Source organism: Rhodopirellula sp. UBA1907, from assembly GCF_002337565.1.
Lineage (GTDB): Bacteria > Planctomycetota > Planctomycetia > Pirellulales > Pirellulaceae > Rhodopirellula > Rhodopirellula europaea.
In genome coordinates, this window is record NZ_DDGH01000031.1 from 26,245 (window position 1) to 67,317 (window position 41,073).

The 41,073-nt window shown below is 56.8% G+C and carries 35 protein-coding genes; 14 read left to right on the forward strand and 21 right to left on the reverse strand.

Annotation, left to right across the window (positions count from 1 at the left end):
* The 7 genes from B2R17_RS06670 to hpf form a co-directional block, all read right to left on the reverse strand.
* On the reverse strand, positions 1–692 hold a 692-nt coding region (locus B2R17_RS06670; RefSeq protein WP_286763359.1), incomplete at its 3' end, for a sulfatase-like hydrolase/transferase.
* A gap of 5 nt (positions 693–697) precedes the next feature.
* The gene (locus B2R17_RS06675; protein ID WP_007328924.1) at positions 698–2,302 is read right to left on the reverse strand and encodes an Rne/Rng family ribonuclease; all 1,605 of its coding nucleotides are present in this window, start codon (positions 2,300–2,302) and stop codon (positions 698–700) included.
* 111 nt (positions 2,303–2,413) lie between these two features.
* Complete coding sequence (locus tag B2R17_RS06680; RefSeq protein ID WP_286763360.1) at positions 2,414–3,115, reverse strand: TIGR03936 family radical SAM-associated protein; 702 nt, start codon at positions 3,113–3,115, stop codon at positions 2,414–2,416.
* Positions 3,112–4,932, reverse strand: coding sequence for a phosphoenolpyruvate--protein phosphotransferase (ptsP, locus tag B2R17_RS06685; protein WP_008671752.1), 1,821 nt, complete (start codon positions 4,930–4,932; stop codon positions 3,112–3,114). The genes B2R17_RS06680 and ptsP overlap by 4 nt, the downstream gene beginning before the upstream one ends.
* 360 nt (positions 4,933–5,292) lie before the next feature.
* Positions 5,293–5,640 carry an HPr family phosphocarrier protein gene (locus B2R17_RS06690; protein WP_007332233.1) on the reverse strand — a complete coding sequence of 116 codons (348 nt, stop codon included), beginning with the start codon at positions 5,638–5,640 and terminating at the stop codon, positions 5,293–5,295.
* A gap of 139 nt (positions 5,641–5,779) precedes the next feature.
* Entirely contained in the window at positions 5,780–6,259 is a 480-nt protein-coding gene (locus B2R17_RS06695) for a PTS sugar transporter subunit IIA (RefSeq protein ID WP_007328918.1), read from the reverse strand.
* Between the two features lie 84 nt (positions 6,260–6,343).
* Positions 6,344–6,685, reverse strand: coding sequence for a ribosome hibernation-promoting factor, HPF/YfiA family (gene hpf / locus B2R17_RS06700; RefSeq protein WP_007328917.1), 342 nt, complete (start codon positions 6,683–6,685; stop codon positions 6,344–6,346).
* Positions 6,686–6,945: 260 nt separating this feature from the next.
* Here hpf and B2R17_RS06705 point away from each other — a divergent pair, with 260 nt between their 5' ends.
* The 8 genes from B2R17_RS06705 to B2R17_RS06740 all read left to right on the forward strand — a co-directional run bounded on the left by B2R17_RS06705 (position 6,946) and on the right by B2R17_RS06740 (position 15,806).
* Positions 6,946–7,236 carry a hypothetical protein gene (locus tag B2R17_RS06705; RefSeq protein WP_007328915.1) on the forward strand — a complete coding sequence of 97 codons (291 nt, stop codon included), beginning with the start codon at positions 6,946–6,948 and terminating at the stop codon, positions 7,234–7,236.
* A 104-nt stretch (positions 7,237–7,340) separates the two neighbouring features.
* Positions 7,341–8,351: an agmatine deiminase family protein gene (locus tag B2R17_RS06710; protein ID WP_286763397.1), complete on the forward strand. Its 1,011-nt coding sequence runs from the start codon at positions 7,341–7,343 to the stop codon at positions 8,349–8,351.
* Between the two features lie 539 nt (positions 8,352–8,890).
* Positions 8,891–10,657: a hypothetical protein gene (locus B2R17_RS06715; protein ID WP_286763361.1), complete on the forward strand. Its 1,767-nt coding sequence runs from the start codon at positions 8,891–8,893 to the stop codon at positions 10,655–10,657.
* A gap of 87 nt (positions 10,658–10,744) precedes the next feature.
* Positions 10,745–11,662, forward strand: a complete 918-nt coding sequence (locus B2R17_RS06720; RefSeq protein WP_008671771.1) for a sugar phosphate isomerase/epimerase family protein — start codon at positions 10,745–10,747, stop codon at positions 11,660–11,662.
* Between the two features lie 21 nt (positions 11,663–11,683).
* Complete coding sequence (locus B2R17_RS06725; protein WP_008671772.1) at positions 11,684–12,067, forward strand: group I truncated hemoglobin; 384 nt, start codon at positions 11,684–11,686, stop codon at positions 12,065–12,067.
* A 132-nt stretch (positions 12,068–12,199) separates the two neighbouring features.
* Positions 12,200–13,831, forward strand: coding sequence for a 2,3-bisphosphoglycerate-independent phosphoglycerate mutase (gene gpmI / locus B2R17_RS06730; RefSeq protein ID WP_339887424.1), 1,632 nt, complete (start codon positions 12,200–12,202; stop codon positions 13,829–13,831).
* Complete coding sequence (locus B2R17_RS06735; RefSeq protein WP_286763363.1) at positions 13,831–15,150, forward strand: glycosyltransferase family 87 protein; 1,320 nt, start codon at positions 13,831–13,833, stop codon at positions 15,148–15,150. Before gpmI ends, B2R17_RS06735 begins: the two co-directional genes overlap by 1 nt.
* Positions 15,151–15,233: 83 nt before the next feature.
* A complete protein-coding gene (locus tag B2R17_RS06740) occupies positions 15,234–15,806 on the forward strand; it encodes a hypothetical protein (RefSeq protein ID WP_286763364.1) in 573 nt (190 codons plus the stop codon).
* Between the two features lie 153 nt (positions 15,807–15,959).
* Here B2R17_RS06740 and B2R17_RS06745 read toward each other — a convergent pair whose 3' ends face one another.
* The 4 genes from B2R17_RS06745 to B2R17_RS06760 all read right to left on the reverse strand — a co-directional run bounded on the left by B2R17_RS06745 (position 15,960) and on the right by B2R17_RS06760 (position 20,128).
* A complete protein-coding gene (locus B2R17_RS06745) occupies positions 15,960–16,961 on the reverse strand; it encodes an NAD-dependent epimerase/dehydratase family protein (protein WP_286763365.1) in 1,002 nt (333 codons plus the stop codon).
* A gap of 109 nt (positions 16,962–17,070) precedes the next feature.
* Entirely contained in the window at positions 17,071–18,423 is a 1,353-nt protein-coding gene (gene accC, locus B2R17_RS06750) for an acetyl-CoA carboxylase biotin carboxylase subunit (RefSeq protein WP_008671787.1), read from the reverse strand.
* A gap of 3 nt (positions 18,424–18,426) precedes the next feature.
* A complete protein-coding gene (accB, locus tag B2R17_RS06755) occupies positions 18,427–18,930 on the reverse strand; it encodes an acetyl-CoA carboxylase biotin carboxyl carrier protein (RefSeq protein ID WP_008661645.1) in 504 nt (167 codons plus the stop codon).
* Positions 18,931–19,021: 91 nt separating this feature from the next.
* The gene (locus B2R17_RS06760) at positions 19,022–20,128 is read right to left on the reverse strand and encodes a M24 family metallopeptidase (RefSeq protein ID WP_286763366.1); all 1,107 of its coding nucleotides are present in this window, start codon (positions 20,126–20,128) and stop codon (positions 19,022–19,024) included.
* Positions 20,129–20,349: 221 nt separating this feature from the next.
* Between B2R17_RS06760 and alaS the strand changes: the two genes are divergently transcribed.
* Together alaS and B2R17_RS06770 are read left to right on the forward strand one after the other, a co-directional pair.
* Positions 20,350–23,187, forward strand: a complete 2,838-nt coding sequence (gene alaS, locus B2R17_RS06765; RefSeq protein ID WP_286763367.1) for an alanine--tRNA ligase — start codon at positions 20,350–20,352, stop codon at positions 23,185–23,187.
* Positions 23,188–23,253: 66 nt separating this feature from the next.
* Complete coding sequence (locus tag B2R17_RS06770; RefSeq protein ID WP_286763368.1) at positions 23,254–24,291, forward strand: nucleoside monophosphate kinase; 1,038 nt, start codon at positions 23,254–23,256, stop codon at positions 24,289–24,291.
* Positions 24,292–24,395: 104 nt separating this feature from the next.
* Here B2R17_RS06770 and B2R17_RS06775 read toward each other — a convergent pair whose 3' ends face one another.
* The 4 genes from B2R17_RS06775 to B2R17_RS06790 form a co-directional block, all read right to left on the reverse strand.
* Positions 24,396–25,457 carry a M42 family metallopeptidase gene (locus B2R17_RS06775; RefSeq protein ID WP_008661655.1) on the reverse strand — a complete coding sequence of 354 codons (1,062 nt, stop codon included), beginning with the start codon at positions 25,455–25,457 and terminating at the stop codon, positions 24,396–24,398.
* Between the two features lies 1 nt (position 25,458).
* Positions 25,459–25,887 (reverse strand): GNAT family N-acetyltransferase, encoded by a 429-nt coding sequence (locus B2R17_RS06780; protein WP_008671794.1) that lies wholly within the window; start codon positions 25,885–25,887, stop codon positions 25,459–25,461.
* Positions 25,888–26,160: 273 nt separating this feature from the next.
* Complete coding sequence (locus B2R17_RS06785; protein ID WP_339887451.1) at positions 26,161–27,129, reverse strand: hypothetical protein; 969 nt, start codon at positions 27,127–27,129, stop codon at positions 26,161–26,163.
* Between the two features lie 172 nt (positions 27,130–27,301).
* Entirely contained in the window at positions 27,302–27,883 is a 582-nt protein-coding gene (locus B2R17_RS06790; RefSeq protein ID WP_039963537.1) for a type 1 glutamine amidotransferase domain-containing protein, read from the reverse strand.
* A gap of 112 nt (positions 27,884–27,995) precedes the next feature.
* Between B2R17_RS06790 and tatC the strand changes: the two genes are divergently transcribed.
* Complete coding sequence (gene tatC / locus B2R17_RS06795) at positions 27,996–29,141, forward strand: twin-arginine translocase subunit TatC (protein WP_286763370.1); 1,146 nt, start codon at positions 27,996–27,998, stop codon at positions 29,139–29,141.
* A 191-nt stretch (positions 29,142–29,332) separates the two neighbouring features.
* Here the strand turns inward: tatC and B2R17_RS06800 are convergent, their stop codons facing one another.
* The 4 genes from B2R17_RS06800 to B2R17_RS06815 all read right to left on the reverse strand — a co-directional run bounded on the left by B2R17_RS06800 (position 29,333) and on the right by B2R17_RS06815 (position 33,737).
* Entirely contained in the window at positions 29,333–29,650 is a 318-nt protein-coding gene (locus tag B2R17_RS06800; protein WP_286763371.1) for a hypothetical protein, read from the reverse strand.
* A gap of 309 nt (positions 29,651–29,959) precedes the next feature.
* Positions 29,960–30,952, reverse strand: a complete 993-nt coding sequence (locus B2R17_RS06805; RefSeq protein ID WP_007338728.1) for a DUF1559 domain-containing protein — start codon at positions 30,950–30,952, stop codon at positions 29,960–29,962.
* Positions 30,953–31,453: 501 nt separating this feature from the next.
* On the reverse strand, positions 31,454–32,941 hold the full coding sequence (locus B2R17_RS06810) for a class I adenylate-forming enzyme family protein (RefSeq protein WP_286763372.1): 1,488 nt from the start codon (positions 32,939–32,941) through the stop codon (positions 31,454–31,456).
* On the reverse strand, positions 32,928–33,737 hold the full coding sequence (locus B2R17_RS06815; RefSeq protein WP_286763373.1) for a TrmH family RNA methyltransferase: 810 nt from the start codon (positions 33,735–33,737) through the stop codon (positions 32,928–32,930). Before B2R17_RS06815 ends, B2R17_RS06810 begins: the two co-directional genes overlap by 14 nt.
* Positions 33,738–34,083: 346 nt before the next feature.
* Here B2R17_RS06815 and B2R17_RS06820 point away from each other — a divergent pair, with 346 nt between their 5' ends.
* Both B2R17_RS06820 and B2R17_RS06825 read left to right on the forward strand, forming a co-directional pair.
* The gene (locus tag B2R17_RS06820) at positions 34,084–34,929 is read left to right on the forward strand and encodes a hypothetical protein (RefSeq protein WP_286763374.1); all 846 of its coding nucleotides are present in this window, start codon (positions 34,084–34,086) and stop codon (positions 34,927–34,929) included.
* A 104-nt stretch (positions 34,930–35,033) separates the two neighbouring features.
* Positions 35,034–37,109: a TolC family protein gene (locus B2R17_RS06825; protein WP_286763375.1), complete on the forward strand. Its 2,076-nt coding sequence runs from the start codon at positions 35,034–35,036 to the stop codon at positions 37,107–37,109.
* A 22-nt stretch (positions 37,110–37,131) separates the two neighbouring features.
* Here the strand turns inward: B2R17_RS06825 and B2R17_RS06830 are convergent, their stop codons facing one another.
* Positions 37,132–38,739: a DUF4332 domain-containing protein gene (locus B2R17_RS06830; protein ID WP_286763376.1), complete on the reverse strand. Its 1,608-nt coding sequence runs from the start codon at positions 38,737–38,739 to the stop codon at positions 37,132–37,134.
* The gene (locus tag B2R17_RS06835; RefSeq protein ID WP_008661670.1) at positions 38,739–39,044 is read right to left on the reverse strand and encodes a hypothetical protein; all 306 of its coding nucleotides are present in this window, start codon (positions 39,042–39,044) and stop codon (positions 38,739–38,741) included. Before B2R17_RS06835 ends, B2R17_RS06830 begins: the two co-directional genes overlap by 1 nt.
* Before the next feature lie 567 nt (positions 39,045–39,611).
* On the opposite strand from B2R17_RS06835, the gene B2R17_RS06840 reads away from it, so the two are divergent.
* Entirely contained in the window at positions 39,612–40,958 is a 1,347-nt protein-coding gene (locus tag B2R17_RS06840; RefSeq protein ID WP_286763377.1) for a homoserine dehydrogenase, read from the forward strand.
* Positions 40,959–41,073 lie beyond the last annotated feature (115 nt).

Below are 41,073 nucleotides of genomic sequence, written 5' to 3' on the forward strand. Positions count from 1 at the left end.
TCGGCGGGGACGAAATCCGCATGCACCGCTTTGTGGCTGACATACAAAAAGAACGGTTTGTCAGCATCACGACTCTTCAACCAATCGAGCGAATATTCGGTCAATTCATCCGTGATGTAGCCGCGTTGTGGAACGCGTTTTCCATTGACGTTGAAACCATCGTATGTGGTTTGTGGGACTTCGCGAGTCGTCCCGTGACCATCGGGCCAATACGTTCCTTGTCCACGGAACGAGACCCAGTGGTCAAAGCCACGTTGTGGGTCGTCGATGTCGCCACCCATGTGCCATTTGCCGATGAACGCGGTTTGGTAACCGGCGTCTTGCAATGACTCGGGGAAGAAAACCAAGTTTGGGTCCACGGCATGATAGTTGTCGACCACGCGATGATTGTGGGCATACTGCCCGGTCAAAATTGATGCGCGACTGGGGGAACACAGCGACGTCGTCACATAGGCTCGGCGGAGCATTGCGCCGTCGCGAGCCATCGTGTCGAGATGAGGCGTTTCCAAAAACGGATGCCCCGCGACGCCAAGACAATCAAATCGATGGTCATCACAAAGGATGAACAGGATGTTGGGCGGAGAATCGTTCGCCGTTGTGTGGGTTGGGACGACCCAGGCGGCGACCAGTAGCGAAAAGAGCCCAACCACGAAACGGATTCGCGATTGGGCTTCGTTGACATCAATTTGCATTGGGTTCAGGAGTCGATTTCGACGCGTTCACCGTGTTCATCACGGCAATCCACTTCCAGGTGTTCCGGGAACAATCCTTCGCTGCCGAGAATTTGAACGGTCATGTTACCGCATTCTTCCATCTCGCTGACTGTTCGGCGTTTCTTGTTGTTCAAGAATGCAGAAACCTCATCGTTGACGCGGACGGTGACTCGAACGATGTGTTTGTTCTTCACCGCCAACGCCAGCATGCGGACGACTTCGATCGACATGCTTTCGGGCGTCTTGACCAGTCCCCGGCCTTCGCAGCATGGGCAGTCCTTGTAGATGCTGCGTTTCAGGCTGGGGCGAATCCGCTGGCGAGTCATTTCGATCAAGCCAAACGGGCTGGTTCGAAGGATCTTTGTGCGGGCACGGTCGTTTGCCATCGCGTCGCGAAGAACGCGTTCGACTTTGCGACGATAGCTTTCTTTTCGCATGTCGATGAAGTCATTGACGATCACGCCGCCCAAGTCACGCAAGCGAAGCTGACGTGCGATTTCCTTGGCCGCAGCAATGTTCAGACGGAACGCGTTTTCTTCCGCCGATGCGTTGCCGCGGAAGTTGCCGCTGTTGACGTCGATGGCCACCAAGGCTTCCGTCGGGTCGATCACGATGGATCCGCCGTCGGGCAACGCAACTTGGCGTTGGTTGATCTTCACGATCTCCTCTTCCAAATTGTATTTGTGGAATAGAGGTCCGGGCCCGTCGTAGTATTTCAAACGATCGACGACGCGAGGCATGACCATCTTCAAGAAGTCACGAGCCTTTTCGTAGGACTCTTTCTGGTCGATCAAAATGTGATCGATGTCATCGCTGTAGATATCGCGAATGGTGCGAATGATCAGGTCGCTTTCTTCGTAGATCTCGCCAGGTTCAGTCGTGTTTTCGACGCGGCGAACAATCGCTTTCCACAATCGCAACAAGTAGTCCATGTCGCGTTGCAGTTCGTCTTCGCTGCGGCCGGCACCGGCGGTGCGGACGATGAAGCCGAGACCCTTGGGTGGGCTGAGCGACAGCAAGCACTTTTTCAGACGCTTGCGATCGTCTTCGTCTTCGATCTTGCGGCTGACGCCAACGCGTGACAGCGCGGGCATGAGAACGAGGTAACGACCGGGGATCGAGATGTAGGTGCTTAGCGTGGGGCCTTTGTTGCCAATGCCTTCCTTGATGACCTGCACCAAGACTTCGTCACCGCGTTTGAAGATCTCTTGGATCGGTGGTTTGTTGCGAGGGCGTCCGCCTTTGAACACACGCGTGCTGCCGCGACCTGATTCGCGATTTCGTTGAGCAGCCGCTTCGGCCATCTCGTCCGATTCCCGCATGATTTCTTCGGGATCGTAACCGCCTTGGCGGAAGTATTGCGGCTCGATGTCGCTGATGTGCAAGAAGCCGTTGCGGCCCACGCCAAAGTCGACAAACGCCGCTTGGATGCTGGGTTCGAGATTGACAATCTTGCCGCGATAAATGTTGCCGGAGTAATTCTCAACGCTCTTCCGTTCGACGTATAGCTCTTCGAGTCGATTGTTCTCGACCACAGCGATACGGCTTTCTTCGGGCTGAAGCACGTTGATCAGCATTTCACGTTTCATCTAAGTCACCTTTTCTTCGGTGTGAAATCGGCTTGATGTGATTGCCAACAAGGACATTCAAATGGACGCCGACGTTACGAAAGTATATGGGTGCTCCTGAATCAGGAGCGTTTAATTCGGGTTCGGCCCTTTGAGTTCAACGCCGGTGCGAACAATCGTCGCGCCGCGTTCGGGCCAGTCGCTCAGGTCCAATAGATCGAGCAAGTCCTGTATCTTCAGGGACGCTCCATCGGCTAAGACCATGCGGGCGAAAAGTTGGTTGTCTTGCAGTTCAATCGTGGGCAAATGTTCTTTCACGATTGCGGTGACCGTCTTGCCTTTGCGTTCGACGGAGACCGATTCTTTTTGTTTCAGAGCTTCGATGTTTTGATTGACTTGTTCGCGTTTGGATTCGTCCCAGTCATCAGGGAACGACACGGTGTATTCGGTTGCCTTGATGCGAGCTTTCTTCACGCCTTCCGGGATCTTTTCGACCGAATGAATCGTGAGGCCGGGTTGCTCGTCGCCTCTTAGACGCTGCAGCAATTCGTCGGCTTCGAGGTCTTCGCACAAATCGATCTCGGCCACTTCGTCGAGGCTTTCAATCCCAAGTGGCAACGCCGAGGGGAATGCGATTCGAGGCGTCGGGTGAAAGCCTTCGGTCATCGACAAGGGCAGGGCGACTCGGCGTGCAACACGTTCGAACAACAGGGCCAAGTCGCGGTGGCTGATCCAACGGAGCAAACCGGTCTTCGCGAAACGAACGCGATAGCGAACCCGCAGTTGATCGGCGGGGTGCAGATTGGGTGATTGCCGAGAAGGCCGCGTTCTCATTGCATCACCAATTCAGGAGCCAAGTCGGACAGGCGATCCAGCAAATACAGGTCGACGTCGCGAGCGGCTTCTAGTTTCATCACGCGTTCGGCGATCGCTTTGCATTGATCGATTGAAACGTTGCGGATGACTTTTTTCACTCGAGGCAGCGCCGACGGCGGCACGCTGAGATTGCGAACGCCCATGCCGAGCAATAACAGAGCACGACCGGGGTTACTGCTCATCTCACCGCAGACACTCACGGGCGTTTGGCTCTTTGCCGCCACATCGATGCTGTGCTGAATCAGTCGCAGCACCGCGGGGTCGCTCGATTGGTAGAGGTCCGCCACGTATTCGTTACTTCGGTCGACAGCCAATGTGTATTGGGCCAAATCGTTGGTGCCGATGCTGAAGAAATCGACTTCGCTGGCGAAGTGTTCCAGCATCATCACCGCGGCGGGAACTTCGACCATCATTCCAACGGGCAGATCGCTGCGATACGGCAGGCCAGATTCCTGCAGGTCCTCAGCGACAACATTCAGCAGCATGCGTGCCTGTCGAAGTTCGTTGATGGTTGTGATCAACGGGAACATCACGCGAACGTCACCGTGCACGGCAGCTCGTAGAACAGCACGAAGCTGTGGCCGGAACACGTCGAGGTTGCGAAGGGACAAGCGGATGCTTCGCAGTCCCAAGAACGGATTGTTTTCGCGATGAGCCATGTTGCCACGGCCCATTTTGTCCGCACCCAGGTCGAGCGTCCGGATGACGACCGGGCGACCGTCCATCTTTTGAACGACTTCGGAGTATGCCTGGTAATGGTCTTCCTCCGACGGTTCGTCATCGGAAGACAAGTACAAGAATTCAGTTCGATAAAGACCGATCCCATCCGCACCGCGATCGAGGCAGGCCGCGGTCTCGTGGGGGAATTCGATATTCGCGTTGAGTTGAATGCGAACGCCGTCCGTCGTTTCCGCCGGAAGTTGACTGAGTTCCGCGAGCCGCACGGCCAGAGAACGTCGATACTCCGCTCTTTCACGGTAGTTTTCCAGGACGTCGTCGTCTGGATCGACAATCAACTTGCCGCGGTCACCGTCGACGATCACGCAGTTGGAGCCGGCGATCTGATGCAGGAAATCACCAATGCCGACCACGGCTGGGATTTCGAGGCCTTTTGCCACGATCGCGGTGTGGCCACCGGGTCCGCCAGTTTCGGTGCAGAAGCCTTTGACAAATCGCCGGTCGAGATTGGCTGTTTCGCTGGGCGTCAGCATGTGCGAAAGCACGATGACTGGTTCGCTGAGGTCCGACAGGGGTTGGCGAGTGACAGCGCCGAGTTGCATCAGCAATTGTCGCTCGATGTCCAGCACGTCTTGAGCTCGATCGGCCAGCAACGGGTTGTCGAGTCGTCGAAGAGCCGAGGCGTAATTGTGGAGCACTCCGCTAACCGCGAACGCGGCTGATTGGCGATCTTCACCGATCCGGCGCTGCAATTCCGAGTGCAGCCGCGGGTCGTGCAGCATCTGCAATTGGGCCGCGAAGATGTCACCGGTGGAACGACCAGCGGTGGCGGTGGTCTCCAGCCGGCTGTGTTCCAAGTGGGCGCTGACCAAGTCGACCGCAGTATGCAGACGCGCGAACTCATCCTCGACGTCAGACGCCGGGACGATGCAACGCGGGATGCGGTATCCGTCAGCGTCCAGCACGAGAGCTGGGCCGATGGCGACACCCGGTGACACGGGAATGCCTTGCAATTCAAGCATCATGCTTCGATGCCGAATGACTCGATCCGATTGGTTTCTTCTTGTGCGTTCAGCGGTCAGGAATGTGCCAGGCACAAACCAAGTTTTCCAACCAACTGATCTTCGCTCGCCGTGTGGCGGTTTCTTTGCCACCCACATGAAATGTCAGATCGTATGAATGGTCAGGCCGTGTGAATTCCGGGCAGTGGACATCGCTGGGTAGCGATCGATTCCGCAACGCCAAATTCATGCAGCCCGCCGTTTCAAAACGATTGGGATGTGGCGACACCGAAAGCGATCAACGAAGTCGCCGGGTTCGGGCGAGTGGTGAGCGTTTTCGGTTTGTGGCTTCGTGACGAAGCTTCGGTGTTGGTTGTTTGAAAGGCTGTCTAAACGCGAACCGGCACCACCGGGCAATGGGAAACAAGGATCGGGAAAAACGACATTTGGATCTCTCTACGAGGGTGATTGGTCGGGAGAATCGCTGGTGCCGCCGGCCGAACAGGCAGGCGAACCAGAGTTCTCGTCAAGTTCGTGAAAACCGAGGTCAAACAAACGACCGACGGCTTCGAGGGCTTGTTCGGCGTCTTGTCCTTGAGCGGAAACCGTCAAGTCGGTTCCTTCGGTCGCACCGAGTGTCAACAGAGACAGGATGCTACGGCAGTCCACCTTTTCAGATCCCTTTTGCAGGAAGATCTGGCATTGGAATTCCGACGCACATCGAACCAGCAAATCGGCTGGCCGGGCGTGCAAACCTTGGCGATTGACGACACGAACAGAACGCTCGTGTATTGGGGCACTCATGCGATCACCGCGGTGCGGGTGACAGTGGAATCAACATTGCAAACGGCAGTTGGAAGCGCAGGACCGATGAAAAACGGTGTGGGCTCGGTACTGCCTGATTGTTTGTTCATGTTGAAGGATTGTTTCAGCAGGAAAGCGTTCAACCGGCGGCAAATTGGTTGTCGTCGGCTTCTTGCAGCAGTTGTTGGATGTCGTCGGCAGTCTTGCTCTGTTTGAGGAAGCGGCAGAACGATTCGTCACGCAGTTGGCGAGAAATGTTCTCGAGAGCACGCAGGTGATCGCCGGGGCGTTCGGGCGGGCTGATCAAGAGGAAGAAAAGTTGAACACGTTCACCGTCGAGCGAGTCGAAATCGACTCCTTGCTCGCTGACACCCACGGTGCCAACCAGTTGCTGAACGCTGGGGTGTTTGGTGTGAGGGACGGCGACGCCACGGCCGATGCCGGTGCTGCCGAGTTCTTCCCGCTTCATGATCGCAGCGACGATATCGTCACGCTGGTCAGCGGAAATTTCGCCAGCATCAAGAAGCGACTGGACCAGTTCGTCGATCACCGCTTCTTTGGTTGTGGCGGTCAATTCGGCGCGGATTGCGCCGGTTTTTACAAAGTCGGAGAACTTCATGGAACAAATTGTCTGAAATGCGAATGAATGGAAGCGTTTAGTTGAAATGCCGGCACGGATTCGCAACGAGGACGGGCCGAGGGCTCATTCGTCGTTGGTGTCGACGCTTTCGATGTGTTTGTGGGCGGTGGCGCGATGTTCTGTCTTTTTCTCTTTCAGCTTCCGCAACTGTTGTTCAGCTTTGGGGATGGCGGAGTCCAAAGCAGCGATGACCGTGGTCGCTTCGGCGTGCGCGATCAAATCATCAGAATGCTCGACGGAAATGCGAAATTCGACGTGAGGTTTGTCGAGATTTTCGAGGTCGATTGTGACGTCGATCGCATTCACTCGATCATAAAGACGTCGCAGTTTGAGGGCCTTTTCTTCGACCAATGCTTGGTCGCCGGGTTGCAATGCCCCGTGACGGGCGGAAACGTTCACCTGCATGCTCAACCTCTTGCTGTTTACTATTTGAGATTCGTGCGACCGAACCGGAAGGCCAATGTTAGCCGTGTCGGGCCCGTCGTCCACAAATCCAAGCGTAGCCGACTTTGTCGTACGCGAACAGCGATCCTTTTGGGCAATTTTTCACATTGCTTGCCGCTTTAGACGCTAGCCCCGTGACAAAACGCTGGTGAATGGATACGCTTCGCAGTTCGTCCATTGGTTTTTGATTGTCCACCCTCCAACCCCCACAGCTCTGATTTATGGCTCGAAAGGTCATCAGCCGTCAGGAAAAAGCTGCCGAAGCAGAAGCCGCTGAAAAGTTGGCCGCTGAGGCCAAGCGAAAAAAAGCGTCCAGCCGGAAAACCAAGAAGGCGGCCGCCGATGTTCGCTTGCGTCTTTATTGGGGTGTCTTTAGTCAAAACTTGAAACGGGTCGCCGTTTTCGAGTTTGACCAGAAAGACGAGGCGCTCAAGCGTTCGGAAGAACTGAGCAAGGGAGGCAAGGCGCCTCACTTCGTTCAGAAGGTCAAAGAAGAGATCAAGGTCGAGTAAGGCAGTGGCGTTTGAACGTGCCCGATTCTTTATCTGCAGCTGGCGCGTCACCTCTTCGTAGCTACCGCTTTCCCGCCGAATGGGAGCCTTGCGAAGCTGTTTGGCTGGCTTGGCCGCACAACCGAGAGACCTGGCCGGGCCATTTTGAGCCTGTGCCGGCCGCTTTTGCTCGGTTTGTCCGTGCGATCCACGCGTCCACTCCCGTGCGAATTCTGGCGACCGGTTTGGTCGCAGAGGATTGTCGCAGGCATCTGCAGGAAGTTGGCTTGGTTGAGAGCGGTTCACTGCGAATCGTTGATATCCCGACCAATGACTGTTGGATTCGCGACTACGGTCCGACGTTCGTTTTCGGCCCTGATTGTGAGAAAATTGCCGTCGATTGGCGTTTCAACGCTTGGGGTGGAAAGTACGAGCCCTTTGATTCGGATGCGGCCGCAGGTGCGGAAATCGCGAAAATCGCTGGTTTAAAGCGTTTGGACGGCGGTTTGACCATGGAAGGCGGGGCGTTGGAGACCGACGGGGCAGGGCGGCTACTCGTGAATCCGGGGTGTCTGCTCGATCCGGCTCGCAATCCTGGCGTTTCGAAAGAGCAGGTTTCGCAGCGACTGAATCAATGTCTCGGCGTGGAAGAAATTGTGTGGATCGACGGCGGTGCTCCCGCGGGTGATGACACCGACGGCCACATCGATCAAATCGCACGGTTTTTGGATCTCGAAAACGTTGTTTGTGCGGTTGCCAGTTCCGAAGACGACGAGAACTACCCGGGTTTAGAGGCGAATTACCGGAAGTTGCGTCTGTGGTCGCGGCAAACGGATCCGGTGGTGACGATTCATCGTTTGCCGACTCCGCCACCCAGGAAAGTGGATGGCGCCGCGGTGCCGCAGAGCTACTGCAATTTCTTGCGGTTGGGAATGGATCGGATGTTGGTGCCAACGTTTCGATCGCCGGATAGCGATCAGCACGCTTTGGCGTTGCTTCGCGAATTGTGCCCCGGCGTTGAGGTTGTCGGGGTGGATTGCTTCGACATCGCTTGGGGGCTGGGTGCGTTGCACTGTGCCAGTTGCCACGAGCCGGCTGTCGTGAGGTCGTCCGCGGCCGAGGGATCTGACGGCTGAGTTGGTGCAGTTCTCTGTTCGCCCGGTTCATTGAGCGAGAAAGCTGGGGGGCGAGAAATTGGTTGAGCGATCCGCAGGATGGACGGGTTGGCGATCGATGACGCTGCGGATGGCGGTTTTCAGTTCGCCGGGGCTGTGAATTCGGTTCGAAACCTTCGAAATCGGGCTGGGGACGTTGATTCACCCTTGGGCGAAAATCGTCCGAACGTTATACCTAGCGGCTTGACAATCCGACGGATCGTCCATTGATGCCGCGCACGCCGCGATGCCTCGCCGCCCCATTGCAAAATTGCTCGAGAAAATTCGGGTACCACAGGGACACTCTTGTAGAGAAAAGGGTGTCAGAGATGGGGAGCGGAGCCCGATCAATCGATGTCGGTCGGCCCACGAACCGGTTTCCTGCACGCAGGCAGAGTCCACGCCGCGATTGAAGCCAGTTCAGATCATTGCACACTTTTTGTCGACGCCTAGCTAACGCATCCCGAGCCATTTTTGATCGGCTCCATCGATTCGCTGGTTGGCGTCGCATTGGAAACCACATGCCAGACAATTGGAATATCCTCGCGAGTTTGTTGGGGACACCCAAGCCGCCGGATCGCCCCGCCGCCAAAGTCGAACCTGAAAAACCTGCTGCTGAACCTGAGCCCGTCGCGGAATCCTGCGAATCGAAAGACAAGGAATCTGACGCAGCGCCAGAGCAAAAAGAAACTTCGGAAACCGCACCCAAGAAAGCCTCTGCTTTCTCGAGCGACGACGAAGGCGCCGATGACGTGCTGCAGGCACTCGCCGCCGTCAAGCCACCGCCGAAGTTGCCAGGTTTTGGCGTTGCCGATGAGGACGACGACGCAGACGAAGCCCCATCCGGATTTGGTGTGGCCGAAAACAAAATTTCCAAGCGAGAATCGCAGCTGAAAACGGGTGGAGACGAATCTCCCGCTTCCAAACGCGATCGCAAGCACCGTGGCAGCCCTGATCTGGGCGAGCCTCCACGCAAGAAAAGTGGCGGTGGCGGGTTCGCTAGCGGTTTGCTCGGTAGCGACGACTCAGATGACGAAGACACTTCTGATGTAGAAGCCTTCGATGATGAGTCCGATCTGATCGCATCCGATACCGTTGAAATCGCCGGTTGGGATGCAGATTCGGTCGACGAAACTGATTCGGTTGGCGAAGACGACCAAGCTCCCGCCGCAAAGTCCGGTCGAGATCGGAACGCGGGCGGCCGAGGACGTGGCGGACGCGGGCGACGAGGTCGTGACGCCGATGATTCACAGGACGACTCCGGTGAATCGAAGCCTTCGGAAACATCGTCGTCTCGCGGAGGTCGTGGTGGCCGGCGCGGTCAACGACAGAAAATGTCCGAATCGGACGTCGTGGTGGAAGCTCGTTCAGAATCGCCACGCGGTGACCGCGAAGAATCTGATTCCGATTCGTCTGAAACTCGCGGGCGTCGTCGACGTCGAGGTGGACGACGTGGTGAACGATCGGATTCCGATCGCGGTGCAGAAGATCGCCCGAAAGCAGATCGAACCGATTCGGATCGGTCCGGTTCGGAACGGCCAAAGTCCAAACGTGGTGAGCGAAGTCGTTCCGGTGGGCGTGAAGAGATTCGCGCCAAAGCTTGGGACGATTCCGATCTGGAATCCAACGACGATTCCTTCGCGGCCGACTTGTTCGTCGATGATGGCTCGGTTGATGAGCCCGTTGCGGACCGAGACTCCAAGCGATCGCAAGAAGATTCAGATGATGGCGAACCCCGAGCGGGCCGTCGACGTTCGCGTCGCGGTGGTCGTCGACGCGGCGGACGCGGACGCGAAGAGCGTGATTCTTCCGAAGTGAAGGCTCGCAGTGGTCGCGGTTCGGAATCCGACAAAGATGACGACTCGTTTGATGACGAGTTGCCACGATTCGCATTTGCCGATGATGACGATTCGGTCGATACCGAACCCGAAGAAGCGTCCAGCGAAAAAGAGCCTCGATCTCGAGGTCGTTCGCGATCTCGCGGTGGCCGTAATCGTGATCGGGACAATGACCGGGAACGCTCGGGCGGTTCTTCGCGAGATGGCGGTTCAGATCGTTCGAGTGGTTCAGAGCGTTCCGGCGGCTCAGCCCGCGATGGCGAGCGATCTTCGTCACGTGGACGTCGCGGCGAACGCAAGGATTCTCGCAAGAAAGATCCAGATGTTCCGACTTGGGACGAAATCGTCAATCAGATTGTCGACAGCAATTTGAAGGGCCGTAAGACTCAGCCTCCACGCGGAGGTCGCGGTCAATCAGGCGGCGGAAATTCTCGCGGCCGTCGTCGTTGATGCTGATTGCGGCGTTGGTCGCCGCATTCATTGTCCCAACCGTAAAACCATCCAAAACAAACCAAGCAAATCAATCAAGGAATCACCATGTTTAAAAACTTCTGTCCTTCCGCGCTCGGCATCAACGGTCGTCAAAGTGAGTTGATCGAACTGGCCCTGACCTACGCCTTCCGTGGCATGGACGTCGACATGCACGACATGCTTCGTCGTTCGCAACGGACTTCGTTTGACGACGCCTCGAAGTATCTGAAGGCGTCGGAAATCAAGATCGGCTCGTTCCAATTGGCAATCGATCTGGACTCGGACGATGACACTTTCACCGCAGCCGTTGCTCAACTGCACCCGCTCGGCGAAATCGCTCAGCAATTGGGTGCCGAGCGTGCGTTGATTCGCGTTCCCGCGGCAACGAATCGTTTGCCGTTCAATGAGTTTTTCGACGTCCAACGCAACCGTTTGGGACAAATCGCTGACGTCTTGGGACAACGCGAAATCAAGCTCGGAATTGGCTTCCGTGCCGGTGCTGAGTTGTTGGAAGGCAAAGAGTTCACCTTCGTCAACAACGTCGAAACTTTCCGTGCGTTGGTCGACGCCGTGCCAAACGAAAACGTTGGCTATGTCATCGATACCTGGGATTGGGTTGTCGGCGACGGTGCGATGGATCAGCTCAGCGAAATTTCGGGCGAAAAGATCGTTGCTCTGCGTCTCGGTTCCGTTCCTGAAGAAGCTGACTTGGCAACTGTTAAGTCGACCGATCGTTTGCTTCCTGAACTGAATGGCATGACCTTGGATCACGTGAAGGTCGTCAGCCACCTGAACGAGACCAACTTCAGCGGCCCGATGAGCCCCACGGCTTCGACGTCACAGTACAAAGGGCAGACTCGCGAATTCTTGGTGCAGAAGTCCCAAGAAGCCATCGATGGAATCTGCAAGGAAGCCGGCATGACCGTGGCTCCATTGCCCATGGATTTGATCGAAGACATTCCTTACGAACCGACCCCTATGTAATCTGACTGGAGATTTTCCATCATGAGTCAATCCGAACCCGACTTACTGGGCCAGCTCGGAGGAATGGATGGCGTCCGTCGTGTTGTCGACGAGATGTACGTTCGGGTTCTGGCGGATCCAGAGTTGACTCACTTCTTTGATGGAGTGCCGATCGAAAAGCTGGCGCGGATGCAAACCGAGTTCATCGCTTCGATCACTTCCGGAGACATTCAGTACACCGGCGCGGACCTGACCAAGGTTCATGCCGGCCGTGGAATCACCGGAGTCCATTTCTCCAAATTCTGTGGCCACTTGACCGATGCGTTGGAAGCTAACAACGTGTCGTCACATGCCATCGATCAAGTGCTCGGCAAATTGGCGATGTACAGTGACAAAATCACTGGTTCGTCAAACGTCGACGGCTAATTTGTCGTCGCCAAGCTTGATGCATTCATCGTTTGCGATTGGTTGATCCTGGCCCGTGTTGGTTCCTGCCGCACGGGGCTCCGATCCTTGGCGTGAACATTCGACTGGGATCGTTCCTGTTACGCACATTCTTTGGTTTTGACTTTCATGACTGCCACCCGTCGTCGTCCCGTTGTTTTGATCGTTCGTGATGGTTGGGGCCAAAATCCTGATCCAAAATGGAACGAGTCCAATGCCGTTCATTTGGCCAGCACGCCAGTGGATGACAAGCTGACTCAAGAGTATCCCAGTGTGCTGATTCATACGTCTGGTGAAGACGTTGGATTGCCCGCCGGTGTGATGGGGAACAGCGAAGTTGGTCACCAAAACATTGGTGCCGGACGGATCGTTGACCAAGAGGTCATGCGAATCACTCGAGCGATTCGGGACGAGTCGTTCTTCAGTAACCCGGTCGTCACCGGTGCGATCGAGCACGTCAAGAAAAATGGCGGGCGGCTGCATTTGTTGGGACTGATGTCCGATGGCCGAGTGCACAGCGATTTGCAGCACGGGATCGCCGTGATTGATCTGGCGAAACGGAACGGTTTGACGGGCGACCAATTGGCGATTCACGCAATCACTGATGGCCGTGACACATCGCCTCGTGGCGGATTGAAGTTTGTTTCGCAATTGACGGGCCACTGCGAAGCTTCTGGTGTCGGCGTCGTTGCTTCCGTGATCGGGCGTTTTTACGCCATGGACCGTGACCTTCGTTGGGAACGAGTCGAGGCAGCGTACAAGTTGATGACTCAGGGCACGGGGCAAACCTTCCCGAGTGCCAGTGCCGCAATTGAAAGCTATTACACGAATCCAACGGAAAGCAGCCGTGATGGCGACGAGTTCATCACCGCTTCGTCCATCGTCGCAGAAGGCGGATCGCCCATCACGGTTCTGCCTGGCGATGCTGTGTTGTTCATGAACTACCGTGGCGACCGTACACGCGAAATCACCAAGGCATTCACGTTCGACGATGCGGCATGGAAGGACATCCCCGGCGGCGGATTCGATCGTGGTGAGAAGATTGACAATTTGTATTTCGCGACGATGACGGGATACGAAACCGGGTTGCCAGTCGAAGTGATCTTCGAGAAGCCAGCCAAGATGCCGAACATCCTTGGCGAGTACGTTGCTTCCAAGGGACTGCACCAATTCCGTTGTGCGGAAACCGAGAAGTACCCGCACGTGACGTTCTTCTTCAACGACTATCGCGACAATCCTTTTGATGAAGAAGAGTGGGGCATGGCTCCTTCGCCACGCGATGTTTCCACCTACGATCAGAAGCCTGAGATGTCTGCCGAAGACATCACCGAAAAGGTGCTCGAGCAAATCAAATCAGGCATGTGCGACATGATCATCGTTAACTATGCCAACGGTGACATGGTCGGGCACACCGGTGTCTTGAACGCAGCGATCAAAGCGGTTGAAAAAGTGGATGCTTGTGTTGGCCGGGTCGTTGATGCGACGTTGGCTGCGGGCGGATCATTGGTTGTGACTGCTGACCACGGCAACTGCGAGCAAATGATCGATCCGGAAACCGGCGGGCCTCACACGGCGCACACGACTTATCAAGTTCCTTTGATCGTGGTGGATCCCGAGTTCGTTGGCAAACCGCTTCGCGAAGGTGGTCGTTTGGCTGACATCGCACCAACCGTTTTGGCTCTGATGGGTTTGGAAGTGCCGCCTGAAATGACCGGGCGTCCACTCATGGAAACACAGACCGCCTGATGTCGGCTGCCCCGCGGGAAGGTTGGACCGTCGGGAATCGAGCCGTCGCGATCATCGCTGCCACGTTATTGTCGGTGGGTTTGATTGCGACGTTCTCACGCATTGTCGTGGACTATCAGACGCCAGGCCCTTTTGATCCTGAGAATCAAGGGCTGTGTGATTTTCACAACGGAATCTATTTTCCAACGCGAGCGGTTTTGGCGGGGGAAAGTCCGTATAGCGATGCTTACGCCGCGAAGTATCCGGTCGCGCGACAGATCCCATTCTTTTCGCCAGTGATTCTGTTGATGCACGCGCCGCTGGCGTTGCTGCCGCTGCATGTTGGCGAAGTGTTGAATGTGATTCTGCAGTTGTTTCTGCTGGCGGCGATAGCAATTTTGGTGGCTCGTGAAGCGGGGTACCCAAAGCGATATGATGCGGTGCTCTGCATTGCCATGGCGATGGTTTACAGCCGCGGTGGTCACATCACATTGTTCAACGGCTACTTCACTTTTCAGTTGGTGTTGGCAACGTTTTTGTCAGTCGTTTGGGCTGATCGCCGACCTGTTCGGGCGGCGTTTGCGTTGTTGGTGGTCTCGGCCAAGCCAACTTATATCTTGCCGCTTGGGTTCCTGATGCTTGCTCGCGGCAATTGGCGAGCATTGATCATCGGTGCTGTGTTCAGCATCGCTGGCGCCGCGTTGCCGCTGGCTTGGGTTGCTTACCACGAAGGTGACGGCGACATCGCAGCAGGTGTTTCGATCCTGCAGCAGCAGATTGTCGACACGCAGGAAGTTCACCGTTCGATGGACGACGAGTCTCCCGTGTATTCTTGGACACGGCTTGATCTGTTTGCGATCATCGCGAAATGGCGAGGGGAAGACCCGGGGGATCTGCCGCATATTCTGGCGATGGCGGCGCTGTTGATTGTCCCGATGTGGGTTCTGTTTGTGCGAGCCCGACGGGGCGAGGACGACGGGATTGCTGGCGTGACCGGTGGCGTTTTGCTGACCGCTTTGTTGGTCAGTTTGTACCATCAGTCGTACGACTCGCTGCTGATGATCGCTCCCGTTGCCGGGGCTTGGATGGCGAGGCTGGACGGTTGGGCGAGTGTCTCGCCTAAACTTCGTTGGGTTTTGTGCGCCTTGATGGCGTTTCCGGCACTCAATTATTTGTCGACGCGAACGTTCTTGTTGCGGTTCGAATTGACCGAGGTCATGGTGAGAATCTTCACCAGCCTCAATGGGGTTTGCTTGGCGATTTCGTTGGTGATCCTGTGTTGGATCGCGTTTCGAAAGCAAGCCGACGAAAAGAATCAGGTCAGCGGAAACGCCGAGTGAGCTAGATTGGGAAGGAACTTTGGGGGATCGCGTTCGTCCAAAGTTTGTTCATTGAACATCCCCCATTGTTGAGGTTCCCTCAAATGCTCGACCGATTTCTTCCGTGCGTTCACACGCGTTTTGCTCCGCTTGTTCTCGCCGCGGCTCTGGCTGCACTGTTTTCCGCGATGGACGCCCAAGAAGTAGTTGCACAGCAGCAGGTTGCCGCTGGTCCATCGGGTCCAATCAAGGATGTTTCTTTTCAGGCGTTGTGGTTGATCGAATCCGACGACGCGAACCGGATCGAATATGCGGGGCCCGCGCGCGAGGCATTGTCGACCGTTGGATTTGGCCGATTGGTTCCTGCGGGCAGCGCGATGGCATCCGTCACCGTTGGATTGGACGCTCGTGTGGACGGTGGCTCTCGCTACGGTCAATTGCAGTGCCAGGTCCGGTTTCTAAACACGACGGAGTCGGGTGAAGTTCAGGCTCAGGTTGAGTTCCGGACGCAGCCACAATCGGGCATGACCATCGCGACCACCGTCAGAGCCCCGGTTGGAAAGTGGTTCCTTGTCGGGGCTGCTGACTCACGAACGGGATTGCCCACTCACGCTGATGATGGCAAGCGAGCCGTGATGATCATGAAGGTGACCAAGGATGTGATCACCCTGGAGTGATCGCTGTCTTGGACCAAGGTGTTCGCTTGGTTGGCGATTGAACGCAAGGACGCTAAGTCGCGGAGACGCGTGGCGTTGTTTGGAACTCTTTGCGAACTCGCGGCTTGGCGTCGTTTCGTTAGTAATCTTGCCGCGTCTCGGTGAATCGTCGGCTTAGTCGCCGAGGTGGTGCTGGCGGATCCAGTTGGCCGCGTCGGTGAGGCTTTCTTCGAAGGGGCGGATTTTGTAGTCGAGTTCGCTTTGGGCTCGCGAGCTGTCGTAGTAGTGCTGTTGGCTCGACATGCCCACGGCGGCGCTGTTGAAGTCAACTTCGTGTGGCAGCAGTTTGCCGACCACGTCGCCGGCGACTCCTGCGATCCATCGCTGAGCCGGTCCGGCTCGCATGATGGGCTGGCGGGCTCCCATCGCCTCGGTCATCGCCTTCCAAAGTTCGAGATACCGCATGTTGTGACCGGCCAAAATGTATTGTCGGCCCGATGGGATTTCGTTGGCAAGCAGCTTTTCCGCGGCGCGGATGGTGGCGGCGGCCACGTCGCGGGAATCGCAGGTGCTGTTGCCGCCTGAAGGCGAAAGCGGACGCCAGGCTTTGCTGACTTCCAGCAACATTCGCCCGCTGCTGGGTTTCCAATCCCAGGGACCGAGCATGAACCCCGGGTGAACCAAGACGGCTTTCAGGCCATCTTGGACGCCCTGCAAAACGACTTCATTGCCGGCTCGTTTGCTGAGGACGTAGCTGCACGGGATTTGCCCGCCGGCGTGGTCCAGCGGGGTGTCTTCGTTCGCCACGCCGTTGCGGTCCGCGATACCGAGCGTGTTGACGGTGCCAACGTGAACGAGTTTGCAATCGTGATGCAGGCAGGCATCGACGATGGTTTGAGTGCCGTCACGGTTAACGGCCATGCTGTCGTCGAGGCGTTTCCAACCCAGGTGGATCATGCCGGCGGAGTGAATGACCGCATCGCAGTCAGCAACCGCATTTTCGATCGCGGTCTTGTCCTGCAGATCGCCGTGAGCGAACTGAGTGTGGATGCCATCGAAGACTTGCGAGTCGGGTTCGCCTCGTACCAGCGCGATCAAGTCGTGACCGGCGCCCGACAGTTGGCGAAGGATCGTGTTGCCTAGCAAGCCAGTGCCGCCAGTCACAAAGACTCGCATGGTTATTCCTTGGGGGCCAACGGAATACAGTGTGGCAGAGTTTTAGCGGAACGGCGCAAGCCGTCCGGTGCCGTGAAACCGGAGGGCTCGCGCCCTGCCGCTAAGATTCTTAAGACGTTTGGCCTTTGTAGTTCCGGTCGACGAACTTGGTGTCCACCGTGCCGTTCACAAAGGCTTCGTTCTGCAGGATCCAGTTGTGGAATCCAACGGTCGTGGTGATTCCTTCGACCTGCAGTTCCTTCAAAGCACGCAGCATCGTCGCGATGGCTTGTTCTCGCGTGGGACGATGGACGATCAGTTTGCCGATCATCGAATCGTAGTAGGGCGGAACCACGTAGCCGGACTTCACATGCGAATCGAATCGAACGCCCATGCCGCCGGGCACAAACATCGACTCAATTTTGCCGGGACAAGGTTGGAAGTTCTTCGTTGGATCTTCCGCGTTGAGACGGCACTCGATCGCGTGGCCCGTGCATGTCAGTTCTTCTTGACGGAAGGACAGCGGCAGTCCCGCGGCGACGCGAATTTGTTCTTGGATCAGGTCGACGCCGGCCACCATTTCGGAGACCGGGTGTTCGACTTGGATCCGCGCGTTGACTTCGATGAAGTAGAAGTTGTAGTCCTTGTCGACGATGAACTCGACCGTTCCCGCACCAGCGTAGTCCGCACCGGCGATCATTCGCACAGCGGCGTCGCAGATCGCTTCGCGGCGGTCTTGCGGCAGGTCGGGGCTGGGGGCTTCTTCGACGAGTTTTTGGTGTCGTCGTTGGACGCTGCAGTCACGTTCGAACAGGTGGCAGACGTTGCCGTGCGTGTCCGCGATGACTTGGACTTCAATGTGACGTGGCTGCTGGATGAATTTCTCCAGGTACACGCCGCCGTTGCCGAAGGCTGCGATGGCTTCGTTGCGAGCCGCTTCGAGTTGGCTCTTGAGGACATCTTCGGTCTCGGCGACCCGCATGCCTTTGCCGCCACCACCGGCGGTGGCTTTGATCAGCACGGGGAACCCGATTTCTTTGGCGGTGTCGATGGCTCGGTCGAAGTCCGCGATCAACCCGTCACTGCCGGGAACGACGGGGACGTTTTGAGCGATCGCCATGGAGCGAGCGGTGTTCTTGTCGCCCAGTTTGTCCATCGCGGTTGGCGAGGGACCGATGAATTCGAAGCCGCTGCTTCGGCATTGCTCGTTGAATTGAGCGTTTTCCGCCAGGAAGCCGTAGCCGGGGTGGATGGCATCGACGCCAGCGACTTCTGCCGTGGCGATGATGCGATCGATTTTCAAGTAGCTGTCCGCACTGCGATTTGTCCCGACGCAGTAGGCATGGTCCGCCAGCTTGACGTGCATGGAGTCTTTGTCGGCTTCGCTGTAGACGGCGACCGACTCAATGCCCATTTCACGGCATGCGCGAATCACACGCAGCGCAATCTCGCCTCGGTTGGCGATCAAAATACGTTCGAACATGGATCAGCCGTCCACCTGGACGCGGAACAAAGGTTTGCCGAAATCGACGGCTTGTTGATCGCCGACGAGCACTTCAACGATCTTTCCGCGGCATTCGGCGGGAATTTCGTTGAAGACCTTCATGGCTTCGACGATGCACACCACGGTGTCTTCGCCGACGACATCACCGACCTGAACAAACGGTGGGGATTCTGGGTTGGCCTTGGAATAGAACGTGCCCACCATCGGCGAGTTGATCGTGATGGTGCCGGCCGTGTCGGCTGGAGCATCGCCACCGGACGCAGCAGCAGGAGCGGCGGCGGGTGCAGCGGGAGCGGCCGCGACAGGGGCTGCCGCAACGGGAGCGGGAATCATGGCCGGAGCCGTGCCGCCACGCGTCAATTTGATGCGATCATCGCCTTGTTGCAGGTCCACTTCGTTCAGTTCGTGTTGCTCCATCAACTCGACGATCTGGCGAATCCGATCGATGTCAAACACATCCCCGCCGTCGGGTGTTTCCGATTTCATACGAAGTCCGATACCTGCAAAGTCCAATGTTTTTCGAATCCAGATCGGACCCGATCAACCTTTTCTGATTGAAGATTAAGTTCGCAACGTTTTACACAACAAGACGACAATCATCGAGACCCTTCGGAAGGGTGCTCAGTCGTTCAAATCCATCGGCGGTGACGAGGATGTCATCTTCGATGCGAATCCCGAATTCTCCCTCGAAATACACGCCAGGTTCCACGGTGAGAACCATCCCTTCGCGGAGTACGTCGGTCGACATCGGACCCATGCGTGGATCCTCGTGAATTTCCAAGCCAAAACTGTGTCCGAGGCCGTGTTTGAAGGCGTCGCCCAAGCCCGCTTTTTGAAGGACCTGGCGAGCTGCCCGGTCGACTTCAATGGCTTCCACGCCATCTCGAATGGCTGAAATCGCGGCTTCTTGGGATTCCAAAACCGCTTGGTAGGCGGCTTCAAATCGATCGGAAGTTGCTGAACGCACGTCAGCTTTGTGCAGCGTTCGAGTCAAATCGCTGCAATACCCGTCGACGCGAGCCCCCCAGTCGATGAGCAAGGTGCGGCAATCCGCCAAAGCGATGTCGTGCGGACGATAGTGGGGCAGGGCACCATTGGGTTCGGCGCCCGCGATCACATCAAAGGCAACGCCGGAGGCCCCCAGGCTTCGCATGGTCGCTTCCAATTCGTGAGCGATTTGCAGTTCGGTGGTTTGCGGAGTCAGTTTGTTGGTGACGCTGAGAAAACTTCGCTCAGCAATCGAAATGGCTCGCCGGATCGTCGCCAATTCGTCGGCGTCTTTGATGGAACGCAGCGTTTCGACCAACCCGGATGTTTGAGTCCATTCCACGGACTCGATTTGTTCTTTCCACTGGTGCAGCGTGGAAACTTGCACGTGATCGGCCTCGAAACCGATTGTTTTCAGCGACGAATCAGCCAAATACTCGGCCAGCAAGGCCACCAAAGTCTGGCTGGGTGGCCGAATGGCACTTTCCAGAGTCGGGCATTCATCGGCGATTTGCGTTTCGTAGCGGCGATCGGACAACAAGGTGGCTTTGCCGTCGGGACGGACCAGCAACCAGGTGCTGTCTCCGGTGAATCCGCTGAGATATCGCACGTTGACTTCGCTGCAGATCAGAATCGCATCCATCTGCTGGTCCGATTCGGCGATGGATTGCACAAGTCGTTCAATACGCTGAGTCATGAAGTCGATATCCAGTGGTGAAGTTGAGTTGGCGTTTCGCGGCGGATCATTTCATCTGGCCAGAAAAGCTCGTCGGTAGCCATTTGGCGGCCGGCATTGTGGGCCGAAATTCGGCACCTGTCACCCGTTGGGCATCGACTGATATCATGCCGGCGATGGAACGCGAGTCCCCGTGGCTCAATCCCCGATCTCTTCCTTGTTGAATCCACCCGCACATCCTGATGAAAACTGACGAACTGCGCGAAAAATACTTGGCGTTCTTTGAGACCAAAGGTTGCGTCCGCCAACCCAGCGACGTGCTCGTTCCGGCTTGGGATCCATCGGTTTTGTTCACTCCCGCGGGGATGAACCAGTTCAAAGACCACTTCCTGGGAAAGGTCAAGCTGGACTTTACTCGCGCGACCACCTGTCAGAAATGCTTGCGAACTGGTGACATCGACAACGTCGGCCGGACCGCGTTCCACCACACGTTCTTTGAAATGTTGGGCAATTTCTCGTTCGGTGATTACTTCAAAGAAGAAGCCATCCACTGGGCTTGGGAATTTTTGACCGACAAGAAGTGGCTGGGCATTCCCGGCGAGCGACTGACGGTCACCGTTTACAAAGACGACGACGAAGCGTTCGGCATTTGGCACGACAAGATCGGATTGCCAACCCAACGCATCACTCGCATGGACGAAGACGAAAATTTCTGGCCCGCTTCGGCACCCAGCGAAGGCCCGGACGGAGTCTGCGGACCCTGCAGCGAAATCTATTACCAACTGGAAGACGGCAGTGACGTCGAAATTTGGAACTTGGTGTTCACCCAGTTCAATCGCGTCGGCACGCCTCCGGACAACTTGCATCCACTGCCCAGCAAGAACATCGACACCGGCATGGGGCTGGAACGAACCGCCAGCGTTCTGCAGGGAGTGCCGACCAACTTCCACATCGACAGTCTGTTCCCGATCGTCGAAGCGGCGTCGGAAGTCTGCGGCGTGAAGTACGAATACGAGAGCGACAACGGCAGACGTTTGCGTCGAATCACCGACCATACACGAGCCAGCGTTTTCGCAGTTCATGAAAACGTGTATCCCGGTCCCAAAGACGCTCGCTCGGTCATCCGCCGCTTGATCCGTCGCGCGGTGTTGGACGGTTATCAAATGAATCTCCGCGAGCCCTTCTTGTACAAGTTGGTCGAAGCCGTTGCGGATGCATCCAAAGCCGCTTATCCAGAACTCGGGCAAACGACTCAGCGTGTCAGCGAAGCGATCGAATCGGAAGAGAAAGCGTTCTTCTCAACGATTGATGGCGGCATGAAACGTATCCATCGTTTGTTCGAAGAAATGAACGACGAAGCATCCGTGATGGTTCCCGGTGCCGAAGCCGCTGATTTGCTGACCACGTATGGCGTGCCGCCTGAGTTGGTTCAAACGTTGGCCGCCGAGCAGAACTTCACGTTCGATTGGTCCGGTTTTCGCGAAGCGATGGACAAACACGCTGACGAAAGCGATGGCGGGCAACGTGTGCTGTTCCAAACCGGACCGCTGGAAACTCTGAAAGAGGCTTTGCGAGAAACGCCTTTTGTCGGTTACGAACAGACGGAAGCTAGCGCGGTCGTTAAAGGCATCATCACCGGCGACGGCAAAGGCAAGGGCGATGATGGGCAACTGCTCAGTCATCTCGATCGTCCTGGTGACGCGGTCTTGCGATTGGTGCTCGATCACTCGCCGTTTTACGGTGAATCGGGCGGCCAAGTTGGCGACATCGGCGTGATCTCCAACGACAACTTTGAATTCGAAGTCATCGACACTCAGCGACACGCTTCGCTGATCGTCCACCACGGTCGCTTGACTCGTGGCAAGATCAACGAAGGCGAAACGTGCACGGCAAAAGTGGATGTCGAGAACCGTACGGCGCTCGCACGAGCCCACAGTGCGACTCACATTCTGCACCACGCTTTGCACACGCATGTTGGACGGCACGCCGAGCAGCAGGGCAGCAAGGTCGAACCGGATCGCTTGCGATTTGACTTCACCAATCCCAAGGCCATCGACGACGAGACGCTGGTCAAGATCGAACAAGACGTTCTGGGCATGGTCGGCAAAGGCGATGAAATTCGCTGGGACACCGTGTCGCTCGCCGATGCTCGCGAAGCCGGTGCGATGATGTTGTTTGGTGAAAAGTATCCCGACCCATGTCGCATGGTTTCGATGGGAACATTCAGTCGCGAATTGTGTGGCGGGACTCACCTGACCAACACGAAACAAGTCGGCTCGTTTGAGGTTGTCGTCGAAGAAAGCGTTTCCACGGGGACTCGCCGCATCGAAGCTTTGACGGGCGATCGAGCCAAGGAGCACCGCGAACAAACTCAAGCGTTGCTGAACGAGGTGGCTGGCAAACTGAATTGCGATCCTTCGGTGGCTGCTGCGGCCACGGTTGCGTTGATCGAAGAAGTTCGCCGGCTGAAGAAAGAACTGTCATCTGGCAAAGCCGCCGACTATCCCGCCGAGTTTGTCTTTGATGCCAAGGCAGTTAAGGCGGAAACGACTGACATCAGCGACTACAACGCGGTGCGTGCTGCGGTTCGTGGTTTGACTCGTCGTTTGAACGTCGCGATCACCGATGTCCTCGGCCGTTTGGATTCGTTGTTGGCGGATCGATCGAAATTGGTTGAGCAACTAAAACAGGTGACTGCGGGTGGCAAAATTTCGGCGGACGATTTGATCGCCGACGGGATCCAGGTCGGCGACACCTTGCTGGTCGTCGCTGAAACTCCAGGTGCCAATCCGAACATCATGCGTGGTTGGATCGATCAGATTCGTAAGAAGAGCGACACGCCGACAGCGGTGTTGTTGGCTTCGGCGATGAACGACAAAGTCATGTTGGTCGGTGGATTGAGCCGAGATTTGGTCGATCGCGGATTGAAAGCAGGTGACTGGGTGGGTGCGGCAGCCAAAGTGGTTGGCGGCAGCGGCGGTGGACGGCCGGACATGGCCCAAGCCGGTGGCAAAGACGCCAGCAAGTTACCGGAAGCTCTCCAGCAAGCTCGCGAAACGATGACCGAGAAGCTGGGCTAATCGCACGCCTCTTGCTTGCCTTTCATTTCCTGCCACGGCCACCGAAGATGGGATGCTTTGCTCCTCATGAATGAATCCAACGAGTTGACTCCCAATACGTTCTATATCGAGGTGACCGGTGCGGGACTTCCCGAAGTGGACGGGCTCTTTGTGCCCTCCACGGCGCCGCCAGCCGAGTCGGAATCCGGCACTGTTTCCAGCTTGGGATATTGGAATGGCAAGATGGCGTGGGACCGTGCCGATGGAAAATGTGCCCGAAGCCCTGCGTTGTCTTATTCCAACACGTATCGGTCCTGGAGGATTTGTCGGTTGGATGGGCATCTCGCGTACGACATCACTTGCGAAGATGAGTTGCCGCCGACGGACCGGCCTTGGCATGTCTATAAGAAAGGCGTGGCTCCCGCACCCAAGGTTGTGATCCATCACTGCGATCCACGATTGCCATGCCCCAAACCCAACGTGGTGTTTGTGCTCGGCGGTCCCGGTGCTGGCAAAGGAACGATGTGCGAGTTGGCCGAGTCTCAACTGGGCTGGGTCCATCTGTCGACCGGCGACTTATTGCGTGCCGAACGCGAAGCCAATGGACCGCATGCGGCGACCATTGAGGAGATCATCGCGGCGGGGAATTTGGTTCCCAGCACGATCGTGGTGAAGTTGCTTCGGGACGCGATGGAAAAGACGACGCGGCTGACCGGCAATCGCAATTTCTTGCTCGATGGGTTTCCACGATCCGAGTCCAACCTGGAAGCGTGGTACGAGGTGTTTGGCCGCGATTCAGAGTTACCCAAGATGTTGTTCTTTGAATGCCCGTACGACGTTCTTGAAAAACGCGTTTTGGCACGGGCCAAGTACACCGGCCGGCAGGACGACAACCTTGAAAGTCTGAAGTCGAGGTTCGACACCTTCAAATCAGAAACGTTGCCGACGGTCGAGTTTTTCAAACGTCAGAACCGATGTGTTGAGTTGGACACCAGCCGGAGTCGTCAGGCTGTTTACGAGCAAGTCTGCCAGCAACTGTCCGAGCACACCGATTGCACGCTAGCAAACCAACCGTTGTCCGAGCGAGCCGAGATGCTGCTTGGGTTGAGACCCTTCCCGAATTGAAGTGACCTCCAAACCCGTCACACGGCGGTCCCCGCCGTGAATTCACTCCCGATCAGTGGCAGCCCACCGAGCCGGCGAACCAAACATTCTTCAGCCCAATTCGATCAACCGGGAATGAAATCGCATTCTGGTGTCAGCGACTGAGCGAACAGCGTCAGCAGTTTCGCGATCGCTTCGATGTCACCGAGGCTGATCGTTTCCACCGCCGAGTGCATGTAGCGGTTGGGAATCGCGACCAGTCCCGTCGCGACGCCTGAACCGGAAACTTGCAGCACGTTGGAATCATTCGGTGCGGCTCGTCCGAGCGCGGCGGGCTGATACGCGATGTCGTTGTCATCCGCCAACTGCATCAATCGCTTGGCAACTTTGGCATTGATGTTAGGGCCACGGAAAATCACTGGACCGCCACCGATTTTGATGTCGCCTTGTTGCTGCTTGTCGATCGTCGGGCAATCCGATGCGTGCGTGACGTCGACTGCGATGGCCACATCTGGCTGAATGCGTCCCGCAGCGGTCTTGGCTCCGCGCAGTCCGATCTCTTCCTGCACGGTCGCGACGCTGTGCAGTTCGCACTGCAACGCTTGATCGGCGGTGGCACAACGGCGAGCCGTTTCGATCACCGTCCACATCCCGGTTTTGTTGTCCATACCAGGGCCGCTGACCAAGTCGCCCAGCAATTCTCGGTAGGCGAGGTTCAGCGTCACGCAGTCGCCGATGCGGACTTTTGATTTGGCTTCGTCACCATCTTTGGCTCCGATGTCCAGCCACATTTGTTCGAGCTTGACGACTTCGCCGCGTTCCTGCTGAGACAGAAGGTGAATCGGTTTGCGACTGATGACCGCGGAGACCGGACCGTCGTCGGTCCACACTGTCATGGATTGACCGATCAGTTGTTGTGGGTCCCAGCCGCCAATCGTTTGGGCGTACAAGAAACCTTGCTCGTCGATGTGTGAAATCAGCATGCCGATTTGGTCGCAGTGACCGGCCAGCATCAGTTTCGGGGCCCCGGCTTTGCCGACTCGCGCGGTAAGGTTGCCGTGCACATCGATCGAGACTTCATCGCTGTGCGGTTTCAGGTATTCGCCGATCAGTTTTTGGATCGGTTCTTCGTAACCGGAGGGGCTGGGCGTCAGAATCGATTGCTTGAAAAATTCGAGCGGTTGCATTTCAGTTGTCATCGAAGTTGCGAGGACGGAGTTGGCAGAACAAGGCTTTCTTCTGGTCAGGCAACGAGTAATCGAAGCCACATGATTTGAGGAAGTCTTCGGAGGAGCTGATCGCGAGGATCTCCATCACACCCAGCGTGCGGGCTCGTTCGATGCAGTGACCGACCAATTTGCGACCCAGCCCCAAACGTTGGGCTTCGGGGTGCACGGCCAAGCATTGCAGTTCGGCAAGCTTGGGGCTGTAGACCTCGATCGCCGCAAAGCCAATGCAGCGAGGCCCGACCATTGCCACGAACCCGTGGCGGGTCAATTCGATGATTTCAGCTTCGGTCCGCGATAGCAGCAGATGCTGCGAAACAAACGGACGCATCAAAGCGTGAATGGCTTCAGCGTCCAGCGGGGTGGATTGCCGCACGGTGACTTCGTCCATCGACAGCGATTGGCCGGGTGGCGAGACCGGGGGCGCGTTGACAATCGGGGCGGGATCGGGAGAAGGAATATCAGCCAAAGCGAGTGTCTTTCATAAACGAAGTTCCACCGGTTCAGATGCGATCAGCAGTCATCGAAAACAGAAGTTTAGCAAATGGTGGCAAACCTTCGCGGGGGCATGCCTGGATCGCGAGAATCTCGCGTGTGTGGGAGACACGAGCTACCCGCCTCGGGTGCAAGGCGGCTCAACCACGCCGTAGGTGTCCGCTGGCGATCAGGAAGACGGCAAGTCGCAGATTCTTAGCAACAGCATCACATGCTGGTCGTCTTGCATGTGATCGGCATCGCGAAGCATTTGCCTGGCCAAACCAAACGTGGGGTCGTTTTCATCCGGTTGGTGCATCGGAGCGATCAGCAATGTCAGATGCGGATTGGCGGCCCACGAAAGATTCATTTCCGGCAGTTCCCAAGTGGAACGCCCGGTCGCCAAACGCGTCGCCGCCTCGCTGCTGATGAAACGTTGCTGGACCGAACCATGTTGGATTTCAGGACGGATCTCCAATGTGACTTGTCCAGGTCCGGGACCCAGAGTGGGTGTCAGCGACAGCGACATTTGGGGCGAATCCAATGATCGGCCCGTGAGCTTGCCGTTCTCCTGAGCCAGTACCACATGGGAACCATCCAGGATCGCGGAGATTGGAAGCTCGTGCCGCTGCGATGGACGCAACGGAATGGTTTCGATACCCGATGGACTGCGGCCCATCACCCCGGCGGTTGAAAGCAGACGATTGATTGGATCATCCCCCGCGGCAACATTTTCTTCGACTGTTTCGGGTAACGCGTCCGGCGTAGCAATCAAGCCGATGCGAAATCCGTTGGCCAGCCAAGCTTCGCGGACCTTGGGCGGAAAAGCGGTTTCATCGACGTGTTGCCACAGCGATTCGTCTAGGTCTTGTGTGCTGACGTGGCGAAAGTCCGCCTGCAACGAAATCGTTTTTCGGCTCTTGTGGGTGAGCTTCGAAACTTGTGTGTGCTTTGAGTTCGAGTTTAGCTCACCGGAAGCCCCATCCGTCCAGACACCGTTTTGAAACAGCGAGCATCCTGATCCAAGCGTCACAATCGCCAGCGCGCAAGTTGCCCACCAACACCGCATCGGTGTCGAGAGAGTCATTCGTTCGTGGGAACGAAAATACACGCGGGAACGCCGTCCAACCAAATCGGAAAGAACCTTGGGATCATCTATCGAGCCGACACTACGAATCCGCGACAAACGATGTCAAGTCAACTCCGCCAAGGATTCACGACGCTTCAGTTTCACAGAATGCGACAGCGACCAAAAAAAACTTTAGCACGTCGGTCCCCGCCGTGAGTTCATGCTCGTCTCGGTGGAGGACCACCGAGCTGCAGGTTTGGGATCATGCGAGCAACGCGATGAAGTGGCGGCAGAAATCGGGCAGGTCGTCGGGGCGGCGACTGCTGACGTGGTGCCCGTCGACCACGACCGAAGCGTCTTCGAAGATCGCTCCAGCGTTGACGAGGTCATCCTTGATGCCGGGAGATCCGGTCACGCGAATGCCGCGGTAGACACCGGCCGAGATAGGGATCCAGCCACCGTGGCAAATCGCGGCGATCGGCTTTTTCGCGGCGTCAAAGTCTCGAACGAGCTGCAAAACCTTCGGGTCTCGCCTCAGTTTGTCGGGCATGAATCCGCCGGGAACCAGCAGCCCGTCAAAGGAATGAGCCTCACACGCGTCGATGGCGAGGTCGCTCACACAGGGATAGCCCAATTTGCCGTTGTATTTTTCGCCAGCTTTCGGGCCCGCGACAAAAAATTCTGCTCCGGCCTCGATCAGACGGAGTTTGGGGTACCAAAGCTCCAAGTCCTCGTAAATTTCGCCCACAAACGACAGAACTCGTTTGCCCACGAGTGTCTGAGGCGAAACCGAATCGATGGAAACGGCGGTCGCGGGATTGGAAGAGGAAGTTGGATCGGTCATGAATGGCACCGTGCGAGATTGGAATGGTCAGTTAGAATGGCTTAGCGCCGAGAAGTCGGCATCGATTCGTTCGGCACAATGGTACCCTCCCTCCCCTGGTGGATAGAAACTCGTGGAAGCACTGACGCGACCCAAAGACGATTTGTTCGACAATTCGACGATGACGTTCGGGGAGCATCTCGAAGAACTCCGTGGCTCTCTGGTCAAAGCAATCATTTGGTTGTTGATCGGATTGGCTGTCGGTTTGATGTTTGCCAACCGAGTCGTGCGATTCATCCAGGAACCGCTCAAACAAGCGATCATCGAGTACAACGCCGATCGCGATCTGAAAGAGATGGGGCTGCCTGACCGCAAGGAAGATCCGCAGGTCAGCCGTTTTTACGAATTTTTGACCGCCAATTCGCTGGTTGCTGACGTGGTGTACACGCTGCCATCGGCCAGCATTCCGTTGCTGACGGAAGATCCGGTGGTGGAGTCCAATACGGCAATTGAATCCGCTTTGGAAACCGAAACGGATGAGGAAGCCGGTCCCGATGACGAACCGGAAGATGGTGAAGCGGAGGCACTGGTCGTTCCGGCGAGAATCACGACAGCGGAATTGATGAAATCCATGGGGGCGATCCCCAACCCAGATGAATTGGTGCCGGCCATTCATCTTCGTCGCAGCGAACGCGGTTTGAGCTCGCTGAAGATCGAGGAGCCCTTCATGATTTGGGTGAAAGCCGGTTTGATCGTCGGTGCGGTGCTTGCCTCCCCGATGATCTTCTATCACCTGTGGTCGTTCGTTGCCGCGGGATTGCACAGCCATGAACGTCGCTACGTGTACGTGTACCTGCCGTTCAGCGTGGTGCTGTTTGTTTCAGGTGTCGTGCTCGCGTTCGGGTTGGTGCTGCACTACGTGCTGACGTTCTTGTTGCAATTCAATGGATCGATGGACGTCGCGGTGGAGCCTCGGCTGACGTACTACGTCAACTTTGTGTTGATGTTGCCATTGGGATTCGGCGTCGCGTTCCAGTTGCCATTGGTGATGCTGTTCCTGCAACGCATCGATTTGATTCAAACGCAGGACTACATCAACAGTTGGCGAGTTGCGGTGCTGGTGATCTTTGTCATTTCGATGATCGTCACGCCGGCCGACGTGACCAGCATGGTGGCGCTCGCGGTGCCACTGTTATTCCTGTATTTCCTTGGCATCGTCATGTGCGCGTACATGCCACGGGGCAGGGGACTGGGCAGCGAAGCTTACGACCCGGCTTGATATTCCCGGGCCTGGCTTGGGCCGTTGCTCAGTAACACAATCCCTACTGGATTTACGCTGTCGTCATCCCCGAATGACAAACAACGTAATTTCAACATGCGCAAGCAAGTGATCTCAAGGCGGAACTTGCTTGCATTTGGGTATGGTTCTGCTGCCGTGATTGGCAGAGCACAACTGAATTAGCGGGCTGTTTAGGACCCAAGCAAGTTGAAGTCGATTGTGTCGCCGCCCGCTGGCACGTCCGCGGTTAGTTCAGTGCGAGAATTGTATTTTTGAGGAATGTACATTTCGCCCGCTGGGGTGAGTTCGTCTGGGTTGGACTTGTCGAACTTGCCTTCAATCAACCGGGAGGCGCGGACCTCAACCGTCATCGGGCCGGTGAGGGTCTCTATTTCGTAATTGCCATTCTCGATTGCAGCACTGAAACTTCGCCTCTCTTCCGAGGCAGTGCGGAATTGAATTCGGCCGGTATCGATCGGCTTGCCCTCGAATGTCACAGTACCAGTCACCGGATACAACTCGAGACCGCTCGGCGCTGGGCAACCAGTTAGTATCAACGGCGTGATAAAGAGCCCGATAGAACAAACTGCATTCTTGTACATTGACGTGAATCTCAACAAAATTTGATGTGTACGGCGTGGGAAGGTTTCACGATTTGAGAACGAAGCTCCTGTTCGTCAGGTAGACGTATCTCAAACCGTTTGGCTGGAATGATTGGAGGCAGCTATGCGAGCCGTTTGGGCGTTAGCCCCGTTTTCGTGTAGAGACCGTGTCGAACGCTAGGCGGCTCACATATCTGAAGACTCCCTTATGCCCGCTTAAAACTCACCCAGGACGTGACCATCGGCACGGTTGCCTAAGTCTCTCCAGATCTGACGTTCGATCGAATCGGTAACAAACCGAACGGATCCATCACAGAAAGCCGTTAATACACCACCGGTGTGATGGCTGCGGGCGAAGTTCCATCGGCCCGTGAGACCGTCAGCGTTCCCGTTTTCGCAAGGTGATTTCGGGAAATTTGTGCTTTTGCAGGAATACACACGATCGGGAACGGATGTGTTTGGGGGCTCTGCTGAAGAGAAACCGAAGGATCCGTGAGGAGAACCACCCCAATAGCCTCCCATGCCTCCCCAACTTCCGCCGCTCGCGCCGCGAATGATCGTCTCGCTGGCGAGTAGGGTGTTAGACGTTCCATCGAGACAATCTCTGAACTTATAGGTCCTCGTCTCACCGAACATCCCTCCCGGATCCGTTTTTATGATGTTGATCTCATCCGGGGTGATCCCTCCTAGAAGATCTTGAGGCAAAGTGCCTCCACCAGCGGAAACACCGTAACTACCTTGGAAACCATTGTCGGACCCGCCGCCACCGAGAGCTGGGCCGGAGGGTTCGGACGGACACATGAACGTGGGGACGGCGACCCCTGCGAGTTCCAGGGGCATGCGATGAATCCATTCCGCTTCGTAGACACTGTAGATCGTGGCAGCGTTTCGATATTTTTCGGCGTATGCCTGTTGTTCAACAAAAGGGAGGATGTTTTGGTACCAGGAATCCCGTTTGTGGGTCACGGAAAGTCCAGTATTGAGGTGACCATAGGGAAAGCTTCGAAAGGCGTCGTGATAGTTGTGCATGGCAAGACCAAGCTGCTTCATGTTGTTGGAGCAACTCATGCGTCGTGCTGCTTCGCGAGCGGATTGCACGGCTGGCAGCAATAATCCCACCAATACGCCAATGATTGCGATTACCACGAGGAGTTCAACAAGCGTGAATGCTTTCCGATTCTTATTAACATCGCGACAGTAGTTGGGCATGAGAGTCCTTCAGTTGGTTTCATTGAATGAGTCAAGAATTTGCTGTGAACAGTCTTTGGAATCTGGCGTCTACAGGTTCGTGCCAATGCTTCAAGATCGAGCGAATCTCGACGGCCTGATTCTCATTTCATCCCCCTCGCAATTCGAAAGCCAAATCAACTTTGAACCGCGCGTCGTATTTGCCTTCACAGCTCAAGAATCGCGAGTAACGGGGGACAGAGTCCCGTTGCTGGGTCTATGGGAGTTGCGGTCCCCCGCAGACGAGAGCGATTTTTTTGAGGCTTGATACAAACGATCGAGCCGAGTTCGTTTGTTCAGAGAGGATGCCGTATCGAGAGTCGCGAACGTGCCTAGGAAACCAGCAGCACTTGCTTGTTGTCCGTGCATCCCGAATTTGACCGAGCTTCTTCAGGCTTCGGTTTGGGGACCAATGTCAGTAGATGCTTCCCGTCGACAGATGGCGAACGGTCTTGCTGCGAATTGTTTCCGGATAACAGGCCGTTATGGATCGCGAGAGTGGTTTGGGCGACTGTCCGGGGGGCTAGAGAGTCGGCGCTGACGGATGATTGGTCGGCGTGGGGTTCCCTTGGCGGTGAGTTCGCCGGTTTCGATGGACAATGGTTCGGGCAACTTGAGTTGCTTCACGTTGGTTCCTGGCGGAAGGCCCTCGGCCAAGCATGATTCAACTGGATCGCGGCCGGTCTGATCCTCGGCGGTTGCTTGTGACGGGTCGCGTGAAAGCAGCAGCCAGAGTTGGCCTTGGTGATGCAGCAGGACCGCTTGTTCGATTCCCTGCAACTGCAGCAGTTGCCGTTCGATGGTGGCGGGAAAGACTTTGAAGCCGTTGTCCAGCACGATCACATCGTCGGCTCGACCCAGGATCTGAAATTGGCCATCGTCATGAATCTCAACCAGGTCTCCGGTGTCGAGCCAACCGTCCGGTGACATCTTCTGCTGCGTCGCGGTTTGGTCATCGAGGTAGCCGAGCATCACGCCGGGGCCCCGGACGAAGAGGCGTTTGTCTTCGACTTTGGATTCCCAGCCCACGACCAAGGGACCGACTCGATTGGGAGTCGCATTGGCAGGCGACGCACTGCAGATGACTGGTGACGTTTCGGTGCAGCCGTATCCTTGAATGACGCCGATGTTGTTTCGCTGACATCGCTCGAATTGCTGGGAGGACATCGCGACGCCACCGCAACCGATTAGACGCAACGATTGCAGGTTGGTTTGACCGGATTCGATTCGGTTCAAAATGTCATCGATCAACACCGGCACGGCGTTGATCAATGTCGGCGAGAGGCGAACGGGCAGCGAACGCAATGTGGAACGGCCTCGACCGAGACTGTATCGGCAGCCTGACAACAACCACGTCCCCATGTCGCTGGTTCGCGCGTAGGCGTGAGCGATGGACAGCAACGACAGTCGCAGATCTGAAGCCTCTTGAGGGACCGCCAACAGTTTCGCTTTCGCGTTGGTGGTCAGGTTGTGCTGGGACAGCATCACTCCGCGAGGTTCGGAGGTCGTGCCGCTGGTCCACAGAACCAGCGACGGCGCGTGAAGGTCAACTTCGTGGGCCGATGCTTCCAGGTCCGAGATCGCGTTGGTCAGGTTGGTGGAGGAAACCGAGCGAGCGTGGGTTTCGTGTTCCCAGTGCAACGCTTTGGATCGATGGATCAGGGCATCTTGTTGCGTGGCAGGTAAGAATGCGTCGATGGGGATCTCCGTGACCCCGGCAGCGATGCAGGCCAAAGACAACACCACATCGTTGGGATGGTTGGTGCATCGATAGGTCAAACGTTTGGACGCGTCCGTCCATGGCAACCGCGTCTGCAGAATGTTCGCGGTCGCGTTGACCATGCGAGCCAGTTCTCCCCAGGTCCAAACGGAGTGGCCCGTGGAAGAATCAACCAACGCAACTTCGTCTGGCCGCTGTTTCGCGTGGCGAATCAAGGCCGACAGCAAGTGTGGCACATCAGCCGTTTGCATGATCAGCGTCCTGCAATCGAGTCAGCTCGTACAGGAAGATGGCTGATGCGACCCCCACGTTGAGACTGTCGGTGTTGTTTCGCATCGGCAAGATGCTGCGGTGGGTGGCTGCTTCGGCGATCTCCGGTGGCAAGCCATTGGCCTCGTTGCCAACCATCAAAACACGTCGGTCTGATTGGATCGCTTTGGGCAGATCGATCAGTGGAATCGCGGTATCATCCAAAAGCGTCGCGATGGATGCGATGCCCGCGTTTGCCAAGTCTCGCAGTTGTTCCGCTGGTTTGTCGAATCGATAGAAGCGATGTCGAAACACCGATGCCATGCTGACTCGGATGACGCGGCGGGTCATCGGTGAGATTGTTTGTGGGCCGAGCAGGATGTCGCGAACACCCAATGCGGCGGCGGAGCGAAGCAGGCTGCCCACGTTTTCGGGATCGCTCAACCCCACCAGTGCCAATGCGAGCGAGGATCGGGCGGAGTCGCGAAATTTTTCGAGTGGTTCGATGGTGGGACTGGAACCATGTGCCAGCACACCGCGATGAAAGTCGTAGCCGGCCAGTTCTTTCCCGAGTTCTCGATCGATCAAGTACACGGGAACGCTGCCGGGAATCAGTGGCAAATACTTTGATTCGCGACCGGTATGAATCAGCACGGATTGAACGCCGAGGTCGCTTTGCAGCAGTCGCTCAACCACCAAACTGCCTTCGGCAATGAAACCGTCGTCAGTTTCACGGTGTCGCAGGTTTCGGTAGGGCGAGAGCCGGGGGTCGTCGAGGTCCCTAATTGTCTCTGGCAATCGTTCGGGTCCGTTTGTGCGGGTTGTGCTGAATGTGTGCCGATCCGGCGTAACAAACGCGCAAGGTGGATCAACTGATTTGGAGTGATTGTTTGTCACGACCCGAAGGATGCACGGGAAGGTCGTTGTTTGAACGAGCTTTCACTTTTTGCATGACCCGTCAAGGAAGACGATCGCAATGCTGGAATCTACATGGGATTGGTGGTTCGGTGATGGCCCCGTCCGTCGTCGGAACACGTCGAGAATGTTCGCAGAGTTCTCGGTCAATCGATTTTACGAAATGATGCGTTGGGTCCGGGGGATTCGGCCGAGTCGGCGTACGTTCGCATGGGCATTGTGTGGATGCTTGTCCTCGACCGCGACGGTCGGCACCGCGGACGAACCGATGGCGTTGACCACTCCAGATGCACAAGTAGCGTCGCTACCCAGCGGCTTCTTCGCCGCGGCCGGTTTCGCGATGATCGACGACGACGTGGTCGAAGACTCCGCCGCAGCGAGCGACGTCCCGAGCGATGCTGAACCGGCGAATGCCGACGAGGCTCGCCGCCAGCGTTTGCGAGACTTGCTACGCACCGGCGCGGAAAACGATCGTGCGGAAGCCACCAACGACAAAGATCGAATGTCGCTGCGGGATGAAATCATCGCCGACGCGAAGGAAGATGAAGAGAATGAGGACGGTTTGTTCTCGCAACCCTTCATCAGCGAACGATTGCCCGATGTGACCGGTGGTCGCATCGTGTTGCCTTCGCTCCGAGCCGTTTCGTTGGACACGTCGACGATTGGCAATGGTCGTCTGCCGGATGATTTTGATTCTTCCGAAGACGTCGCTGCGATTGCTTTGCCGGAGGATCCATTCGCTCGTGGAATGGTGGCGGCAGGAGCGGTTTTGCCTTGGACTGCACCAAACACATACTCGCATCCGTTGTACTTCGAAGACCGAATGTTGGAACGACACGGTCACGAACGATGGGGGTGCATGCAACCGATCGCTGCTGGCGCTCGGTTCTTCACGACGATTCCAATGTTGCCGTACTTGGCAACGATTCAGGAACCGTGCGACATCGTTTACAGCAAGGGATACTACCGAGCCGGCTCGTCGGCTCCTTGCGTGATGCAGCGTCCGCCGCTTGAACGGCGTGCTGTTGTTGTAGAAGCCGCCGCAATTGCGGGCGGAATCATCGCTCTGCCTTAGCGTCGAGTGATTTGACAACGAAACTATCCGCCTCTGCGACTGGGCACCGACAAGGATGTTGGTGCGAGCGGAGGGAACCATCCTGATATGGAATCGAGATTGCCATGGATCGGCAAACGTCTCTCTCTTCGCGCAAGCAAACCCGTCGTCGTCGCTTGGCCTCTTGGCTGGGCGTCGCGGTGGCGGCATCCACGCTGACCAGCGGATGCCATTGGGCGCAGAAAATCCCGGACGGTCCGCACGATACCAAAACGTCGTACCATGACCATTCGGCAATGCGGATCGAGTACCCCGAGGTCAACCAATGTGCCACGCCAGTCGTTTCGGCTGCCGTGTCTGCGGTTCAGCCCAATACGCTGGAAGACCCGGCCAATCTGCCCAGCGTGGAGTTGACGCTGGAACAAGCGGTCCAACAAGCGTTGCGATCCAGCCCCGTGCTGCGAACGATCGGTGGCGCGGTGGTCAGTGCTCCTCAATCCGCGACGACGGTCTTCACGCCAGGCTTGGCTCATGCGGATCCGTTGGGCGGTGTCGAAGCGGCGTTGTCCGACTTTGACGCTCAGTACAGCCAATCGTTGTTCTGGAACAAAGTCGATCAACCTCAGAACATCGCAGCCGGTGGTTTGGGGGCGCAGTTCACGCCAACGACAACGCAAGCAACCCAGGCGACGTTCACCAACGAATTGTCGAAACGCACCGCAACCGGTGCCCAATTCGCGTTGCGCAGCAATGTCGGATACGACCGCAACAACCGTCCGTTCCGACAATTCCAAAGCGATTTCATCGGGTTTCTCGAAGCCGAGTATCGTCAGCCTTTGATGCGTGGTGCCGGAACAACTTACAACCGGATCGCCGGATCGGCTGGGGCCAGCGGAGCCGTCGGCCAATACAACGGTGTTCTGATCGCTCGAGTCAACGAAGACGTTGCCTTGGCTGATTTTGAAGCCGCCGTGATCCAGTTGGTCTCCGATGTTGAGCAAGCCTATTGGGACCTGACAACTTCGTATCGTTTGTTGGAAGCGACCGCGAAGGGCCGAGAGTCGGCGTTGCAAACGTTCCAGTACCAACAGGTGCGGTTGGAAGTCGGCACGGGGCGACGCGACGAAGAAGCGCAAGCTCGTTCGCAGTACTACCAATTCGAAGCACAAGTCAAATCCGCTCTGGCGGGCGAAACTGGTTTGTACGCTCGCGAACAAGCGTTGCGATACTTGATCGGTTTGCCAGCGACGGATGGGGCGTTGCTGCGTCCGACCAGTGACCCACTCAATGCGAAAGTGGTTTTCGATTGGCAAAGTGCTTTGGGCCAAGCCCTCGACCGCCGCGTCGAAGTGCGTCGTCAAAAGTTCACGGTCAAACGCCGCGAAATGGAATTGATGGCGTCCCGTTTGAATCGTCGTCCGCAAATGGACTTTGTCGGCCAATATCGTTGGCGTGGTCTCGGCGACAATTTGATCGGACCTGGCGATCAAGGTCTCAACGACAACTTGGTCGATTCGATCACCGGCGGGAACTACCAAGAATGGACGGCCGGCGTCGAATTCTTGGCACCGATTGGATTGCGTGCCGCAAGTTCCGCGGTCGCTCACGCCAAGCTGAACTTGCAACGTGAACGTGCTGTCCTGGCCGAAACCGAATTGCGGATCAGTCACGATTTGTCTGACGCGGCACGTGCCATCGACCTGACGTTCGAATTGGTCGAAACCAATTACAACCGCTACCTGGCCGATTTGCGTCAGGTGGAGGTTTTGCGTCGTCGCTATCGTGACGGGACCGACAACATCAACTTCCTGTTGCAAGCCCAACGGCAAGTGGTCACCAGCGAGTCGGAGTTTTATCAATCGATCAGCAACTACAACCTCGCGATTCGTGACTTCCACCGTGAGAAGGGATCGTTGCTGGCGTACAACCAAGTCAACTTGACCGAGGGAGCCTGGTGCCCAGGAGCCGAACGCGACGCGTATGAACTGGGGCGGTTCCTCGAACCTCGCCGTCATCCAGAGAAGGTTTCCGCACCGCGTCCCGTGACGTCGGGACGGTTTGATCCAACGGCGGTTCAGTCGACAATGGGGGCCACGACTTACGAAGCAGTGCAACCAGCACCCGCAACGTCAGCGATCGCTCAGCCGGTCCCAATGGAGGACGATGGCATGATCGAAGTGGACGTCACGCCCGCCGAATGAGTTGACGGATCGGGGTGATCGGTCATGCGGCACGTCGCTGAGGCGACTGCTGCGGTTGGTTGGCTGATTGAGAGACGTCAGCCGATTGGGAGGCATTGACCGATTCGGATGATTCCGAATTGTCGTGGTGCATCGCGTTGTCACGTTTGAGTTTGATCATCGCGTGAGCAGCGTCGCCGATGATGATTTCCAATCGGTTCGATGTTGGCGGGTTTGCCCCGCGTAGATATCGACGACCCGAGTAGGTTGCCGAATAGTCTTCGACCGCGGATTGCAACGTCGTCACATCGGTTTTGGCCAGGGCATCGGTGGTCGTGTAACCCGCACCGACCAACAGTTGGACTTCGCGGGCCAGCATTGAGGGCAGTTGGCACATCAACATCGTTTGGCAACGCCAGGCATGGATCGTGTCCACCGTGATCCATCGCGTAGCCAATCGCCGCGCCATGGTTTTCTCGTCGGCTTTCAAAAAGTCACCAACGGTGTGAATGCCGATGCCGGCAAACCGAGCAGCGGTCTTTTTGCCGATCGACGGTGCGTCGACCAACGGATCCGCCACATGCAATCGGACATTGTCCTCGGTGCTGACAAACGGCAGCACGTTTGCGTCGTGCGATTCGGCTTGGCGTTCCGCTGCTTCGGAAGCCACCAATGCTTTGCGGGCGGCGGCCAGTTTGGCCTTCGCCTGGCGGTACTCTTTTTCGCGATGGTAAATAGTTCGCACGCGTTGCAGCACGCGAACTTCGCTGGGAAGGTTTTGCTCCACATCGCCGGTTCGTCGAAATTCATCGACCAGCCGCTGCACCTTTTCTCGTTCGTTTTGATAGGTGATCCGTTTCAGCCACATGCGATCGGGGACGCGGATGGCGGAAAATACCATCGGCAATGTGAGGCTGGCCGTGGAAATGGATTGGCCGCTTCGCTGCTCGGCGTCGGCCGCGGCACGCTCGAGGATGCGGGCCCAACCGGTCACGGACAACCCGACCAATTGTGAAACGATGCGACGGGAAACTTCGTTGAGGCCTTGTTTGGAATCGTGTTCCGCGGCCGCCAAGTCAAAATTGTCCAGCAGGGTTTGGTAGTGGCTGTGGGCCAAACGAGCAGATTGCAGGATCGCTTCGCCGAGCCAACCTGGTTGGTCGGACAATTGAAAGACGATTCGCGTGGGATCCTGTCGCCACTGGGCGAGGAGATCCATGTAGTTTTGAGTGATGCACCATTCGATCGGTCGATGCAGAACCTTTTCCATCGGCGTCTGGGCCGTATGCAGCGGCTGGATGGGATCGGTCACGTAATGGCTGAGCACACCGGCGGCATGGGCCGCGTCATCAAACCGTGATTGGTGCAGGTAACGCTGCAAGCGGTCGTACCACTGGTGAGCGACGCGCGGTGCGCCGCCCCAGTAGCCGTCGTCGACGTGCACGACGTGATTTTGAAAATCGCGAAAACGCACGTCGGGATCTTTCGCACCCGCCAAATAACGAGCGTGGTGCCGTAGCAATTGCGAAACCAAACGCTTTCCCGAATCGGTTTGAACCAATTCAGTCGCGTCCAAGGCGAAGTGATGATGCGTGCTGCGGCAGTGCGCGGCACGCAAAATTTGCCGAAGCGTTTGGCCTCTGTCGCTCATCAGGCAGCGTTGGTCTTGTTGAGAGTCTTGCTCAATGGATCCACGCCGTAAGCTTCCGCTTGGCGAGACAACCGGGCTCGGAATGCAGCGCCCACCTGGGAAGGGAGGGAGTCGTAGTGCAGCACTCGTTGCACGAACGTTTGGCGTCCCAAAGGACGGAATTCGCAGTGCCCCTTGGGAGGTGGCGTGCTGCCGTATTGAGCTTGCAGACGAAACGCGTGGTCCCGTTCAGCAATGGCGTGATAGAGGTCGTACAGGCGATCGATCGACAACGTGGTGGTGTCGGTCAGGGGGCCGATTGCCATCGGAGCATCCTTGCAGCGGCGGAAGCGATTGGTCGGGAATATTCGAGACGGAAAGTTTCGAATCTCACTCAAGTTTCTCAAAGCAATCGGATCGGTCACAAGATCGAAAGTGAATAAATCTGGAATGTGACGAGCCGAATTGCCTTAACCGGCAAGGTCGACCACGGTGGGCCGATGAAGTCGGCTTTCTAGCGGAATTTGCATTCGCTCGGGGCTCGGTTATGCCGAACATTACGACTAGCCGGCGTGGTCAACCAAGTGGAGGACCCGACGCTATGGCCGAAACGGACAGACGGGGGCACGTGTCGTGGTGTGGGATTGCGACACCGAGACCCGGCTGCATGTTTCTTGCGATTGAAAATGAGAACGGCGGGGCAGCGTTTGGGCACGTTGCACCGCCGTTTTCTTTTGATTGCCATCCAATTCGCCTGATTCTGAAGGCGGACGCTTTTCGGGGGCCGAACGAACCCGACCGACCGGAATCTCCGTTCGGCACCGCGGACTTCGTCGCGGAATCTGGATGACCCCCGTGTTCAATGATCGTGGGCTCTGATTACCATCCCCCACATGAACGCTACATCCACCAAGCAAAAATCATCGGACCGGACCAACGTTGCCATCATCGGGATGGGAACCGTCGGTGCCGGCGTGGCTCGTCTGTTGATCGATCATGGCGATCGAACCGCTCGTCACGCGGGCAAAACCATTTGGTTGTCCAAGGCTGTCGTCCGCGATCTCAGCAAACCTCGCGGGATTGATCTGCCCGAAGGAGTCCTGACCGATTCGATCGATGACGTCCTGAATGACCCCGAAATCGACGTTGTCATCCAATTGATGGGCGGGTTGTCACCGGCTCGCGAAGTCATGCTGCGGGCGATGGAAGCCGGCAAGGACATCGTCACCGCCAACAAAGCGTTGCTGGCCGAACACGGCGCCGAATTGTTCACGCGAGCCCGCGAACTCGGACGCAGCATCGCGTTCGAAGCAGCCGTGGCCGGTGGCATCCCGATCATCGCCAACATCAGCCAGTGTTTGTCGGCCAACCAAATTGAATCCCTCGAAGGGATTCTCAACGGAACCAGCAACTTCATCGTTTCGCAAATGGACGAAAAGGGGGCCGGCTACGACGAGACTGTCAAACGGGCTCAGGAGTTGGGTTACGCGGAAGCCGATCCGGCGATGGACGTCGACGGAACCGACGCGGCTCAGAAATTGGCGATCCTCTCGCACTTGGCTTTCGGAGCCACTGTGGACTGGCGAGACATCCCTCGCAACGGAATCGATGGGCTGGATCCAGCCGATTTGGTTTACGCTCGCCAGCTCGGATACCGGATCAAGTTGCTCGCCACCGCTCGCTTGGTCGATGGCGAATTGGAATTGTCTGTCGCACCGACCTTGGTTGCCATCGGCACACCCATGGCCGAAGTCCGCGACGCTTTCAATGCGATTCGCGTGGTTGGTGACGCGGTCGGGCCCGTCTTCTATCACGGGCTGGGTGCTGGCCAGATGCCAACCGCATCAGCCGTCGTCGCCGATGTCATCGACACTGCCGTGGGACGCACCCCGATCACGTTTGAAACCCTGGAGTACTTTTCGGCCGAGCGTCCTCCACGCACCGCTCAGCGAGACGTCGATCGGCTGCGAGGCCGGTACTACTTGCGATTGCGAGTCGCCAACGACCCAGGAACTTTGGCGGCGATCGCTGGTGTCTTGTCCAACCAATCGATTTCCATCGCTTCGGTCATCCAGCACGAACCCAAATCGAAGGATGAAGCAAGTTCATCGGACAACACCGTGCCCTTGGTGATCATGACTCACGAAGCCAGCGAGGGTGCCGCGTCACGAGCGACCACCGACATCGAAGCTCTGCCCGCCATCAGCGGCCAAGTCGTCCGAATGCCGGTCCGCGAGTGATTTGCTGGCGTTGCCGGGAGTCTGGCGAGAGCATCCGCCAGACTCCATTTCAGGAGTTCGTACGGCATTCGGACGTTCGAAAAAGAAATGGCGGCTGGCGTCTGGGTTTCGCCCC

Coding starts and splice junctions, on each gene's coding strand:
- B2R17_RS06675 (WP_007328924.1), bottom strand. CDS start 2,302: ATGAAACGTGAAATGCTGATCAACGTGCTTCAGCCCGAAGAAAGCCGT.
- B2R17_RS06680 (WP_286763360.1), bottom strand. CDS start 3,115: ATGAGAACGCGGCCTTCTCGGCAATCACCCAATCTGCACCCCGCCGAT.
- B2R17_RS06690 (WP_007332233.1), bottom strand. CDS start 5,640: ATGAGTGCCCCAATACACGAGCGTTCTGTTCGTGTCGTCAATCGCCAA.
- B2R17_RS06695 (WP_007328918.1), bottom strand. CDS start 6,259: ATGAAGTTCTCCGACTTTGTAAAAACCGGCGCAATCCGCGCCGAATTG.
- hpf (WP_007328917.1), bottom strand. CDS start 6,685: ATGCAGGTGAACGTTTCCGCCCGTCACGGGGCATTGCAACCCGGCGAC.
- B2R17_RS06705 (WP_007328915.1), top strand. CDS start 6,946: ATGGCTCGAAAGGTCATCAGCCGTCAGGAAAAAGCTGCCGAAGCAGAA.
- B2R17_RS06715 (WP_286763361.1), top strand. CDS start 8,891: ATGCCAGACAATTGGAATATCCTCGCGAGTTTGTTGGGGACACCCAAG.
- B2R17_RS06720 (WP_008671771.1), top strand. CDS start 10,745: ATGTTTAAAAACTTCTGTCCTTCCGCGCTCGGCATCAACGGTCGTCAA.
- B2R17_RS06725 (WP_008671772.1), top strand. CDS start 11,684: ATGAGTCAATCCGAACCCGACTTACTGGGCCAGCTCGGAGGAATGGAT.
- B2R17_RS06735 (WP_286763363.1), top strand. CDS start 13,831: ATGTCGGCTGCCCCGCGGGAAGGTTGGACCGTCGGGAATCGAGCCGTC.
- B2R17_RS06740 (WP_286763364.1), top strand. CDS start 15,234: ATGCTCGACCGATTTCTTCCGTGCGTTCACACGCGTTTTGCTCCGCTT.
- B2R17_RS06745 (WP_286763365.1), bottom strand. CDS start 16,961: ATGCGAGTCTTTGTGACTGGCGGCACTGGCTTGCTAGGCAACACGATC.
- accC (WP_008671787.1), bottom strand. CDS start 18,423: ATGTTCGAACGTATTTTGATCGCCAACCGAGGCGAGATTGCGCTGCGT.
- accB (WP_008661645.1), bottom strand. CDS start 18,930: ATGAAATCGGAAACACCCGACGGCGGGGATGTGTTTGACATCGATCGG.
- B2R17_RS06760 (WP_286763366.1), bottom strand. CDS start 20,128: ATGACTCAGCGTATTGAACGACTTGTGCAATCCATCGCCGAATCGGAC.
- alaS (WP_286763367.1), top strand. CDS start 20,350: ATGAAAACTGACGAACTGCGCGAAAAATACTTGGCGTTCTTTGAGACC.
- B2R17_RS06770 (WP_286763368.1), top strand. CDS start 23,254: ATGAATGAATCCAACGAGTTGACTCCCAATACGTTCTATATCGAGGTG.
- B2R17_RS06775 (WP_008661655.1), bottom strand. CDS start 25,457: ATGCAACCGCTCGAATTTTTCAAGCAATCGATTCTGACGCCCAGCCCC.
- B2R17_RS06780 (WP_008671794.1), bottom strand. CDS start 25,887: ATGGACGAAGTCACCGTGCGGCAATCCACCCCGCTGGACGCTGAAGCC.
- B2R17_RS06790 (WP_039963537.1), bottom strand. CDS start 27,883: ATGACCGATCCAACTTCCTCTTCCAATCCCGCGACCGCCGTTTCCATC.
- B2R17_RS06805 (WP_007338728.1), bottom strand. CDS start 30,952: ATGCCCAACTACTGTCGCGATGTTAATAAGAATCGGAAAGCATTCACG.
- B2R17_RS06810 (WP_286763372.1), bottom strand. CDS start 32,941: ATGCAAACGGCTGATGTGCCACACTTGCTGTCGGCCTTGATTCGCCAC.
- B2R17_RS06825 (WP_286763375.1), top strand. CDS start 35,034: ATGGATCGGCAAACGTCTCTCTCTTCGCGCAAGCAAACCCGTCGTCGT.
- B2R17_RS06830 (WP_286763376.1), bottom strand. CDS start 38,739: ATGAGCGACAGAGGCCAAACGCTTCGGCAAATTTTGCGTGCCGCGCAC.
- B2R17_RS06835 (WP_008661670.1), bottom strand. CDS start 39,044: ATGGCAATCGGCCCCCTGACCGACACCACCACGTTGTCGATCGATCGC.
- B2R17_RS06840 (WP_286763377.1), top strand. CDS start 39,612: ATGAACGCTACATCCACCAAGCAAAAATCATCGGACCGGACCAACGTT.